The following is a 57,671-nucleotide window of genomic DNA, read 5'->3' as shown; positions in this document are numbered from 1 at the left end:
CGTTTAACCCAGATGTCTCTGAGTACGAGGTTGGAGTAGAAGCGGGAACAACGTCAGTTGTTATTCGTGCATTTACACAAGACCCTAAAGCGAAAATTCTTTCATCGATTGGAGATAGAGAGTTGATCGGAGATGCAACGAAGGTGACAATTGGTGTCGAGGCTGAGAATGGTGATGTACGTAATTATACGCTTATTATTAAACGTAACTTATCGCGCACACTTGATCTTGAAGATGTAACACTAACTGACTCACAAAATGCTGCCTTAGATCCATCTTATAACAATGCTGCCATTCAATTTGAAGGACAGGTTGCTCGCGAAACAGATCGCGTGGGACTTGTTGTTAAGAAAGGCCATGAATCTCAAACTATTAACGTATATGATCGATTCAACAATCCTCTTGATATAAATAACATTCCGCTTAAAATCGGACGGAATGACATACAAGTTGAAGTTGTTTCACCTTTCGGAACGTCTCGTATCTTTAACATTAAAATAATGCGTGCAGGCAGTGATGATGCAAGTCTCAAATCCTTAAAGATAACAAACCCAAGTATCGAGCTCCCATTCGAATCAGACGTGACAACGTATCGCACAACTGTTGCATCAGAGTTCGACCAATTGGGCATTGAAGCAGAAACAACGGATCCTAAAGCGCGTTATGAGGTACTTAACAATGATTATCTTACTGAAGGAAATAATGACGTAATTGTTCGTGGGATTGCGGAAAATGGAGAGACTAAAGATTACGTCATCCATGTTTTACGTGAGCCACGTTACAACAATTATCTTCAGACAATTACCGTGAGTGAAGATGGGGTCATTATCAGTAAAGGCGAAGATTTTTCACCTAAATTTAATCGCGCAATGATGAACTACACCGTTAAAGTATCGTCTGCTACGGATAAAGTATTGGTTCAAGGTGTACCCCAAGTTGAAACAACCTTAGTAGCAGGATCATCACCCAACGATACTGGTAATAAGGCAACAAATGGTGTCGAAGTAAAACTCAAACCGGGTATGAATACAGTTAAACTGATGGCAACTGAAGCACAAGAAGGAAATGTCGCAATTTATACGATTTCAATTTTTAAAGAAATGTCAGATGATGCGTCCCTAATTGGTCTAATACCGTTTAGAGAAACACCTTCGGGGCCTGAAAATCTGAATTTCAATGAGGGTTCATTTGATCCACAAAAGCAACACTATTCTATCAGTGTTGGGGAACATGATTCTAAACTGGGTATCAATGCTACACCAGTTTCTCCGAATGCTCGTGTCGTTATTCGCGGTAATGATCCGTTACTGAATGGAAAGAATATGGTAACGATCGTCGTGACGAGTGAAGATCGAACGAAGACTAAAACCTACTATGTCAGTGTGGACAAAAAGTTATCGAACGATACATCACTTGCTTCATTAAGTGCGGAGCACGGCGATATAAGTCATACATTTGATCTGACAGAGAAAAATCTATCCTACACGGTCGACATGGGGGTTGACCATATAAACCTAAAGGCGACATCAATGGATCCTTTAGCAAATGTTGAGGGAATCGGTGAGTATGCACTTGATTTTGGTGCAAATGTCTTTGATATCAGTGTTACAGCACAAAATGGTGACATTGAGAAACGGACTGTCACGATTCATCGTGCATACGATAATCGAATGCAAACGATTCAACTAAGTCATGGTGAACTCATGCCTCAATTTGATATGGAAACGACCGAATACACCGTTTGGGTTCCGGAAAATGTCGAACGGATTTCCGTTAAGGGTGTGGCATTAAATCGTCCAGTCGCGAAGGTGACCGGAGGGGGATGGATTGATCTCGCGCTAGGTGAAAATTCAATTCCGCTCACAGTTGCATCACCCGACGGGTCGTCACGAATTTATACAGTTAAAGTTATGCGTTCAGCGTCCTACAACAACTACTTGTCTGCGCTCGCACTCAGTGAAGGATTACTGAGTCCAGAGTTCGATAAAAATCGTACAGATTATACGACCTATATTTCTGACATTCACGATGTTGTGACATTAACTGTGACTCCAGAAGATGCGAAAGCAACGTATGAAGTTCTTGGATATCCAAGTGTACAAGATGATGAAGGTAATTTAGTTGTCTCTGGTGTTAAACATGGTGAAAATCATTTAACAATTCGTGTCACCGCTGAAAACGGCGATGCACGTGATTATACCTTAAACGTTATTCAACAAGAATCATCAATGTTTAGCAATCGTTTGAAGTCCTTGTCAGTAACGCCAAGTAAAGGTATTGCTCCAAGTTTCAAACCGGATACGACACGTTATGTTGTAAATGTGGACACATCAACTACTGAAGTTACGATTGACGCTACAAAAGAAAGTGATGATGCGACAATCATTTCAGGACTTGGAACATTCCCAGTTGCATCAGGAAGAAACTCATACAAGGTAGTTGTTCAAAGTAAAGATGGTCTTTTACGAACCTACGAAATTATTATTAATCAAGCATTATCAGGAGATGCGACGCTAAGTAAACTCAGTTTCGAAGAAGGGCTCTTAACACCTATCTTCTCAAAAGGGAGAAAAGAGTATGCATTATATGTAGCAAATGGTGTTAGTACATTGACCCCATCAATTACTCCAAGTGCATTAGGAACAAAATGGGTCATCACAGGAAACGGTATTGATGCGCCACTTGGTGATGACAACAATACTGTGACTATTACTACAACTGCTGCGAATGGTAAGAGTACAGATACCTATACAGTAAAAGTATATAAATCTTCACAATCGAGTATTTATCTCGATGCAATTACAGCCAACGTTGGAACCTTCAAAGAACCGTTCGATAAAACAAATGGCGGACCCTATACACTTATGGTTGATCCAAACGTGAAAAGTGTCATGATTGGTGCGAAGCCAGAAGATGAACATGCTATTGCCTCTATTGAAGGTGTTGGAATAGTCGATGTTTCGGACAGTGCTGGAAAGAATGTCGATATTGTAGTAACCGGTAAGTCGGGTGCTTCAATTACCTATACAGTGAAAATTGTAAAGGCACCACGTAACAATGCTCGCTTGTCGTTTATGGCAATTCAACCAGGTAAACTCGAGCCTCAATTCAGTCCTTTACGTTCGGCATATGTTGCAAACATTAGTCATGAACAAGAACGTGTTGAAATAAGTGCAAAATCCGAAGATCCAGAAGCGATCATCTCGGGAGCAGGCATCAAGGAAGTTGCCGTTGGCCTCAACGAGTTTGATGTCGTTGTGACAAGTAGTAATGGTGACGTGGGAATCTATGATGTTGATATTACTCGTGAGTCGGAAATCAGTTCAAAAGCAACGCTAATCCGCTTCAAAGAGGCTCTAATCGAAAATCCAAACTTCGACAAAGAAATCGAAAATTATGCACTAACGGTTCCCAACGAAGTAACCAAATTAAATCTCGATACTGTGATTCTTGAAGATCCAACGCGAAGTACTTACGAAATATTTGGAAATACGAACTTAAAAGTTGGTGATAATACGGTTAAGGTTGTTGTCAAAAACAGCGAGAATATTCCGGATACAGTTTATGTGTTTACGGTTAATCGTCAGATTTTTAGTAGTAATTTCTTGAAAAACTTAACGACCAATAAAGGTCATGTCTCACCAAGTTTTGATAAATACATCAACAATTATGATATTACAGTACCTTTTGAGGTTCATGAAATGGATTTAATAGCAACCCCTGAAGATGCGAAATCCATGATAAGTGGAACCGGAACAGTGCGTGATTTAGAAGTTGGCGTGAATGTCCATAAGATTGTCGTAACATCATCGGAAAATGTTTCGCGAACTTATATTGTTCGTATTAACCGCCTACCTAATAGTGACAATACACTTCATGAACTGAACGTGGAGGGCGGGACGCTTGGACAACCATTTGATCCACAAAATATAGGTCCTTACGTGGTTACAGTTGCTGAAGGTCGTGCGTCTGTTGAATTTAAAACAGTCTTACCTGAAGGAGCAACAGTTGTTGGAGATGGCATCGTAGAAATTAGTGCTGGTGAAACAAAACATAGGATTACGGTCACTAGTCAAGACGGAAACGAACGTCATTATGAGTTTGTCATTAAGCGACCTGTCGCTCATGATGCATCAATTACGAACATCATACCTCAAACTGGTGTGCTTTCTCCAAATTTTGCTGCAGACATAAGAACATACTATGTTACTGTTCCTGATTCAATTATGGAGATGGGGTTCGATGTCGAAACATCAAATGCGCAAACAACGGTAACAGGTCATGAAGTCCGTACCATACCGTACGGAGAAACTAGCTTCACCGTCGTTGCGACAGCAGAGAATGGGATTACTCAAGAGTCGTATACGATTGTTGTTGTCCGAGAGCGTGATATTCGATCTATTGATGTTGAGTCAGCAACTTTAATTCTTAATGTTGGTGAAGTCAAAGGAATCAAGGCAACTGTAAACCCAGAAGATGCAACACATCAAGGATTGGTGTGGAAAGTATCGGATCCGGAGGTCTTGAGTATTGATCAAAGCGGCGTTGTTACTGCACTTAAGCCAGGTGGTGCAATGATTGAAATAAGCAGTGAAAAAAATCCTGGTATTAAAACACGCATTGGCGTAACGGTGATGAATTTAACTTTATCCAGTGATTCGCTAGATGTTAAACGTATAGATGCAATGGAATCGCCTGTAGAAACACTTAAAGATTTCGTTGTCGGTTCGGAACCATCAACTACGGTTGAATCATACAAACAGATGTTTATTAATGAGCAAGATGCTTTAAAAGTCTATGACAAAAACGGTATTGAACTTACTGATGACAGTCAATTGGTGGGTACGGGTATGGTATTAAAACTTGAATATGGAGAAACCGTGTACGATCAACTTGTCATTGTAGTGATGGGTGATGTGAATGGCGATGGTATTGTTAACGTTTTAGATGAGGGTGATATTATGAACTCTATTCTGAAGATTGTAACATTTGATGATTACCAAGGCATAGCAGCAAACATCAATCATGATGAAGTCGTAAACGTTCTTGATCAAGGATATATCACCAACTATATTTTAAAGAAAATAAGTACATTAAATGGAATAGGAGGATAAGATGAAAAAAGTATTTAAACTGATAATGGTCTTGTTGCTTTTTGGAACGATGTTCGCGGAAAACTATACCGTCTCAGCAGCAACACCTAACAAAGTCAGTCTCAGAACCTATGATGAACAAACTTATCCATATGAAAATATCCAAGATTCCAAGCCGTTACCGGCTGGGTCTACAGTTAAACCTGGAGATGTTTTCCGATTTGACGTTAATATTGAAACGAATGGTGATAATAATATTGCCATGTTTCAATATGAAATCGTTTATGATGATAAATTGGTCGAGCCAATTGTCATCGATAACCAAGAAGTTATCTACCCGCTTGATATTGAAGGTGGTGCCTTTACAACAATCCGTCAAGGTCGAAACGAAATTCTTGGTTGGGTAGTTAATCATAATATTATTGATAGTACGGTCCAGTATACTGGTCAAACAGTTCAGTACCCAGATCGTGCATTAAAAGCAAGTGGGTCAATGATGACCATGTATTTCAAAGTTAAAGCAGATGCTGAAGCTGGAAAAGAAATAAATTTTAAGCTTAACGATTTGATTTTAGCTAATAACTTTTCGAATCAAAGTGTCGTTCCAAGAACACTCGACCCAACATTAAAGCTAACCGTAGCTGGAGAAGCACCCGATTTGGGTGCTACACTCCAATCGGTAAATATTTATGCAGATGGTTCAGATGTAGATGGACATGATTACATGGAGACATCTTTTAAGGTAGAGAACGATAGTTTTGATTTAGTTGTCCCAAGTCAAGTTTCAAAAATTCGTGGTGACATCACCTTGAAAGAAGGGGCACCAAGTGGAATATCGATGGTCCTTGGAAAACAAGGAAATATTAATGATCGAAGTCTTGAACTTGGAAATAATAAATTTGAAGTCGTTATCAAGCACAATGGAAATACGCTAAAAAGTTATGGCGTTAACATTCTCAGACTTTCTGATGATGTGTCCATTAAATCTACGACAGCGATGACGGATGATGGTAGTGTATTAACATTCGATAATACTAATTCAACAAACGTTAAACAAAGCACTAAAACGGTGACGCTCAATACAGTATTGAATGATCCAAATGGAAGCATTAGTTATTTGTCGGAAATTCCTGTAGAAGGAAACATATTGACACTTAATCCAAGTAATGTTCAAAAAACGCAATTGAGTATGAATGTTATGGCACAGTCATCACAACCGCAGTACGCAAAAGTATTTGGAAATAAAGGGTCACAGAAAAAACATGAGTATACATTCAACCGAAACTCTAGTGATGTGACATTGTCTAAATTAATTGTTGGAAATCAGCCAATTGTATTGGAAGAGGGCGTGCGTGATTATACGATTACAGTTGATAATGCAGTGTCAGAAGTTTTAATTGAAGCTACGACTAACTTTGATGCTGCTCGTGTCTACAGTGATACACTCAAAAACACAAGCGAAAACCTTAATACATTTTCGGGATTACTGGAGCTGATACCAGGTTCAAATAAAACAACCCTGGAAGTACGTGCTCAAGACGGAACTCCTGCCAAATATACGATTACGGTAATCCGAGATAGAAAAAAGAACAATGATTTACATTCGCTGAATGCACTTATTAAGAATATGGAGATGATTACTGCTTTTGATGCAAATACGACGTATTATGATTTAGGTTCAGTTCCGTATAGTAAGAATGAGACCATCACAATCACAGCATCAGTAAATCCAGATAATGCTTCCCAAATTGTAAATCAAAGCATGCTCGGAACACATGCATTAGTTACTGGACTGAATTCGTTTGAAATACAAGTTGTAGCAGAGAATGAAAGTATTAAAACATACACAATTCAGGTCACTATGGAAGCAAACACTGCCACGGAGATTACAGATGAAACGGGCGGAACAGACAATCCTTTCACTCCTAAACCAGATAGCGGTATTGAAACGATAAAACCTGATCCAATGGGGCCGGATAATAAACCTTTAGATCCGGATGGTCAAGGTGACGGTATCGCCAAAGATAAGATTATTAGCGATAATACTGCGATATACCGATATACAGTTCACGTGCCCAACGCAGTCACAACATTCGGTCTTGATAACATGGATTTTACAATACCTGAAAATGCGCGAATTGAAGGTGGGGATGCCATCGATTTGAGTACGGGTTTAAATACATTTACTTTTAAGATAGTTTCCAATGTTGAGGGTAGTTTACAATCGCAGTATATCTTTTCAGTGATACGGGCAAAATCTTCAGAAGCAGCACTCAAAACTTTATCAAGTAATGTTGGAACATTGACTCCCGAATTTTCTGAACATACAAACGCATATACATTAAATGTTGGTGCGGATATTAATGCAGTCATCTTTGACGCAACAGCCAAGGCTAATGGTGTGATTTTAGAAACGATTCCGCATACAGTAAATGTCGAGAAGGAAGCAACCCAAGCAACTATTACGGTTTCTTCAGAAGATGGAACGTCACAGCAAGTTTATACAATAATCATTAATCGAGCTAAATCCGATGTCAATGATCTAACGGCGCTTCAAATAGATGGTAAGGACATTTTGAAGAGCATTAAAGACAATGTGTATACGCAAACTGTGGATACATCTCAAGAATCGCTAAGTATCTTCGCCGAAAAGCAACATGATGGTGCAATACTTCTAATCAATGGAGAAGTCGTTAACCAGAAAGATGTTGTCTTAGACTATGGTGTGAATACGATACTAGTTGACGTAGTCTCTGAGTCAGGAAAGAAACAAACGTACACCCTGACAATCACAAGGACATTAGATCATAATGCAAACCTGAAGTCTCTCACAATCAATAATGAAGATTTTAAAGGCTTGGATAAGGATGTACTTAGCTATACTCTTGAAGATGTTGAGAATGGAGTGACGCACTTAAATGTAGCTGCACTTGCAGAAAATGCAAATGCAACAGTACAAATTGATGGAACATCAAATCTAAAGGTTGGTAAAAACTACATTACAGTTACTGTCACAGCACATGATGGTAAAACAACTAAAGTTTACACACTTGAGGTATCTCGAAAAGTGATGGACATTGGCGTTGATGGCTTCGTTCCTGGGGATAAAGTTGAACGCATTGAGAACGATGATAGTATTACGAATCCGATTCCTGGAAACTACTATTATGTCGTACATGTTCCAATCAATATGAAAGAATTCAGTAAGAAAGATATTTCGTTGGCCCCAATTGCAATCGAGAGCGGGTATGTGATTTCAAACTATCATAACGATCCACTCAAACTTTCGCGAACCCAAGACAATATCTACACGTTTGATGTTTCAACACAGAGCGGAGAACTGGCAGGTACCTATCATATCCGCGTTGTTTATCCAGATGTGATGCCACCTCAAATTGAATCACTTAAGATTAATGGAAAAACGGTTCCAGCTTACGCAGGAGAGACTGCATTTACGATTAATCTCGATGATTATCTTGCACATCAAGATACATCTATAACCTTTGAAATTGTACCGGATGTTGCAACAAATATTGCTGAGCCACTTGAGTATACATTTACAATGAAAGGTATTGCTACTAAGCAATTACCAATCACGTTGACTGACTCTGTAACGACATTGGTGAATACATATCAGTTTACCTTTACGCGTTCGTTGTCAAAAGACGTATCGTTGGAATCATTAACAATTGACGGATATAAATCTAATGGAGAAACGCTACCATTAAAACTCAATCATTCGATTCATGATGAACCGTACGACCTCTTTGAAGTTTTAGATGTGCCAGCGGATGTAGATACAATTACAATTCACGCGACTCCAACAAATGCAAATGCACAAGTCCAACAAGGACTCGGTGAATTTGAACTTAAACCAGGTAAAAATGTATTCAGTATTCAAGTTCAGGCAGAAGATCAATCGGTACCTGTGCAGCAGTATCAAATCGTTGTAATACGAAAACTGGGATTGCTTGATTTAAAGGTAGGATCACATGTTATTGATTTATCCAAACCAAGTACTGATTGGGACGGAAGTCAAGTTTACAGAATTAGTGAACCTTTTGATGCGATCGATTTTACGCATGAACTCAAGGCGACGCCAAATCACGCCTCAGTTATGCTCAGCGGTAATATTAATCGTACGTATGAGCTCGAACCTGGGACGCACCGTATTTCGTTCGAGGCTAAAGCTCAAGATGGAATTACGAAGCAACAGTACCACATTGAGTACACCCGAACACCATCTATCGATGCACGATTAAAAACATTGAATCTCAATGATGCAAAAAATAAAATTGAGCCTGCATTCAATCCAGATATTTATGAATATATCATCGATATTCCAAGCTCTAAAGATTTCTGGGATTTAAGTGATTTTAAAGTGGAAGCTATGCATCCTAAAACACGAGTTAAACCAAATGGAATCGTAAAAATCGAAGGTTATGACGAAGTTCTTTATGAAATTCAAACGGAATCCGAAACGAAAGCAACACTAACCTACACATTCAAGATACGAAAGGAAAGTTACAATTTCCTAAGTGACTTGCATATTGGGCAAAATCAAGGACTCATCGAACCAGAATTTAATCCAGAAGTGATGACGTATCAAGCATCTATTTTCCCAGGAGTGGAAACCTTCAGAGTTTACTACACACTTGATGAACGCTTTGGTGCGACGGTGGAAAATGCAAGTGAGTTGGAATCTATTCCAGTTTCGAGTCTTCCACGTACTGTCGATATCAAGGTTAAGGCTAAAAACGGAGACCGTCGTACTTATCAAATAGATGTTGATCGAGGATTATCCTCAAGATTGGCATCACTTACATCCGATAGTGCTGACATTCTACCACCATTCGAACCGGGTACACTTGAATACGATGTTTATGTTCCACAAACAACACATACCATTTCACTGAATCCAACGACAGAGGACCCTAAAGCCACACTAAGTGGGACTTATAAAGATGTTGCACTATTAGATGGCATAACCCCAATAAAAATTACAGTTACTAATGGAAACTACAAAACGGACTACACCGTTCGTGTCCACAAAGTGAAAGATAAGACAGCTCTAGACACAGTTGAAGTTGTATATGGAAGTCAACGTTGGAAAGCATTGTGGAATGAACAAACCCAACAGTATGAGTACACTGTGCCTGCATCGATAGATCTTGAAGCTATCATGATTGCGGCTAAACCACAAGATCAGGAAGCAACGTACGAAGTAAGCAATCCCGTCGATGATGGTGCAATCAAACGCTTCATCATCAAAGTAACGGATTCTTTCAATATTACAAAGACTTACAATGTCGCTGTGGACAAATCATTATCCGAAAACGCGAATTTAAAATTGCTTCAAGTCGATGGTATTGATGTTGTAGGGTTCAATAAAGAAACCCTCTCTTATGCTTACACGATAAACCGTGATACAGCAAATGTTACAGCAATCCCAGAAGATAACAATGCACGCGTTGAAATTACCTATCCAAAATCATTTGCTGACAAGGACGTTATTACAATTACCGTCACCGCATCACAAGGAAATCAGCAAACATATACGATAACACTCGCACGTGATGCAGATAATACTGCGCTCCTGGATAGTTTAAGTGTTCAAGAAGGGGTCATTAGTCCTAAATTTAATCCCATCCAAACAGATTATTACTTGACGATTCCAAATGAAATTAATCAAGTAACACCGCTTTATACGAATCCAGTAAATAGTCATGTGAGTGTGGAAAATCAGTCAAATATTGAAGTCGGAAACAATCATGTAGTAAACGTTATCGTGACCGCGCAAAATGGTGACAAAAATACGTACCGCATTCATGTTAACCGTCAAGCACCATCTCAAAATTATCTCGAATCGCTGCTTGTAAGTGGCAACAATCACGGCACGTACAATCTCTCACCACAATTTTCAAAGTTCGGAAATACATATCTGATTGATGTTCAAGATGGTGATAGTGAGTTTACATTCGAAGCAACAGCCACGAACAATGCAACTATAACCGGTCTTGGGACAATCCCAGTTGTATCATTCCCATACTCACATGAAATTCGTGTCGTAGGAAAAGACAACTTGCCACGAATCTATACAATCATGTTTCATAAAAAAGCTTCGTCAAATACTGCAATCAGTAATCTATGGACAGATGTTGGTAAATTAGATCCAGTCTTTGACATTAACAAAACTGCGTACAACCTCGATGTTGATGAAAGTGTAGAAACTATCGAAGTATTCGGTACGAAAACAGACGAGAAGCAAATTATTAAAAATCTTGGAAAACACTCGCTTAAACCAGGGCGTAACACAATTGAAGTTGAAGTAGTTGCTGAAGATGGAACAAAGGTAACTTACACACTGTTTGTAAACAGAGCACAAAGTTCAAATTTTGGTTTAGATACCTTAACTGTAAATGAGGGAACATTGTCTCCATCATTCAGCACAGGTGTCCGCCAGTACTATGTCGATGTTGATGGTAGTGTCGATACTTTAGAGATTAATGCTACATCAGCCTTTGAGGGAGCTTCGATTGAAGGAACGGGAACTAAAACACTGAAGTTAGGTGTTAACATTTTCGAAATTCATGTAACACGTGAACGAAACGAGAATGCAACATATTTCGTTGTTGTTAATCGTGGAAATACGTCAAGTAATCATCTTTCATACCTTCAATTAGAGGGGCATACAATGGATCAACCATTCGATAAGATGACTCAAAATTACACAACATCAATCATCAATAATGAACCGTTAACGTTACCTGTTGTGGCAATATCTGAGGATCCAATGGCGAAGGTATCAATTTCAGGCAATAAGAACTTGCCCGCTGGTGACCATACCATTTCAATTACAGTTCATCGTGAAGATATGGAAGACAGAATTTACACGATTGCTGTAACAATTCTAGAAATGAAACTTAAGTCCGATATTCATACAATTGAACCCAAGCATATTCAAACAATTCATGATAACCAATCGGTTCTCGATGTGAAACAACAGATGACAAATCCTCAAGAACACTTGGTCTTCTATCGCAATGGTGCAAAACTTGAAGATACAGATTTAGTTGGAAGTGGCGTTATTATCAAACTAGTTGTGGACAATCAAGAGTACGATGAGAAAACAATTATTGTAAAAGGGGATGTGAACGGTGACGGACGTATTGGAGTTGCTGATATTATTAGCGTCCGTAGCTATGTTCTTGGCGGAACACTTACCGATTGGCAATTACTGGCAGCAGATGTCAACAATGATCAAAAAGTTGGTGTCGCTGATTTAATTGGTATCCGAAGTCATATTCTCGGAAGTAAAAATATATTTGAAAAGAACGAGGATGAACAATGAGAAAAATAGCAACAATGTTTAGAAAAAAAATTAAGGTCATTGCCGTTCTGTTCATGGTAGTGACCATGATAACCATGCATTTGGTCATGCCATTATCTGCTAATAGTCCTAAGTTGACTGTCTTACCTTCGACACAGAAGGTAAGTCGGGGTCAGCAGATTACAGTTGAGATTCAAGTCAATCATACGGAATTACTCAAAAGCGGTGTTGATGGCTACTCTGGAACACTAAAATATGATCCATCCGTATTATCGTATGTTGAATCGAAGAATAGCATTAAAGGTTGGGCGTTTTCAAGCACACCTTCAGCAGGTACATTGCGTTTTGTTGGCTACGATGATACTCCACCTTCACTCGCACAAAAAAGTGATGTAGTTTTATTTGAGGTTGCTTTTGAAGTCCTCGCAGGTGCTCCAGACGGCGATACTGCTGTAACACTGGAAAATGCATCCGTTGCAGACGCTAACTTTAACGAGCAAAATGCAATGGTTGAAGGTGCAACCCTGACAATTGGAGACCCTGAAGTTCCAAGCGAACAATCTAATAACAGTAGTTTGGCGCGGTTAGAAATTAAGAATGGGGAATCCGTAATTCCACTTGATCCAGCTTTTGATCCGAAACATAAAGAATACACAATTACGGTTGGCCAAGATGTTGATGCCATTGATATTTCGGCGCTAGTAGATGATGCAAACGGAACAATCTTATCTGGAACAGGTAATCATCAACTCAAAGATGGAGAAAATCTGATTGATATTGTTGTCAAAGCAGAAGATGATTCCACTTCAACGTATACAGTGAAAATTATCAAAGGGAAAAATCCAAATGATAAATCATCGAACACTCAACTGTCGTCACTACTGGTCACAGACAATCAAAAACCTGTCGTTTTAACCCCAACTTTTAAGTCAGATGTCTTTGACTACAAAGCAACGGTCTCTGCAACGACGTCGACTGTAGATATTAAAGCAGTCCCCGTAGATGCTAAAGCAAAACTTATTTCTGGAAATGGCACACATGATCTTAAAGAAGGTATAAACTTGATCAAAGTGATTGTAGAAGCAGAAGATGGTACGCGTCGAACTTATACAGTTGAAATTACAAAAGAGAAGCCAACTGACCCAACAAATCCGATTAAAAAAGACGCACTCATCAATCTTGAAGTATTTAATGCCGACGCAGCGTTACCGCTTAATCCAATTTTTAAATCCGATATAAAATCGTATACTGTCAATGTTGATAAATCGGTTGTGATTGTGACGATATTACCAACCCTTGCAGATAAAGAAAGTAGAATTATCTCAGGTGAAGGGGTTCAAGTGTTAAAAGAAGGAAAGAATACCATTACCGTAGAGATTCTTTCAAAAGAAGGTGTTCGAGATACCTACACTATTGTTGTTAATCGAGAAGTCAAAGGTGACCCAGGAACTGATGGAAACAACGGCAACAACGGAGGCAACACTGGAAACAATGGTGGCAACACTGGAAACAATGGTGGCAACACTGGAAACAATGGTGGTAACACTGGAAACAATGGTGGTAACACTGGAAACAACGGTGGTAATACTGGTAACAATGGTGGCAACACTGGAAACAACGGAGGCAATACTGGCAACAATGGTGGCAACACTGGAAACAACGGAGGCAATACTGGCAACACTGGAAACAACGGAGGCAATACTGGCAACACTGGAAACAACAGCGGTAGTACCGGTAGCAATGGTGGTAACACCGGCAACAACGGTAATAACGGTTCCAACCCTGGCAACAACAGTGGTAATGCCGGAAATAATGGTAATTCAGGAAATGGTACTCCAGGTGCTAACAACACTGTAAATGTTTCTACAAACAATCATATTAGTGCTATAGAAGGTCTTAATTTAGTGCCTGCGTTTAGTCGTGATGTGACACACTATCAAGCAACTGTTGGAAAAGAAATCGTTAACTTGAATCTAAATGTCATTAGTGAAGATCCAAATTCAAGAATTGTAATCGAAGGTGCAAATAATTTAAAACCTGGTCATAATATCGTAACTATAAAAGTGATTGCAGCAGATCAGTCAGAGCGCTCAATTTCAATTGATGTCATGAAGGGAACCGCAGAAACTAGTGGTAAACTTTCTGCTTTAAGTGTAGGAGCTTACGCAATCAATCCTGGATTCCAAGAAGATGTGTTATACTACACGATGAGTGTTGAAAACTCCGTTACAAGCCTAGCAGTAACGGCAACACCAAAATTTGGAAATACAAGTGTAAATATATCTGGAAATCAAAAACTGTACCCAGGTATGAATTATATTAAAGTTCATGCGACTGGTGCAGATGGTGTGATGAGCACCTATGTTGTGGAGGTAAATCGTGAGGCGTCTCCGTCATCAAATATATCAATACACCCAGCATTTATTTGGTTAGGTTCGGGCATTGTAGTCCTCATTTCTGTAATTATTATATTGGTAGTTACGCGAAAGAGAGAATATTACAACAGTTCGAATCCAGGTGCTAGTAATTCAAAACAATAGGAGAATACAATGAGTAACGAAAATAGCAATGAGAATAAAATTGAAATGAGCAAAAAGAGTAACAAGTTTCAGAAAATTGCAATCACTGTAATTGCAGTACTACTTCTCGTAGTTGGAGGTTTTTCCATCTACAAATTTATGGGCAAACAAGCCAGAGGTAAGGACGCGCTTGAAGCGGATCTAATCAAAATGGGATCAGATTTCTATGAATCATTCTATTATGATAATGTCACGGACGGCAAAACCGATGAAGAAAAAACAACGTTTCTTGAAAAATTTCAAGAAACTGGAATTAAGATTAATTTAGATAACTTGGGTCGTTACAATGACTCCCAAAATGAAGCTGTTATTGCAGGTTTCAAGAACAATAAAACAGATACTATTTGTGATGTAAATAATACACGTGCTGTTATCTTACCGAAAGCACCATTTGGCAAAACTGATTTTGAAGTTAGAGCTGAATTGGATTGTGGATTTGAGGAAGCAGTTACTAATTAAGTAAAGAAAAACTAATGGAGACCATTAGTTTTTTTTACATAAGCAGCCAATTTACCTTCCCTTGACGATATAAGGTTATCAAACTATAATTATTAAGATTAAGTACCTATTGTTAAGAATATGTGTGTAAATAAAATCGGTCAGGATATAAGTAAATCTTCTATTCTTATAGATTTTAGAAGCAAAATATTTGAATAAATAATATTTTGTTGGTAGTAAAAAAATTATTATCAGCATTAATAAATAAAGGTGGGGACCATACACAATATTTTATCGATAAATAGACTCAATCTAGAGGACGGTAAATTATGAAAAAGATAGGAATATCCACATTACATACCGGATATAATTATGGATCTGCGCTACAAGCCTTTGCAACAAAAAGCCTGTTATCCGAGATGGGTTACGAAGGAGAAATTTTAACCTTAAAAGGCAGTCTTGTGAAAGGACGCGATGTACGCTTAATAAAAATGGTATCAATGGCATTTCGTGTTTTGGTATCACGTAGAGAAGTTTCAAATAAAGTTAATGCGTACGGGGCTAGTTTGAAAAAAGAATACAGTTACACAACACAGTCTAATTTTGAACATTTTACACAACAGTACATTAGACCTCATTATTCTTCATGGCATGAAATGAAACGAATTGGGAAGTGCGAAAACTATGTCGCATTCGTATGTGGAAGTGATCAAATATGGAGTGGCGATACGCTTTACGTAGATCCACAATATTATTTAAGATATGCTCCTGAACAGAAACGAATTGCCTTTGCACCAAGTTTTGGTAAAGATACAGTTTCAGAATTCAATCAGAAAAAGATAGCAAAGTATATCAGCGAAATTCCACAGTTATCTGTTAGAGAAGCATCTGCGGTAAAGCTTGTTGAAGAATTAACTGGTAGAGAAGCAAAGCAATTACTTGACCCGACGTTATTACTGACAGATGAGGAATGGAATTTAAACCTAAAATTTGAAAAAGAGGAAGCAACTGAACAAAACTATGTGTTGGCATATTTTTTAAATGAACCATCCGAGAGGGCCAAAAGCGCATTACAACATATTGCAGAAACTGAGAATTTAAAGATTATTGCATTACCTAGTAACCACAATGAAGCGGACTGGTTTGACGAAACAAAAGATGCAGGGCCAAGGGAATTTGTAGAATTAGTAAAGAATGCATCCTTTATATGTACCGACTCATTTCATGGAACTACATTTTCGATAATCTATCGAAAGAATTTCTATACATTCAATCGAAATTATGGCCAAGGAATTAATCAATCAACGCGATTAACATCACTGTTGTCATTATTATCATTAGAATCACGCTTTGATCCAGATGAGGCACAATTTGAAAGGGAAATAGACTATCAAATTGCATCACAGATGCTCGAAATCGAAAGAGAAAGTGCTAAGGAATATTTGATCAGATCCATTCAAATAGTAGAGGATAAACCTGATGGGCGATAAGAACGTAATGAAACTGAAGCAACCCATCGTTTCTGTTATCATACCCGCATACAATGTCGCTAAGTATATCGAGATAAACCTCGAATCAATTTGCAATCAGACAATTAAAGATATTGAAATTATCGCAATCAATGATGGATCAACCGATACAACATTGCAAATTTTAGAGATGATGAAACATAAAGACAGTCGTATTCAAATAATCAATCAAAAAAATGCTGGTGTTAGTGTTGCGCGTAACTCGGGGATTGAAGTAGCAAAGGGACGATTCATTGTCTTCGTAGACGGTGATGACTATGTCGCGGCTGACCATCTTGAATACTTACTTAGTTTAGTAGAAGAAGGGCAATATCAATTTGGCGTATCAACGAAAAGCTTTGTCTTTAAACATGAAGTTCAGAGTGCTGATTTATCTATTACTCCACATACATCGACTCAAGCAACTGCACTCCTACTATCACCAAAAGTTATTGTAGGTTGTTGGAATAAAATATATGATCGAAAAATGCTCATCGAAAAGGGGATACGTTTTAATCCAGAACTATTTTATGGCGAGGGGTTATCGTTTATTACAACTGTTTCTCAACACGTCGAACATGTAGCGGTTGGAAATCGAAAAACCTATTTCTATCGAAGAGATAATGGTGATTCTGCAACAACCAAGTTTGATATTACTAAATTAACGAATGGAGAAATTTCCTTAAACAAAATTCGTGATAATTTTATTCGCTATGATCGTGAAGTTATCTCAATGTTTAATTTACATATGTGCATGTATTCTTTAGGTGCAATCGTAAAAATAAATGAAGCGAAAATGAAACGACAACACCGAAATGAATACAGACATTGGAAAAAGCACTTAATGAAAAACACTCCTAAGTTAATACGTAATCCATATGTTAGCAATTACCGCAAACTTATGCTCATTGGTGGATGCATAAGCCCGTGGGTTGTCACACAGCTAAACATTCGCCGACGCAAGCGAATCGTAGAAAATAGTGTACTATGATGAAAGTTAGACCGTATTATCAAAATGGTTTTCTATCTACATTCTTTCCAATTTATCTGTTTATTCTGATCACTGCATACCTTTCGCTGGTGGTTATTTCTGCACTTATGGTTCCCAAATTTAATACAACAACTGCGTTTGTGCTCATGAACGGAATGATTTTTGCGACCAATAGTATAATAATTACCGCATACTTTATCCTTGGAAAACAACTGCCGCTAAATCGGAAATTGCTCATTGGAGTGCTTGTTGCACTTGTGGCGTCGATTGCAACTTTAATTTCTTCGCAACTCCATGGATTTGAAATAGCAACCTTTGACTACATCTTCGTTCCTGTCAAACTCATTAATTTAGGTATGTTATTCGTTATCCCTGCATCTATAGCAATTTCGAAAAAAGGGCTAAAATCATTTGCTAAACTAATAATGTTATTAGGAGTTCTTGCAGCACTCTTTAACATGTACTATAACTATTCTGAAATTCTAAGAATTAATACAATCAAAAGTACATATGCAGTGAACTTTCAGTCGTTTTTTTTGAATAGAAATACGTTTGGTCAGTTTATGGCCTTATCACTAATTGCCCATGCTATCTATTACGAAAGAAAGCATTCAATTATGAGTGTCCTAATTATTTGTCTATTGATACTAAATCTTGTCTTGACGTTTTCTCGCGGAGCCATTCTGATGGCAAGCATATTTCTTACGCTTTACTTTAAACCATGGAAGCTTTCTAGAATGAGTAAAAACAAATACATTATTGGGATCACTTTTTTAGGCCTAATTTGCATTGCGATGCAACCCAATGTCATGAATTTTATTTCGTCAATTGTAATTCGAAAAGAGAGTGGGCTAACTGGTAGAGGTCTTGCGTGGGAAACCGGATTCGGATTAATCTCTAATACAAATCTCATTTTTGGAGTGGGAAATTTTACTGCAAAAAATGTTGTCTACGAACTTCTAGCACATAATGAGTATCACAGTTTTTATATCGAAACATTAGTTTCTGGAGGTCTTGCGGAACTCTTCTTATACGGATTGTTATTTCGATTCATGTATTCAAGAATTAAACTAATACGATACTTTGACATCAATGCATTCGAGGTCTATCAGGCAGCATACATTGCAATGCTAAGTTATGCATTTATTGAAAGTGTATCTTTCTTCTCGATAGGATATGTAGATACAATTTTTCTGGTGATGTTTATTACAATACCACTTATGTACTCTAACTTTAGTACACATGTTGAACGTGATGTGAAGGAGGTACAATTATGACATACGTTGATAGTTTAGTATCCATTATTATGCCGGCATACAATGCCCGGTCGACCATCGATGCATCGATCCAATCAGTCTTGATGCAAACATATACAAATTGGGAACTTATTATTACGGACGATGGATCTAATGATGGTACTCGATCATACTTAGAAGCAGTAAACGATTCACGGATCAAAGTATTTTTCAATAAGCAAAATATAGGTGTTGCGCAAACACGTAATTGCTGCCTCAACCATGCGTCAGGGCGATATATCGCCTTTTTAGACTCTGATGATTTATGGACACCAAAGAAATTGGAAATTCAACTGAGTCAAATGGTTGATAAAAAAGCATACTTTTCTGCTTCAAGCTATGCAATCATTGATCAAAATGGCACAAGTATGCACCGATATCTCTTTGTTACCAAAGATATAACACTTGATGAAATGTTACGAGGATCTAGAATTGGATGCCTGACAGTAATGATTGATCGAAATGTAACCGGAGATTTTGCAATGCCAAATGTTAGGCATGAAGACTATGTGACATGGATAAATTTAATGTTGAAACATGGATCAATCCTAGGGATAAAAGAAGTGCTTGCAGAATATCGAACTTTTGGAGAAAGCGTAAGTTCAAATAAAATACAGACTGCAGGGTGGCAGTATGATATTTATCGTAAGTACTACAATTATTCACATCTTAAATCAATCTATTATTTTATTCATTATGGCATCAATGGCATGATTAAATACAAAAGTATCTAAAAAACACAACCGTGAGACGCGGTTGTGTTTTTTTTGTTTATAAATGTATTAAGAAGAGTTGTTTGGAATTTAATTGTTTTCTACTAAGTCGTCTTTGATAAAGATCATTGTGATAATGAAACCTGCTACATATGAAATAACAAGTCCGATGAAGAAGTTTAACATCATTTGAGGAGATTGCATTAATGGGATAGCAACAAGTCCTGAAGGACCCCATGCTCCAGCCATAACGCCTGTTAACATAACCCAAGCTCCACCAAATCCAGCACCGATACCAGCTGTGATAAATGGTTTACCAAGAGGTAATGTTACTCCGTAGATTAACGGCTCACCAACACCCAAGAATCCCGCAGGAAGGGCACCGATGATTGTCTTTTGAAGACGTTCGTTTTTACGACGTTTTGCTTTGATGTAAAGTGCGATAGCAGCTCCAACTTGTCCGGCACCAGCCATAGCAAGTACTGGGAATAGTGAAACACCACCAAGTTGTTCTAGTTGAACAGCGTAGATAGGAATTAATCCGTGGTGTAATCCAAGTAATACCATTGGTAAGAAGAGTGCAGATAAGATGAATCCAGATAAGATACTTACAACAGGGTTTGTTGAGCTAATAAAGATATTTAAGAAGCTTACAAGTCCATCTGATAAGAATCCAGCAATTGGCATAACACCAAGAACAAAGATAATTCCTGTAAGTGTTAGTGTTACAAGTGGTGTAACAATTAAGTCAAGAACATCAGGGACCATTTTACGGACACGACGCTCAATCATTGACATAATCCAAACTCCGAAGATAACACCGATGATTCCACCTTTACCTGTAGTAAGAACAGAATTCAAAGGAACATCTGCATTGTATAATCCGAAGAATGTTGAGATATCAACAATTAAAGGCATGATGCTCATTGCACCAATCATACCACCAAGGGCTTCGGTACCACCGAACACTTTAGCAGAGTTGATACCTGTAAAGATTGCAAAGTAGGATAAGAATGCACCACTGAAAAGTTGGAACATTTTTAGAATTAAGAACCAGAATCCCTCAGTAGGAGCGATTGTTTGACCAATTAAACTTGCAAGACCTGAGAAAAGACCTGCAGCGATGATTGCTGGAATCAATGGAATAAAGATATTTGAGATTGTCTTTAAGCCAGTTTTAAGTTTTGATTCTTTTTGGCCTGATTTCAAGGTTGCTTTGTTATCTTCCCATGAAGAAACATCGCCACCAACAGTTACACCATAGTCTTCAACGACAATGTCATAGACTTTCTTTGCGCGTCCAGGACCTACAACAATTTGTAATGTGTCACTTTCTACGACTCCCATGACGCCTTCTACCCCTTTGAGAGCGTCAATTTCAACTTTGTCTGCGTCTTTAATGTTAAGACGTAAACGTGTCATACAGTGAGCTGCACGTCCGATATTGTCGGTACCGCCCACGAGATCAATGATATTCTTAGCGAGATCATTGTTATTCATATTGCTTCCTCCTTCTGTGCAAAAGAAAAAGAGCCAAAGCGACATCAAAAAATGTTGCTTTGGCTCTTGCTCCGTTAGATTGCACGCCTAATACAAATATACCACGTTGAAATATAATGTCAATGTAAACGCTTAAAAAATGAAATATTAATTCTCTAAGACATTAACAAGGTGTATTACAAGATATGCTAACTCATCCTCAGCAAGTCCAACTCCAATTTCTTTTTCAATGATTGCGATGATATCTCGTGCATAGTCGGCATAAACAGGATACGTTTCAACAATTGTTGTGCTAACAACTTGGTTTAATGCTTTCTTGTTAGATAATGTTGACTCCACGATAAAGCGAATATGAGTTAGAAGACGGGCATAATGAATAGAATCTTTGTTCAGTTCATGTCCATGCTCAATCAAGTATTGCTCGAGTTCAATAACGACGACATGCAGTTGCTCTAATTGTCGTTTTGCTCCGGCATTTCGTAGATTTTGGATATAAAGTGCAATATAGGCAATTTCCGCATCGGGAATTTCTACGCGATAATTTCTTAAGATAACTTCGCAGAGCTGCTGTGCATGTGCAAATGATTGTGGATAAAGTGCTTTGGTTTCGTGCGAAAAATAAGTAGTTACAGCAACACCACTTTCAATGCGTTGAAACATTGCAGCAAGATGATCCGCTAACGTAATCAATTCTTCAGTTCCAAAACTTCCAAAGTCATGCTTGGTAATCTGCCGAATTGTTTCCATGACCATGACAACAATGTCGTCACTATAGCCACTAATAATTCTATGGAACTCATTCTTGTGAATGGTTAATTTGTACGATTTATCGTATTCAGTACCTTTAACTAGTAATTCTCCTGGTTTTTGACCAAAACCAATCCCCCGTCCCATGAAGATGACTTCAAAGAACAAATCCTTGACGATAACAGAACTATTATTTAATACCTTCACGATTGTATAATTTTTTTCGGTCTTCATGTTTCCTCCTCATGTTTAAAGTTATGATACATTAAATTAAGCAATGATGAAACTAAAAAGAGATGAACGTTTGTACTGAACGTTCATCTCTTAGATGGATCGAGCCGCATCGAACCATCAACGCGCTAGCGATTCAACGGCTGTTTTTCTATACTAATTCAAGGGATCATAAGAATTAATTCGGGAAAACATACCAGGAGGTTGGTAGTTGTAATCACCGCTAGAAGTCGTAGCGCGCCTCATATTCTTTTTTAATTTGGTCAACACGATTCTCAACTTGACGTGCAAGATTGCGAAGGCGGAAATGAACATCGTCTTCAATTATATCTTCTTTGAGGAAATCACGTCCTTCGATGAATACATATTTTTCCAACAACGCAGCCTTCATGTATGTTAAGACTGGTTTGAGTTGATATTCTGCAACAAGATAGTGGCGTGGAGAACCAGCAGTTACGACGATTCCGACAACTTTGTCTTTAATCGAATCGACGGGTAAAAGATCAAATACGTTTTTTAAAGCCCCAGGGATAGATGCTTGGAAGACTGGTGTTCCCACGATAATTGCGTCCGCAGCAATAATTTTCTCAACTAATGTTCGCGTATCTCCTTCAAAATCTCGAAAGTCACGTCCATCTGCAAACATGATATCCAATTCACTCAAGTCAACAATTTCATAATCAACACCATCACTAAATTTGATATTTTGCATAGCGATGCGTGTTTTGGTTCCGAATACAGAACCGACAATACCTAAAACTTTCATCATTAAGCCTCTACTTTCGCTAATTGACGTTTGGCAATTTCTTCACGCACACGAGGTGCAATAACATTACCAATCACTTCAATGTTGTATTTTACTTGTTCCCAAGGCATGCCCCCAAGATCAAGTTGTAACATGATTCGATCGTTGTTATAAACGTCGTATTGGTACAGTATTTTTTCAATAATGGTTTCAGGGCTTCCAACTAACATTACATTACGTTTATCTAATGCATCAACATATGCTTCGCGGTTAAATCCGTGACCATTTGCACTTAAGAATGTGTGGTTGATGTATTTATAGAAGTTCTTAAACGCTTCTTGATCAGTTTCTGCTGTATGGAATAGATTTGTAACACCAACAATCATATTTTCAGGGTCATGACCTGCTGCGATATAGTTATCGCGGTATGTGCGCACAGAGTGATTAAAGAGCGTTGCTGGACCTCCTAAGGTCGCAAGCATCATTGGAACGCCTTGTTGTCCTGCTAAGACGGCACTGTATGGAGGACCACCGACTGCACGCCAAATTGGTAAGCAACCTTTAAGTGGTTTTGGATATAAAACTGCATTTTCTAAGGGTGCACGGAAACGGCCACTCCAATTAACAACACTTTCTTTATTTAGTTGTAATAACATTTCGAATTTTTCTTCAAACAATGCTTCGTAATCACGAACGTTGTAACCTAAGAGACTAAAGAGTCCGATTCTTGATGCACGTCCACCGACAATTTCGGCACGTCCGTTAGACATTAAATCAATTGTGGAAAAGTTTTCGTATACCCGTACTGGGTCAGATGTTGAAACGATTGTTGCAGAACTGGAGATTGTTATGTTCTTTGTTTCGCGCGCTATACCTCCAAGAATAACAGCGTGAGCTTGTGATATAAAATGTTCTTGATGTGATTCACCTAATGCAAATACATCGAGTCCTAATTCGTCAGCAAGTTTAGCTGCTTGGATAATTTCTTCGATGCGTTGTTGCTCCGATACAATCGAACCTGTAGCAGGATCTGATAGATAATCTCCAAGTGAGTAAATGCCAATTTCAAATTTCTTCATAGTGTAGAACCACCTTTCTGATAAGACAAGTATGCTATAATATTTTTAGCTTGTGAAGTAGGCACTTTTAAGTGCACTAGTTCCCAAAAAGATACTATTGACGGTATCAAAAAAGATACTATTAAGTGGAGTGAGGGCGAATATGTCGAAAATTGAAAATGTTGTTTTTTGTAAAGTTGATGATGCTTTATCAATTATTAGTGGTAAATGGAAGCCAGCCATTTTATTGACGTTAATTTCGAAGGGTTCAATGCGTTATGGCGAATTAAAACGTGAACTTGTTGGCATCACACCTAAAATGCTATCCAGTCAACTCAAGGAACTTGAAGATGAGGGGCTCATTCTGAGGGAGGAATTTCCAGAAATTCCACCTAAAGTTGTTTATTCGATGACACCATATGGAATGACAATCGAACCTATTTTGTCCCAGTTACACGAATGGGGAATCAATCATGTAAAGAACGGTCCAAGATGACCGTTCTTTTTATATGTATCGAATTCGTACCAAACGTAGATCCATTCACAATTTACGCTAATCTTTGTCTAATGTGAAATTAAAGATTGTGAAATTATCGGAAAAACTTTTTGAAACTAATGTTGTGACACGTATTCATGGTAAAATTAAGGTTAAAGTTACGAGGTAACCTATGAAAAACAAAACAAAAAAAACAAAAGAGTCTATTATAACCCGCAATAAAACGATATTTACGATTCAGCTTATTGTTGGTTTATTTACTGTTGGCTATATTTATTACACAGGCCTATTGCCACTAAAATACAATGTCATTATTGCAGTAATACTTTTAGGTGCAATCGCAATCAGTGGTGTTGTGCTATTCAAGTCACGTGGTTGGTTTAATAATTTCGTGAAGATCATGAACATGGCGCTAAGTTTAGTTCTGGTCATTGGCTGTTTCTATGCAAGTAAAGGTGTGTCGTTCATAGATGCAATTACCGGAGCTGAGTATGAAACGCACGTGGTATCAGTGATTGTTGATGCGAACAGTCAATATATGAAGCTTGAAGACGTTAAAGCATTTCCATTCAGTGCAAATACAGCTCAAGATAAAGTCAATGTGGATAAAGCGGTCGAACTATTCGAAAAAGAACACAAGTTCACGCCGTCTATTGATCCTTATGAAACCTACGAAGGACTACAAAGAGACTTACTAAATGGAACGACACAAGTTATGCTTCTCAGTGAGAACCATCGAATGATGGTTGAACAAGTGAATCCTGAGTTTAGTAAACAAACACGCATTATCGAACAAGTAAGTTATACACAAAAAACAAATGTCCGAAATACGGGCGCGAATGTTTTAAAAGATACGTTTACGATTCTAATCTCAGGAATTGATACGTACGGACCAGTATCAACCGTCGCGAGTTCTGACGTAAATATGTTAGTTACAGTTGATCCAAAAACAAATCAAATTCTCCTAACAAGTATTCCACGTGATTATCATGTTGAGTTAGGAACAATTGGAGAGATGGATAAACTCACATATTCAGGAATATATGGTATTAATGAGACCGTGACGACTGTCGAGAAATTATTGGACATCGATGTTGACTTCTATGTCAGAGTAAACTTCAGTTCGGTTGAGACGGTTGTGGACGCACTCGGTGGGGTTACGGTTGAATCTAAATTCAACTTCAATTCTACCGTGGATCCATCACTGCACTACAATGTTGGGAAAAATGACTTAAACGGCTATGAAGCGTTAATGTTTGCGCGTGAGAGAAAAGCCTTCCCGCGAGGAGATGAAGATCGTGTCGTGCACCAACAAGAATTGATGAAGGGAATTATCAAGTCCTTAACATCACCGTCATTTTTATTGAACTATACTCAGGTACTATCAACAATTGGGGATAGCATAGAAACAAATATGAGTGACGATGACCTCACACGTTTAATCCGAATGCAAATCGACAAGAACCCATCATGGGACATTCAACAAAATCAGCTAGTTGGAACGGAAGCATACAGTATGACGACACATTCCATGACAGGTTGGAACCAATATGTATTTGAACCAATTCCAGAATCAGTCGCTCAAGCGAAAAAATATATTGAAGATATGGAAGCGCACAAAAAAATAGAAGTAAAACGATAAATTAATTCGCATCAATCAAAGTGATGTAAGATACTAACAAATCAATTAATGCAGTAATACTCGCCTGGTTTGGCTTGCAAATTAGGCGAGTATTTACTGTGAATAGACACAGGGAGAATTAAGTGTGAAAAAGAGAAACAGTTCAATCGATATCATTCGATTGGTAGCTTTATTTGGAGTCGTAGGTGTGCATTTTTTCCTAAATACTGGGTTTTATGAAATCCAAGTTTCGGGTGCAAAGTTATTCTTTGCAATTACAGTTAGATCGTTTTTTATGTACTGTGTTCCATTGTTCATAATGATCACGGGTTACTTGATGAATAAAAAGACACTTAGTCTGAAATATTACAAAGGTATCATTCATACTTATATTACATACGTCGTAATTTCGATAATCTTATTAATATTTTCCAATATTTACTTCAAAACGAATTATTCAATTGAAGATGGTTTTTTCAAAATATTAGACTTCTCAGCAGCAAATTATAGTTGGTACATCGAGATGTACCTCGGATTATTCTTACTTATTCCATTTATTAACCTGATGTACCACGGACTTGAAAGTAAGAAACATAAGCAAATCTTGATTTTAACATTTATCACATTAACAGCACTTCCGTTATTGCTTAATTATAATGAATACAGAAACTGGAGTTGGTGGCTACAACCCGCTAAATCTTATGATTATGATAAAATTGTTCCTCAATTTTGGGAAATTCTTTACCCACTAACATACTATTTTATTGGAGCGTATATCTGCGAGTACCAACCAAAAATTAAAAGAAGTACAAACATCATGCTCCTAATTCTTGCTACACTAGCAGCAGGAGCAATTGGCTATTATAGAAGTTTTGGTGGCGCATTTAGTAATGGTCAGTATCAAGGATGGGGCTCCATTCAGTATATTCTAATTGCTTATTTTTTATTTGTTCTGCTACTCAATATTGACAGTTCAGGATTGTCACAAAGATTTAAAAATATTCTAAGAATGCTAAGTAACGCATCATTGGGGGCGTATCTAATTTCATACATGTTTGATAAACTCGTTTATACGCAACTCAATAGTGCCGTAACGAATGTAAATCAAAAATACATGTGGTTTCCAATAACGACATTGTTAGTATTCTCACTCTCACTTGTATCAGCACTAATTATAGATGTAATTATAAAACGACTTGGTAAATTGATTGATAGAAACAGGACTAAATAAGATGGTTCATATTTATTTGGTATTATAGAAGGAAATGAAAGTTCAAAAAGATATAGATTATGGCATCAATACAGAATATATACATTAGGGGTAGACTAGCTGAAAACTTGAAAAAATGACGAAATGTGCTATCCTTAATATGCTAAACATATAAACGAAGTATGATAATAAAAGTGTGGGTAATTAATCGGGGGGATAGATACACAAAAAGTTAGCGAAGAGGGGACTATGAACGTTGAGATGAATGAAGAAATTAAAGTTAAACCGACTGGATTTTTAGTATTTAAGAGGATTGCGGATGTCGTACTTACGATACTTGCTTCACCCTTTATTATTATCTTGGTCGCAATTTTTGCAGTGGCAGTAAAAGTGGACTCGAAGGGTCCTGCATTTTACACGCAAATGCGTATAGGTAAAGGTCAAAAAGAGTTTAAAATTTACAAATTGAGATCAATGAGAATCGATGCGGAAAGTGATACTGGTGCTGTTTGGGCAGAAAAAGACGACCCAAGAGTAACCAAAGTGGGACGATTCATTCGTAAGGTGCGGATTGATGAATTACCACAATTTCTGAATGTCCTTATCGGTGATATGAGTATTATCGGTCCTAGACCTGAACGTGCAGATTTAACTTGGCAATTTGAAAAAGAAATACCTGGATTTATTAATAGGCTTTCAATTCGTCCTGGAATTACCGGATGGGCTCAAGTTAATGGTGGATATGATATTTCACCTGCTGAAAAACTAGCCTACGATACTGTATACATAAATAATATGTCATTGAAGCAAGATATGGTGATCGTTGGGAAAACAATTGGAGTAATTTTTACAGGTGACGGCGCAAGGTAATGAAAAACATCAAATCTAACACAAACTAACTCTGATTTTATTCAGTTAATTATTCGTGGTAAAATATCTATGTAGTAATTAGTACAAAAGTGAGGAAACTTATGAGTAAAGAAAAAAATAAGGAATTTATTCTATCTAAAAAACCTGTGATTATAGGGATTCAAATGATTGCATCTATAATTACTGTATTTTTTATTTATAGAGTAGGCTTGCTGCCAATGAAGTACTTTTCAATTATCGTTGGCATTATCTGCGTGTTGCTAGTATTATTAGGGATTTTTGTTTACAAATCTAAAGGGAAAATGAACTGGTTTGCTAAGGTATTAAGTCTTCTCTTGAGTCTTTTTTTAGTGATTGGAAGTGGCTATGCCATGAAAGGTGGAAATCTTCTATCTAGTGTTACAGGTGCAAGTAAAGACACTCATGTTATATCAATCATTGTTAAAAAAGACAGTAATTATAAGACTTTAGCAGATTTAAAAGACTTAAAAATTGGTGCTAATGTACAAATGGATAGACCCAATGTTGATAAAGGATCAGAGTTATTCAAACAAAAACACAAGTATGAAGTAAATGTTGACGAGTATACAAGCTATGAGAACATGAATAGGGATTTACTGGATGGTACAATTCCAGCAATTATGATCAGTGAATCACACAGAGGCTTTTTAAAAGAATTTAATGAAAACTTCGATGCTCAAACGAGAGTAATAGAGTTTGTATCCTATGAAGTTGACACAAGTATTAAAAAGGCAAATGCTAATGTAAGTGAAGATACATACTCGATTTTTATTACAGGGATTGATACATATGGACCTGTGTCTTCTGTATCGAGATCGGATGTAAATATGGTTATGACTGTAAATCCAAAAGAGAATCAAATTCTGTTAACAAGTATTCCCCGGGACTATCATGTAGAACTAGGAACGATTGGCGCAATGGACAAACTTACTCATGCTGGTATTTATGGTGTTGGTGAATCTGTTGCGACTCTTGAAAAACTCTTAGATATTGAAATTGACTACTACCTCAAGGTGAATTTTAGCTCTGTTGAACAAATTGTTGATGCACTTGGTGGTGTAGAAGTTTATTCCAAGAATACTTTCGTAACAATGACGCCTCCAAATGTACAAATTCATGAAGGAATGAATCAACTGGATGGGCCAGAATCACTTGCGTTTGTGCGTGAGCGTTACAATTTACCCGATGGAGATAATGGGCGTGTCCGTAACCAGCAAGAATTGATTAAAGGAATGGTAAATAAAGCTATTTCTCCAAAAATCCTAACAAATTTTGACGGAATCATTGCTAGTGTGAGTGATAGTATGCAATTGAGCATGTCAGATAGTGATTTAAAGACTATAATTCGAAATCAACTAGATAGTGGAAAAGGTTGGGATATCCAACAATATCAACTTGCAGGAACTGGTGCTACAAGTGCAACAACCTACTCAATGCCAGGATGGAATTTATATGTTATGGAGCCTGATTTTGAAACTGTAAATCAAGCGAGTGCATATATCCACCAGATGGAAAAAGGTGAAGTTATTTCTGTTCCACAAAGGTAATAATTTTGAAAGTATTGGAGAGTAAGCATGAATGATCGTAAAATAAACATTAATTATTATGTTTATACATTAGGAGGAGGGGGTGCTGAAAAAGCACTCCTAAACCTTGTCCACAATATGGATAAAGATAAGTTTAACGTAACCGTAACAACAATAATAAATACTGGAAAGTACATTGATGAGCTTGGTGATGAGATTAAGCACAAATCAGTGATACATATACCAAAGATTTTTTTAAAGAAATTTGTAAACAATACTGGAACATTACAAAAAGATTCCGGTCAAATGAATACTTCTAAAGAAAAAAACGATACAAAAATGAGTTTTGCAGTGCGAGTGTATACGTTCTTTTGGAAGTATTTTTCATGGCTATTAATTCCTATTGGATTTTTTCAGAACATTAAAAACGATGTAATTGTTTCTTATCTTGAAGGACCAACACAAATATTCGTGAGTTCAATTCCATTAAAAAGAATTAAGATTGCATGGATTCATGTGGATTTAAATGCAGAGAGAAAGTCTGAAGTGTTCTTCAGAAATATGAAGCAAAATCGAAATACATATAAAAAATTTGATCAGGTAATTGCAGTGTCAAATGGTGTCAAGAAAAGCTTAGAAGATTATATGAAAATTGATACCACTATTCCAATTTCTGTTAAGTATAATGTCTATGACGAATCTCAAATTAAGAGTTTGGCACAGACTGGAGTGAATGCAAATGTGTGTTCAGATAAATTGAATATAATATCGGTGGGGAGATTATCTAAGCAAAAAGGATACGATCGGTTAATAGAAGCTGTATCAATGCTTGATGCAAATTTGCTGAATAAATTCACAATTAGAATCTATGGTGATGGAGAAGAAAAAGAATCACTTTCGTCAATGATAATAGAAAGAGGATTAAGTGGTGTAATTCGTTTGGAAGGTTTTACAGATAATCCATATTTTGAAATTGCCAATTCGGATTTATTTATAGCTCCGTCACGAACTGAAGGTTTTAGTACAGTAGTGGTGGAGTCGGTAATTATCGGAACTCCAGTGCTTGCAACTGATTGCAGCGGTATGGATGAAATACTCAATTATGGCGAATATGGTTGTCTAGTAGAAAACTCAGTAAATGGCGTATACAATGGAATTTTTCAATTAGTCAGTGATAAAGATAAAATGGAACAAATTAGTAAGAGTATCTTAAATGCAGAAAACATTTTCAATAAAAAGGATTTAACTGCACTGACTGAGCAGATGATATACAGCCTCATAAATAAAAAAAGTAATTAGTAAATTTAAGGAGAGTACAATGAATAAAGGAGAGAATTTCAAAAGTAAGTTGTTTTACTGCACTTTTTTTCTTTTTATTTTTCAGATGATAAATAGAGAATTCGTGCCGATTATTGATTTACGATTTGTGATTATTGGGTTATCAATAGTTTTAATAGCAATTGGTGCAGATAGTCTTAAAAAAATCAAGGATTCATTTACGCAGATAATGGTCATACTATTTTTTGTTTATAGTTTAATTTCGATAACTTTTATTTTTAGAACACCATATGTGACAGATAAAATAATGAGCATATCGAAGAATGTGGCAATACTTTACGTTTATATGACTTTGATCACTCTAACAATGTATGTTTATAAGGATAAAATTTCACTCAGTTTATTATACAAAAGTGTTTTAGTATCCATGATATTTAATTTTGCAACATCAATTGTGCTATATATAAATATGGACGCAAATGGTGCATCAGTAAAACTTCCGTTTACTGATATAAAAGGATATGTTTTCGGAAAAAATAACTATAACGCATTCGGGCAGAATTTTAGGCTTGCAGGATATTCAGAAGATGCAAATTATCTCTCAATAAATAGTGCGATATTGATTCTGCTTACTCACTTATATTTCCAAAGTAAGCCGAAAAACATCAGGATACTTAGTGCAATTCCATACGGCATTGGGTTGATACTTCTTTTGTTGGCTGCATCAAAGACAGTAATTGTGACTCTTGTAGGAGTAATAGTTCTTCTCATACTAATTAGAAGATTTAAAGGACTTTCTCGTTTAATGCAGAAACTTAACTTCACACATGTTATTTTATTGTTCTTGGGTGCCACAGTAGTGCTAGGCATGATGTATAAACAATTTAGCGTCAGTGATTCATTAACAAATAGGTTCTTACTATGGAATAGAGGATTATCACTCTTCACTCAGTATCCAATATTTGGTTCGGGTGCATCTGGTTATCGACATTTTGGAACAACAATAAATTGGGTGGTTCATCCACATAATACATACTTACAGGTGATCAGTGAGTTAGGGTTAGTAGGAATTGTCATCTTTGTAATTTCATATTCGTCTGCACTCAATGGCTTACGAAATGAGGTATTGAAAAGTACTGCGATATTATTCTTAATTAGTATGATGACTTTTGATATAAGTGTGGTTGTTTACACAGTATTCCTACTAGTCATCATTCCAATTGTTGACAATAACTTAAGAAGAGTATCAGATGAAACGACAGTAGTAATGCTCTCAAATGGACTTTCAAATGGTGGTGCTGAAAGAATGGTCTATGATTTATGTGAAGGGCTGTCGGATAACATGAAGTATCAAATTCACCTAGTATTAACCGATCCAGACGACCCAAATAACACAGTGAAAGATTTATTTGATCGGGAAAACATCAACTTTACAATACATGAAATTAGTACAAAGAAGCATGCTGTTTTATCTAACAATTTTAAAATATCAAATATAATCAGAGAAATAAAACCGGATATAGTTCATACACATCAAATTACACTAATCTACTGTATAATTGGTTACATCTTCAGTGGAAGTTTTATAAAAGTGCACACAGTTCATAATGACTCGCATCTTGAATTTGGTTCAAAGGGCTTTAGACAAGTATATCACGTGCTTTTCGTGTTGTTTAGAATCAATTTAGTTTCAATTTCTGAGTACATTATGTCGACAAGTATGAATGAATATAATCATTTAGACAACGTATACCATCACAACATCTATAATGGAAGAACAATCGAAATTGATAGAAGTAATAGATCAGATTTATTGAATAGTAATTTTTTTGAGGTAATAATGGTTGGAAGACTAACTACTGTGAAAAACCACGTAGCAGCAGTCGAGGCAATGAACTTAATCGTCAATGATGAAGGAATCCAAAGCATTCGATTAAAAATCTACGGGGAAGGCCCGGAGCGCGGTACAATTGAAGATCAAATAAGTAAGTACAAGTTAGAAAACTATGTTTTTTTAGAAGGCGTTACGTCCGAAATACCTCAAAAACTAGAACAAAGTGATGTTTTTCTAATGACATCTGTACATGAAGGATTCCCTATATCTGCAATTGAAGCGTTGACAGCGGGACTGCCATTAATACTATCTGAATTTGGATCTGCTTTTGAGTTGATAAAATCCAATGGATATATTGTTGACAGAAATAACTATCGAGAAATTGCCCTCAAAATAATGAACCTAAATGCTGATACAGATTTATATGAACAATACTCGAAAAATTCTAGGGAACTAGCTAAAAAGTTTGAAAAAAAATCTATGGTTAGTGAATATAGTGATCTGTATCAAGCATTGATGAGGAGATAAAATATGACATACTCTGTTATAGTTCCAATTTTTAATGAAGAGGAAAGACTGATAAATCTACTTGAAAATTTCACGAGTGAATTTAATGAAAATGATGAAATTATCTTAGTTAATGATTTTTCTACGGATGGGTCAGCAAGCATAATATTAGAATGGATTTCTAATTGGTCAGAAAAAATAGACATCCGGTATATTGAAAATGAATCAAATATGGGCGTGTCATACTCTCGTAATGTGGGTATCAGAGCGGCAAAAAAAGACTACATTCTCTTCCTAGATGCTGATGATACAATAGTTTCAGACTTTAAATCAAAAATTGAACGATATGTATCACTTTACGGCGAAATAGATTTGGTTAGATTTAATCATAATCTATCAGATATGAGAGGTTTCGAGGCAAAAGTGTTTAATGCATTTGAGAGCATCCCAGATGAATTTATTAAATCGTACTATTTACACTCATCGTGCACTCAAATCGCAAGAAGATCTCTTTTTGAAGACGTATTGTATGATGAATCTCTAGTTTTCGGAGAAGATATGCTTTTAGTCTATCAACTAATCAAAAAGGCAACATCAATACTCGTTTTACCGGACGTTTTATACATCTACAACTTCAGTACATCGAGCGCAACGAACAGTATGACACCTGAACAAATTCTTAAAAGAATTCAATCAACTGTCAAATTTTATGATAGTATTTTGTGCGAACCATCGAAATTTTCTCAGATATACCAGAATAAAAAACTTAGGGAAATGGGACAGCAATTAATGAAACTAAGAATAGTCGATAAATTCTCTTACAGTAAAGCACTAAATAGTTATATGTCAGATTTCACTGGAAAGTGGCACAATAACGGTGAAAAAATGGATATATTTGAGCGATTTGCGAGTTCACTTTCCCAAAATAGAATGTATGTTGCATCTATGTATGCGCTAATTTATAAAATAATTAAGGCGGCAAGATAAGTATGAAAAAAACACTAATTTATGGTTACTTTACAAAGAACTATGGGGATGACTTACTAATTTATAGTTACATAAAAAATTTCTCGAAGTCTGATAATATCTACACACTGTACAACGTCTTACCCCAATTTAAATCGGAGATATTCAGGGAATTAAACGTTGAAGTTTATGAGAAAACGACGATGAAGAGAATATTAAATAAATTTGATCCTTACAAGATTTATGTAGAATCAAAACTTGCTAATGAATTTGACGAGCTAGTCATTATTGGTGGATCAATGTTTATAGAAGAAAGAGAAGATTTACACCTTTACAGAATGATGTCAAAGTTCGTTGAATTGGGAAAAGAGGTAAAGGTATTAGGCGCGAATTTTGGGCCGGTCAAAACGACTGATTTTGTCAAAAAATATGATGCGTTATTTAAGAACTGTACTGAAGTAATTTTTCGGGACAAAAAGAGTTTTGAAACATTTCAAGGAGTCAATAGTATTTCTCTTGGAACTGACTTAGCTATGCTTTTAGATATTGAACATAATAAGATCAAAAGTTTTGAAGATATTGTGGCAATTATTCCTGTTAGTTTAAAAGGGAGACGCGAACTACAAGAATTTGATTCAAAGTATAAGAAATATCTTGATCACCAGATTGAAATGTATCAGTCTAGCGGGAAAACCGTGAGAGTATTTGGGTTCTGTGCTTTTGAAGGTGATGATGAAATAATCACATACCTATCCAGTAAACATTCAGGTGTCGAGCCTATACTGTATGATGGTGATCTACTTAAGTTCACAAAGCTTCTTGGTGAATGTTCAGTAATTATTGGGTCAAGATTTCATGCAATAATTGTTGGTATTCTGATTAATGCAAATGTACTATCAATTTCTTATAGTGATAAAAACAGTAATTTCCTCCTGAGTATTTCTTCTGAAATTTCAAATGTTGAAATAAGAGAACTAGACAGTACTATAAACGTGGTTCCTAGATTAAGCAATCACGATATGGATATTTTGAGTTTATATCAAGACGTGTATGCTTCTGAAAAGTCGCGGAGTAATTAGTAATTTGGATAATATTAAAGGGTTTGCTGGAAATTAAGATTAAAAATGGTCATAACTCGACAGGTAAAGATCTACAGTCGAACAGTAAAATATACATACTATAAATGAGAATGTGTATGCTGTTCAACATGTGGGTCTTTTTGTTAATGTAAAAGTATGGCGGTCGAAAATAATTTTAAGTAATTCGAAAAAAATTACTACCGTTGTTATAAACGGCAATATTTGGTTCGTGGAAAATGCTATTATCCCTTTAGGAATCTGCACTAGAAAGAGAACACTAATTGGTTCTTAGATAGAGATAACCATAAACTTGATCAAATTGTACAGTTATTGCAGGAAATCCAGCAATAACTGTAAATATCAACAGTATTGATAATTGAAGGAAATTAATAGAATTTGTTGAAATGTGGCAGTTGAGAAAATTAGTAGAATTAGTAAGGGTTAAAATTTGCATTTTCAATAGTTAAAAAATGATTCAATCTGTGTATAGTGATATTTGATTGCAGCTCAATTGGAAAATTATGATTCAAAATTTTTATGTATTTCTAAGTCAATCACGGCATCGGGATGACAAAGGTGAAAATCTATTAATTGGATTCTAAAGACGCTGCATGAAAGGTGTGATTTGTCACAATTCAAAACATCACTAACTGCAAACTATGTTTATAAAATTGGCGTTTAAAGTGATAAAAATATTGGTTAATTCTAGAAAAGAAATACTTTTGTTCAGGTGACTCTGTCTCTTATTTTGGCAAAGGTACTTAATATTTTATTTAATTTGAGTCAAGGAAAAGGAACCAAACGTGTTAATTGAATTATTTTAATCCATTGGTGCTCTGTTAGTTAGAAGAAGACCCAAAACTGTCACGAAATGAGATGACAGTTTTTTTTAATTTGAGTTGCAGTTTGAATGTAATAACAAATCGAATTTTTTATTTAATGTTAATCCACACATAATTTCTATATTGATATAAAGTATGGTAAAATATAGAATGATTGTAGAACCCATCTACAACGTAGAATATAAAACGTAATGTAACAAACCCGGAAGGATTATTTATGAAATCAAATATTAATAAATTGATAATTGTAGGATTAAAAGCAGTATTGTATGTCTTGTTAGGATATACATTTTTTGAAGTGTTCGCACTTCAAAATGTCGGACTGAATTATATCTCACGAACATTAGGGACAACAATGATGACGTTTGCTGTAGTTGGAACCTTGATGCTCACAGTATATGGTAACTTTGAGATTGGAAAAAAGAAAAGTAAACCCATTATTTTCTCAACAACTGTTGCTGTAATGTTTACTGACTTTGTCTCATACTTACAACTTATGATTATGAACACGAATCCCAACAACAATCATTCATTCCGGTTGGAACAACTCGATCTCTTATTGATTGTACTATTGATTCAAATTATTGCGATAATCATCTTTGCTTATTTAGGAAACTGGATTTACTTCAAAATTAATGATCCAGTGAATGCACTAATCATTTATGATGGGAATCACCCTGAGGTAAGTGTACGAAAAATTCAACGCTATATTTCACGCTTCAAACTTCAATATCGCGTGATTGACACAATTGATGCATCACAATGCGATTTAAGCAAATATGTGGATAAAGTGGACTATGTTATTTTTTCAGATTTACAAGAGTCAGTGCGTAAACCATTAGTGGATGTTTGCTACGAGCATGCAATTAATTTTACCTTTGCGCCATCAATTACAGATGTTATTCAATTAAGTGGAGAACATATTACCTTTGATGATAAACCAATGGTAGACGTTAATGTATCAGGGCTTACTATGGAGCAACGTTTCTTTAAACGAGTTCTTGATATTGTTGCAGCGCTCGCGGGTATTGTCATTTCATCACCAATTTGGATTGTATCAGCGATTGCAATTAAGCTGGGTGATGGTGGAAAAGTACTGTTTACGCAAGATCGATATACCATTGATGGCAAGATCTTTAAAGTTTATAAATTTAGAACAATGAAAGAAAATGTGGAGAATTTCTCTTCCACAGAAAATGATGATCGAATCACTAAGGTTGGACGTGTTCTGCGTAAAATCCGTATGGACGAACTTCCACAACTAATCAACATTCTTAATGGTGACATGAGTCTCGTTGGTCCTCGTCCTGAAATGACGGAAAACGTAGATAAGTATGAATCAGAATTACCTGAATTCCGTTACCGTCTTCGTGTTAAAGCTGGACTTACAGGTATAGCACAAATTGAAGGTAAGTATAATACAAGTCCTTATGATAAATTACTTATGGATCTCGTATATATTGAAAACTACAGCGTTTGGTCTGACATTCGCCTCATTTTAAGAACAGTCATTGTTCTCTTCAAATCAGATAGCACTGAAGGTTTTGAAAGTAACGATTAGCTTAAAACATCACTTAAAAAGTGATGTTTTTTTATGCGTAATTTTAAATAGTCTTCATATAAAACAGTCGGACAGAAACATTTTCAAGTAGTTTCTGTAAATAGTTACATAATGTGTGAAACTATGTTACAATCATACACATTACAAAGGAGAAAGTGTATGCAACAGATTATAAGTAGCTTTACAGAAAACAATAGCTTATTCTATTTTTTTATAATAATGCTAGTGTTTGGGTTCGCCGATTTTATGGGCGTTTTTACGAAGGCTAAGGTATCGTCAGTCTTCGTTGTTATGGTTGTTTTCTTGGTTGGATTTATGACGGGAGTATTTCCAACCGACATCGTTGAGCAAGCGTTTTTGACACAGTTTGCATCAATGTCAGCAGCAATCTTAATTTTCCATATGGGAACAATGATTAACTTAAAACAACTGCGTGACGAATGGAAAACAGTGGTTACAGCCGTCGCGTCAATGATCGTTGTAATTGTGACGTGCTTCATCTTAATACCCATCATTGGAAAAGAAAATGCGATTGTCGCCATTCCTGTTCTAAATGGGGGAATTATCTCAACACAAATTATGAGTAGCAAAGCTGCAGAATTGGGACTCGTAGTTCCTGCCGCTTTCGCAGCCATCCTCTATGCAGTCAAAAAATTTGCAGGATCATATCCAGCATCGTATGTCGGTATGCAAGAAGCGAAAACAGTTCTAGCGGCATATCGTGATGGAACCTATGAATCTAAACAAACGCAAGGTGCTGATAAGAAGCGAAAAGGACTTGCAACCAAGCACACTAAATATTTTACAGATTTTGTATGTTTGATGATTGCAGTTTGCTTTGCTTGGATTGCAGTTTCTCTAGGGAAACTTATACCAAGCATTAACTATTCAATTTGGTCATTGTTATTTGGAGCGATTCTAGGTTATTACGATGTTGTACCAACACGTATTCTTGAAAAAGGAAAAGCATCAGGTGTCTTCTCAATGCTCGTTTATGTCACCATTATTCCATCTTTGGGAAAAGTAACATTTACAGATCTTATGGCGTTGGGCATGAATATCGTTGTGACGTTAGGTGTTACCATTGCGGTTCTATATGTCGTATTTGCTATTTTACCGGGATGGAAACTTCTAAAATCTAAACATCTAGCTTTTGGTGTTGCCTTAGCACAGTATCTTGGATTTCCAGCAACATACCTGGTCTCACAAGAAATTTCAAAAGCAATTACTGATGATGAAATAGAACAGCAAATTGTCTTTGACCACATCATGCCAAGTTATGTGGTAGCGGGAATGACAACTGTAACGACACTTTCAATTGTTGTTGCGGGAATCTTTGTCGCATTCTTATAGGAGGAAACATTATGATTAACTTTGATCCATATATGCATCGTTATCCATCGCGTCGTAATCTAATTTATGGGCGCAAGGGAATGGTTGGAACGGCAAGTCCGTTAGCGTCACAAATTGGTTTAGAAATTCTTAAGCTCGGAGGGAATGCGATAGATGCAGCGATTGCGACTGCTGCGGCACTAACTGTAGTTGAGCCTAGTGGTAATGGTTTGGGCGGTGATTGTTTTGCTATTGTATGGCATGAAGGTCAGATGTATGGACTGAATGCAAGTGGTGCAGCTCCTGGACTGATGACGAAAGATGCCATCACTGCGAAAGGGGATGAAGCAATTACATTATTTGGCTTGGATCCAGTGACGGTACCAGGGATTCCCAGTGGATGGGTGGCTTTATCTCAAAAATTCGGTAAACTTCCGCTTGAGACGGTTTTAGAGCCAGCAGCGCGTCTTGCGGAAGAAGGGTTTCCTGTTGCCCCGAATGTCGCACGGTTGTGGGAAAGATACTATAAAATTTATTCCAAAAACGTTGATAAATATCCGGTCCTTAAAACATGGTTTGATACATTTTGTCCTCATGGTCGAGCAATGCGTGTGGGAGAGATTTTTCATGCCCCAGGTCATGCCAAGACCATTCGCGAGATAGCACGCACTGAAGGTGATTCTTTCTACAAAGGAGAGATCGCTGACGCGATAGATGCATTCTCAAGAGAAAATGGTGGATTTATTCGTAAAGAAGATTTAAAGAAACATCAGGTTGAGTGGGTAAGCCCAATGTCCGTCAATTATAAAGGATATGACGTGTGGGAATTACCGCCTAATGGAATTGGTATTATGGTACTTATGGCATTAAATGTACTCGAGAATCTTCCGCTAACGGGTAAAGATGAAGTAGATACGTACCATAAACAAATTGAATCATTAAAACTGGCATTTACTGACGGCATGAAGCACATTGGTGAGCCATCATTCATGCGCAAGGACTGGGAGCAGTTACTATCCAAAGAGTATGGTGCTAAGCGAGCAGCAACTGTAACGGATAGTGCAATGGAACCAGCACCAGGGGAACTTGATAATGCAGGGACGGTTTATTTTGCGACTGCTGATAAAGATGGGAACATGGTTTCATTCATTCAAAGTTGTTATACAGGGTTCGGATCGGGAAGTGTCGTTCCAGGATACGGGATTGCATTGCATAATCGGGGGTCACAATTTACACTTGACGAAGACCATCCGAACTGCTTAGAACCGGGAAAGCGTCCTTTGCATACGATTATCCCAGGTTTCATTACCAAAGATGGCAAGCCAGTAGGACCCTTCGGAGTTATGGGAGGACCATTACAACCGCAAGCACATATGCAAGTTGTAAGTAGTATGATCGACTTTCATCTTAACCCACAAGAAGCATTGGATGCACCCCGTTGGCAGTGGACTCATGGTAAAAAAGTTCAAGTTGAGAACACGTTACCGTTCCATATTGCAGAGGGCTTGATGCGTAGAGGTCACGAAATTGAAATTCTAAACGAGACTATTATGCTTGGTCGCGGTCAAATAATTCTTCGTGATGAGTCGGGTGTTTTAATTGGAGCAACAGAGTCACGATCCGATGGTCATCTTGCTGTGTGGTAGCATTGAAATTATTTACATTTTAGATTGAAAACAGTTCCATAGTCTGTGAAAGTATGTTACAATCTAACAAATCGGTGGGAATCGTTTTGAACAGATTCTAGACTCTACACGATTGCGTCAATTTGTATTTGTAAAATGCATGAAAGGTCGTAGTGTCACTACTCCTTATCATCAATACAAACATCAAACAATTACGGCCTTGCTGAGCACATGTACGGTACGAATGATGGAGGAACAAATTGATAATGTGTGCTATTTTGTAGAGTCTTCTAGATGTAATGAGCGATTGATTAAGGCAGTGTACACATTCACTGCTTTTTTTATTTATCTTACGAAAGTGTAACCCTAGTGTTAGATTATCTGTGTTGTTCGTATGATACAATGAGTGTGTTACACGAGGCATACAGCCAAGGAGGATACACATGAAAAAGAATAAATCAGGCGTGTTTTTAGCCGTAGTGGTACTTGCAGTGGTAGGAGTCGGGGGATTCTTCCTTAAAGACTATTATGATGGTCGTTATAAGAAATCCGATACATTTTACGTACTTGTACCCCAATCACAAGAAACAACTGTAATTGATATTAAAGATAGCAACGGAAAAGTTGTGGATCGGGGTCGAGATTATACATTCACTGGATATAACGAAAAAGGGAATGCGCGTGAAGTCAGTTTTTCATATCAGACAACCGATGCTTCAAAATTACTGCAACCAGGACAATATCTAGCAGTTGATGTGAGCAAGACAATTGTGATTGGACAGGAAGTCGTTTCTGAAAGTAGTGTTCCTGAAGCGGTCAAACCATTCTTAAAATAATAAATCAAGGTATGAGTGTGCTCATACCTTTTTTAATGTAAATGTTCATATATTCACAAAGTCATTATAAATAAAATTGTATTTCTTAATTTTAAGGGAAATATCGATTAATTATTTCGGGATTGCCACTTCAAAAAAGTAGAAGTGCTACACTATTAGTATACGAATACAAGGCGAAAGGAGGGGGGGTTTTTGTATTCATACTCACTATATCGAAGAAAAGAGGCATAAAATGAAATACAATAAATTATTAACTGTGATATTAACTATTGCTATGTCGTTTGTTTCTTTTGGAGTTGGACCAAGCACTTATGCAGATACACCAGAGGTTCAAACCGCAGGAAACTTCTATGAAGACTATCCGGAGGCAAATAATCATGTTTTAGGAGCTGCGGGATATTTTCATCTATTTGCACGAGACGTCGTCGCAAATTCACATACAAATGGAAACATTGCTGCAATTCATTTTACAGGTCAAGGAGATATTGGTACAAAGCAATATAACATGACAGGAAATATCGACGTGTCATATCTTAGAAGCTATACCCACTTGCAAAGTGGTTCATTTCCAACACGTGACAAAACGAAATTTGTCGTTGGAAGTGGTATGAGTGTTGATTTAAGCAATACAAATCAACCACGAATTAATGGTAGTACATTAGATAATCTCAGTGCGGATACAATTTTTCAGGATCCAGCAGATCATTTCTACATTGATATTGAATCAGAACTAAATGCTCTCGCAACTACGAGTGCAGCACTATCTCGTGAAGTTGCAGATCTTACAATTACAAATGATTCATTTCCTGACCGTAATAATCGAGTTATAGATGTAACGGCTATTGATAAAAATCAAATTTTCGTTAATCTTGATGGTAGTGTATTGGACCTTGAAACACCAATCGTTGTGAAAGGTCTTGAAAAAAATACAGGTGGTTCATTCAAGCAGGTATTTATAACCGTTGACTATAAAGGGGCACAATCTGCAACGATTCAGTCAACAGTCTTACTGGAATATGCTGATGGGTCACGTCGTGGTAATAAGGAATCTGTCGATTTTTCGGACAGTACTTTATTATGGAATTTCACAACTAATGGCGCGCCGATGCCAGGAACAATTACATTTAGAGGAACGTGGATTGGTTCAATTCTTGCTCCAAATGCGCATGTTGTTAATGAAAAGAATATCGACGGATCAATTATAGTTGATTCCTTTACGAGTACTGGAGAAACACACCGTTGGGATTTTCAAGACCCAGAGCCACTCTTGATCCGTTTACGAAAAACAGACGCTGCAGAATCAAGTAAAGTTCTCAAAGGTGCTATATTTAAACTCGTGAATGCGGCTGGAACCGTCATTTACGATAATTTAACGACAGACGTTCTTGGCGAAATCAAAGTGTCGGTTCCTAAAGCAGGAACGTATTGTTTTATAGAGACTCAGGCACCAGAAGGTTATACTTTGGATTCAAAAGAAAAATGTATCACAATTACAGAATCTATGATGTCTAGTGCGGAGATATTAGTAGAAGTTACTAATGTGAAAACACCGGATAAACCCGATCCAAAGCCAGAACCACTACAACTACGTTTACGCAAAACAGATGCTAAAGACTCAAGTAAAGTACTGAAAGACGCAGAATTTAAGTTAGTAAGTGAAGATGGAACCGTTATTGCGGAAGGTCTCACAACAGATGCATTGGGTGAAATCCGTGTAGATGTCTCAGAAGCAGGAACGTATTGCTTTATCGAGACGAAAGCACCAACAGGATACACTTTGGATAAAACAAAAAAATGCATAACTGTGACAGAAACAATGATGACACAACCCGAAGTACTTATTGAAGTAACCAATACAAAGACACCGGATAAACCTGAACCCAAACCGGAACCACTACAACTACGATTACGCAAAACTGATGCTAAAGACTCAAGTAAAGTACTGAAAGACGCAGAATTTAAGTTAGTAAGTGAAGATGGAACCGTTATTGCGGAAGGTCTCACAACAGATGCATTGGGTGAAATCCGAGTAGGTGTCTCAGAGGCAGGAACGTACTGCTTTATCGAGACGAAAGCACCAACAGGATACACTTTGGATGAAACAAAAAAATGTATAACTGTGACAGAAGCAATGATGACACAGTCCGAAGTACTCATTGAAGTCACCAACTCACGAATCCCTGAAAAACCAACACCAGAAAAACCAACACCAGAAAAACCTACTCCCGAAAAACCAACACCACAGGAACCAGAGAAACCTGAAAATGTAATTTTACCAAAAACAGGACAGTCTAATACACTCGTTCAGTGGGGATTAATTATTGCTGGAATTGGAGTTGTTATTGGTGGATTCGTACTCTATAACAAAAAAAGAAATAATGATAAATAATTAAAAACCTTCGAGAGAAGGTTTTTTTAGTATTAGGCATCAATACTCTGAGTGGTTCAAAAAACAATAATCTAAGTAAGGTATAAATCGTCACGATAGACCTATAATTTGTACCTTTTGTAAGCGGTTAACGAAAGCGTACAATAGCAAGGTATAGGAGGTAACACATGAAACGACTGTTACAATGTCTCATGACAATGGGACTTTTGCTTACGAGTTTAGTTTTACCAGTAATGGCAGAAACATCAGGGGAAGATGGATCTGTACAATCAAATGATGGGATTCCGGTAATTGAGGACCGCCCATATTCTTCATTTTTCTTTCCAAATGATTTCTTAGAATGGGATTTTAATACGGATCCGGATGCAATTCATAATGTATCGAAAGTTCCGTTACAAAAACGCGTCAAAGGTACGCCTATCAATCCGGATCAAAATCCAGATGCAAAAGTAGTATCACTACCAATCGCAAACAAAAACACAAGTGGTACACCATCTCAAGGTTCGACAGAAAAAGCAATTTATAACTTTACAAACTGGCAATATGTTGATGCACTTGTGGGCTGGGCAGGCTCTGCTGGCGAAGGAATTATTGTTCCACCAAGTGCTGATTTAGTGGATGTTGCTCACCGTAATGGAGTACCAGTAATGGGAACTGTTTTCTTTCCTCCTAAAGCATACGGTGGTCAAAACCAATGGGTTAGTGAGTTCTTAGTTAAACGTGACGATGGTAGTTTTCCAATGGCAGACAAACTTATCGAAATGGCAGAACTCTATGGTTTTGATGGATGGTTTATTAACCAAGAAACCAGTACAGGAAGCTCTGAACATGGTCAAGGATTCTTAGATTTTTTAGCCTACTACAACAATAACAAAAAAGACCATATGGAACTCGTATGGTATGATTCAATGCTTGAAAGTGGTCAGGTTAGTTGGCAAAATGAGCTGAATGATCGCAACAAGCGCTATTTCCAAAATGATGACCAACGAACATCAGACTATATGTTCTTAAACTTCTGGTTTGGACCACAGATGGTAGCGGGTAGCCGCGATAAGGCAATCTCGCTTAATCGCAGTCCTTATGATGTATTAGCAGGATTCGATGTTCAAGCAAATGGTGTCAATAGCCGTGATAAACTCTCTAATGCAGTTGGAAGTGACAATAAAGTCATGACGTCTGTAGGACTCTATGCACCGGACTGGACATTACGCGATGGTGGTCAATACAATGTGGAAAAATATTGGCAAAATGAAAGTGACTTCTGGATTAACAAAGCAGCGGACCCACGAGATACAACTCAGGGTAAAAATACATGGCAAGGAATGTCCCGGTACTTTGTTGAGAAATCACCAGTAACAAGTTTACCATTCCACACAAGTTTCAATGTTGGAAATGGGGATAACTACTATCAAGATGGTGTTATTGCGAAGACAGGAACGTTTAATAACCGTTCAGTTCAAGATATTATGCCAACCTACCGTTGGATTCTTGATCAAGATAATAACGACCTTTCTGCATTTATCGACTATAGCCGTGCGTTTAATGGTGGTTCTTCAATTGGACTAAAAGGTGCAATGACTGAAGGCTCTACAACACGTATGGATCTGTATGCAAGTGACCTTGCACTTACTGCAAACAATAAAGGTATCGTCCGTCATCATGGAAATGCAAGTGTCGATTTAGTGTTAGATTTTACGGATGGAACACAAGACGTAATTAAAGGAACACAAAAATCAAATGGCGAATGGATTGAGACATTATTTGATCTTTCAAGTCTAAGTGGCAAAACAGTTAATAAAATTGCAATTGATATTATTGCGGATGAAACGATTGCATCGGGATTAATTAATATCGGTTATTTAGGTATTGATGAAAATACAACTCAAGCAGTTTCAGCAGTAAGTGACGTAAAAATTGTTGGTAAAAATGTTACAGATAATGTAAGTGCAAACTTACGATTAACATGGAACCATGACCAAGTAAATACACGTCAATACGATATTTATCGTGTAGAAGATGGTATCCGTTATTATGAAGGAAGTACCGCAAATACAGCATACTATGTTGAAAATCAACGCAGACCAGAGAGTGGAGAACTTCACTATGAAGTAGTTCCAGTCGATGCAACAAATGGCAAACACTTTACGAAAGCTGCATCTGTTGACTTTAAGTTTGATGCAGTTGGCTTACCTTCTGGTGATTTTAGAATTTCTTCAAGTTTCGTTAAAGTGGGTGAAGATGTAACACTTACTGCAGTACCGTCACAGTCGACAAAAACTGTAACATGGCTTGCAGAAGGTGCGGTTACTGACCGTCTCGAAGGTGTTGAGGCAACGGCTTCATTTGACAAAGCAGGTGTCTATAGCATCACTATGTCGCTAAGTAATGAAGCAGGAACAACCGATGTTCGCAAAGAGAATCTAATCTATGTTTATGATGATTCTCTAGCAACAAAACCACAGTCACTTTCAAATCTTGCACAAAATTTTAAAGTATCAAATTCATGTGCTCCGAGTGAAGGTGCTGCACAGGCTTTCGATGATTCAAATGCAACGAAATGGTGTGATAATAAGACAGAGAAACCATGGTTGGAAGCATCATTCCCACAAACGGTAACACTCACTGACTTTGAACTGCATCATGCAGAAGCAGGTGGCGAAAATAAAGAATGGAATACACGCGACTATGAAATTCTAACAAGCATGGATGGCGAAACATGGGAAACTGCTGTCACGAGAACATGGAATACAGACGCAATAACTAAAGACGCAATTCCAGCAACTCAAGCAAATCATATTCGTCTTGTGCTGCATAAAGCTGAAAGCACAGGGAATGTTGCGAGAATTTACTCATTTAAAGTAAATGGTATAAATGGTGTGGATATTGAAGTGCTTCCAAATCAAAATGAAATAAGCGCACTTCGAAGTTTACAGTATGAGACAGATGTCGATTTATCGAAGTATACAGATGAATCTGCAAGTGTTCTTGTCAGCGCACGAACTCTGATGGGTGATATTCTTTCTAACAATGGAGTAGGTACTGATAAAGAAACAATTCTGAATGCAATTGCGGCTGTGAAGGATGCATTTGCAGGTTTGAAGTTGAAAGAAACTGATCCAGTTGATCCAGTCGATCCAGTTGATCCGGTTGATCCGGTTGATCCAGTCGATCCAGTCGATCCGGTTGATCCAGTCGATCCAGTTGATCCAGTTGATCCAGTCGATCCAGTCGATCCAGTTGATCCAGTCAATCCAGTTGATCCAGTTGATCCAGTTGATCCTAAACCTATTGAACCGGAAGTCGTTACGCCAAAACCGGAAACGAATGAAGGCAAACTACCAGCTACAGGAATTGGGAATACACTCCTAATTTCGGGAGGATTCTTAACCTTAGTAGGCGTTGGTGTCTACGAAGTAAACCGACGTCGTAAACAATAAAATTAAAAGCATGCATACATAATGTGCATGCTTTTTTTTGTATGTTGAAACAGACCGCAACGATGACGTTTTGACAATTATCGTGAAAAGGTGTTGACAATTGAAACATTATTGGTAATAATAGTGAAAAGCGATGAAAAGGAAAGTAACTTCATGAAAGTTCTTACAGAGAATCTACGTATGGTGAGAGTAGACGGACGGAAACGAAGCGAAAATGGCCTTGGAGCAATGATGCTGAAACACGAATAGTGGTTTAGGCACATCGGGAGCGCCCGTTAAAGCGCTAGAGAATGATAGTTCTTGAAGAGGTTTATGATCGTGAGACATAAACGAATTAAGGTGGTAACATGAGCAGCGCTCATCCTTAGGGATGGGCGCTTTTTATATGCTTAGGAAGCAAAAGGGAGAAAGAATATGACACACAAAATTGATGAATACGTAAACCAACAACATGAAGTATACAAAAAAATCTCGTTAGATATTCATGCGAAACCGGAAGTAAGTAATTATGAATTCTTTGCCAGTGAAACTCTTGCAAGCCAGCTTAAAGCAGAAGGCTTTGAGGTCAAAATTGATGTTGCAGGACACCGTACAGGATTTGATGCACGTTATGTTTCAAACAAACCAGGACCTGTGATTGCGTTTCTAGCTGAATATGATGCGCTCGTCGGTATCGGCCATGCGTGTGGGCATAACCTCTTTGGTGCAACATCATCCCTGGCTGGAGCGGCTTTAAAACAAATCGTAGATGAAGTTGGTGGTGAAATTCGAGTTTATGGAACACCTGGAGAAGAAGGTGGCGAAAACGGCTCCGCAAAAGGAAGCTTTGTTCGTGAAGGATTCTTTAACGATGTTGATGCTGCTTTATGCGTTCACCCTGGTCATTTACATGGTGGAACAACATCGGGACTTGCTAATGATCCAGTTGATGTTGAATTCTTCGGACGTGCAAGCCATGCATCCGGCAATCCGCAACACGGAATCAACGCCCTCGATGCCATCATCCAAGTTTTCAATAGTGTGAATGCGCTGCGCGAACACTTAACGGATGATGTTCGAATTCATGGGATTGTAACTCATGGCGGTGATGCTCCGAATGTTGTGCCAGAATATGCGTCGGCACGTTTTTACCTTCGTGCCAAAAGTCGGACAACATTGAATGATGTCTATCAAAAATTTGAGAACATTGTTAAAGGAGCAGCACTCGCTACGGGATGCACTCATAAGTTTGGACTGTTCCAAAATAGTGTTGATAACATCATCCTTACCCCATCATTTGATGCAATTTATGAAGCAAAACTTGGAACATATGGCGAAGTGTTCACACCCCGCAAAGTGACCGGAGGTCAAGGGTCATCAGACGTCGGAAATGTAAGCCAGGTTGTTCCAACAATTCAACCCTATATTAATATCAATAATACACCAATGGCTGGTCATAGTATCGAGTTTAGAGAAGCATCTAAAAGTGAACTTGGACTTGACTCCATTGCACTTGGGGCTAAAGTTCTTGCCCATACGGCTTTAGAGCTACTCACAAATCCTGAACTGCTAGAAGCAATTAAAAAAGAACATCGAGAAAATGTGGTATTGCAAGGAGAATAATAATGATTGAATTTCAAAATGTATCAAAAACATTTCAAACAAAGCAACTGAATGTTCATGCGCTGCAAGACGTCAGTTTCAAAGTCACACCGGGAGAAATTTTTGGAGTTATTGGATTTAGCGGTGCAGGAAAGAGCACGCTTGTCCGCTGCATTAATTTACTAGAACGTCCAGAATCGGGAAAAATTATCGTAAACGGTATTGATGTGAAGTCGTTGAACCCACGCGAGCTTCGAAATGAACGACGTAAAATAGGCATGATATTTCAAGGCTTTAACTTATTAAACTCCCGAACTGTTTATGAAAATATAGCATTCCCATTACGTTACAAAGGTAAGACGAAGTATGAAATTAAAGATAAAGTTGAGTCACTCCTTGAACTCGTTGGAATAGCAGACAAACGCGATGCGTTTCCATCACAACTATCTGGTGGGCAAAAGCAACGTGTAGCGATTGCGCGTGCATTGGCGAATGATCCAGATATTCTTTTATGCGATGAAGCAACAAGTGCTCTAGATCCGCAGACCACCCAGACAATCTTGAAATTGCTGAAGGAAGTTAACGAACGTTTGGGAATCACGATTGTAATTATTACGCATGAGATGGCCGTTGTGAAAACAGTCTGCGATCGTGTGGCGGTGATGGAAGACGGTCATATTAAAGAATTGGACGCAGTAACGGAAATATTCGCCAACCCAAAAGCGACAATTACCAAAGATTTTGTGGATACGACAACAAATCTTACCTCACTACAAGCATTGATCGATGAGAAGCCGGAAATTTTAGCACTTGATGCGGAACAACAATTAGTCCGTCTTGATTTCCGGGGGAATATTACGCAAGAAGCGATCATCTCAGAAGTGAGTTTACGTTTCAATGTTAAAGCAAGTATTGTGTTTGCAAATGTTGAGATTGTTCATGAAGAGGTGCTTGGAATTCTCGTAGTTATCCTGACTGGCGAACGTCAAGTTGAAGCCCTAGAGTTCTTACAAGCGACAGGCGTGAAAGTAGAGGTATATGAAAATGACTAACGTACTTGAAACCTATTTACCCAATTTGATGAACTATCAAGATGAGTTTGTAAAAGCGGTTTGGCAAACAGTTGAAATGGTGATTCGGAGCGGTGTCATAGCATTTGTAATCGGAATTACATTGGGTGTGATTTTAGTTGTTACCCGTGAGGATGGCATACTTGAAAATAAACTTGTCTATCAAATTTTAGATAAATCAACCAACTTATTGCGCTCGATTCCATTTGTTATTTTGATTACCTTTATAGCACCATTAACACGAATTATTGCTGGAACTAGTATCGGTATTGATGGTGCGATTGTGCCACTCGTGATAGGATGCGTTCCCTTCCTAATGCGTCAAGTTGATATGGCTTTATCGGATATTGATGCAGGATTGATTGAAGCAGCAACCGCGATGGGAGTGTCACCTTTAGGGATTATCTTCCGGGTTTATCTAAAAGAAAGTATTCCAGCACTTGTTCGTGCAACAACCATTACGATTGTAAGCCTCATTGGCCTTACCGCAATGGCTGGTATTGTCGGAGGCGGCGGTCTTGGAGATTTTGTGACACGCTATGGTCATGCACGTTATATGCATGATATTACCAATGTTTCGGTCCTTGTAATTTTAATTATGATCAGTGTTGTGCAAGGATTAGGAACTATTATTATTAAGAAAACAACACACTAAGGAGAAAAGATATGAAAAAAATTGTAACAATCCTCATCGTAGGATTATTGGTTTTAGTAGGATGCGGATCAAAATCAACGCCAGCAACAGGTGATGAAAAGGTCGTTAAAGTGGGAATGATTGGGAGTGATTCGGTAGTCTGGAAACATGTTGCTGAGGAAGCTGCTAAGGAAGGTATCAAAATTGAAATTGTGGCTTTCAGTGACTATACACAACCCAATGCTGCGTTAAATAATGGTGAGATAGATTTGAATGCATTTCAGCATCAAGTCTATTTAGAAAATGAAGTTGAGACGAATAAATATGACCTAGTCTCAATTGCGAAGACATCAATTGCACCACTTGGTCTTTACTCAAACAAAATTACTGATTTGAAAGACGTTAAAGAAAATGATAAAGTCGCGATTCCGAATGATGTCACAAATGGTGGTCGTGCTTTACAACTCTTACAAGCAAATGGTTTTATCAAACTGAATGATGCGAAGTTCCCAACACTAAAAGATATTATAGAAAATCCATTAAACTTGGAGATTATTGAATTGGCAGCTGCGCAAATTCCAGCATCGCTACCGGATGTTGCATTTGCGGCAGTAAACTCCGGAATTGCAGTTGATGCAGGGCTTAACCCGGCAGAGAAAGCGATCGTTTTAGAAGATGTAAGTATCTCGCAAGAAAACCCTTATGTGAACTTAATTGCGGCTCGTAGCGAAGATAAAGATAATCCAACGTTTAAACGTATTGTTGAATTATATCAAACAGATGCTGTAAAACAACTTGTAATTGAAGACAGTAAAGGTGCCTCAATTCCAGTGTGGTAAAATGATAGTGCTTCGGCACTATTTTTTTTTTGCAAAAGAATCCCTAAAGAGTGACTGAAATGCACTTTGTTAAAAATAATTTCCAATAATTTCCGGAATATAGTGAAATAATATTTCTAATGTGTATAATGAATGTAAGCGCTATAGGAGGAAAATATGAAAAAAACTTTGGTTTTATTTCTAGCACTTTTTTTAGGTTTATCAACATATCAAGTAGGAGCATCAACCTCTGAACCTCTGTACAAGTATAAGAAACTTGCAGATGGAACTATGGGTTATGACAACAATGACCCTGTCATGTATTACAATGGCAGTACGGAACAAATTGAAGTTCCAGTTGCTTACAATCAAGAACAAACACAATTTAAATCATCGTGGATTGGTACGATTTTTAACCTACACTTCCCACAAATAAGTGACGAAACGGCATTCAAAGACATGTATGAATCACGTCTTGATGATTTTGAAGCATGGAATATGAACGCAATGATTTTCCAAGTTAGACCTTTATTAGATGCATTCTATCCATCAACCATTAATCCAACATCAGAATTCCTGAGTGGTAAACAAGGCCAAGATGTGGATTTTGATCCACTCGCGTACATGGTTGATGCTACACATGAACGCGGCATGGAATACCATGCGTGGTTTAATCCATACCGTGTAACAAATTCAGATATCATGTCAGCAGGTGTGCTTACAAAACTAGCTGCCGTTGGTTATAGTAAAGAAGATGTTGCGGTCATGACAACAAGTGAACGTGTCGCTGCACTCAACAAAGCTGGTGTACTAGCCGATACAAACTTCGCAGTTAAAAACCCAGAATACGTTCTAGAGTTTCAAGGAAAACTATTCTTAAACCCAGGAGAACCTGAAGTTATTAATCATGTTGGCGATACCATTCAAGAAGTTGTAACAAACTATGATGTCGATGCCATTCATTTTGATGATTACTTCTATCCATATAAAGGGGCAGTCCTCAAAGATGAAAATGGGGTCGATATTCCCGGTAGTGAAATTTTCGGAAGTAAAGGCGAAGATCGCGCAACATTCGAAAAATATGGAAATGACTACGAAAACTCAGAAGCAGGAATTGAGGCGTGGCGTCGTGATAATGTCACAAAACTCATCGACAAAGTCAATGACGTTATTGGAACACACAATAACAAAACGGAATCGTCAGTTCAATTTGGAATCAGTCCATTTGGAATTTGGGAGCACAAGTCAATTGATGATCGTGGATCAAATACCCCTCAAGGTTCATCCAAGTCATACTCCCAAACGATCTTTGCTGATACTTATCAATGGATTAAAGATGGCAAACTTGATTATGTAGCACCGCAAATTTACTGGGCATTTGGTGCTGGAGCAGCCCCATATGGTGAACTTGCCCGTTGGTGGGACAATGCTGTTGAAGGTACACAAACAAAACTATATATTGGACATGCTAACTACAAACATGTAAATAACTCGTGGGACGGCGATTGGAAGAATCCTGAAGAAATTAACAATCAAATGAAGTTCAATCAAACACTGCCAAATGTTGCAGGGAGTGCGTTGTATGGCTATTCAGACATTATGCCATCAGATTTAGATACCGTTGATCCGGCTAAACGTGATGCACACGCAGTTAAGAATGAAAGTTTAGAAATCCTTCGTAATGATTCATTTGCGAAAGCGTCATTGTCACCAAGTCATCCTCAGTTATCACATGGCAACGTCGTCCCTTTGGAAACGGTTGAACTCAAAGATAATACCCTTTTATGGAACGAAACGAACAATACAAATGCACGGATGTATGTCATCTATGGTGGCCAAGAAGGTCAAAGTATTGAAGAAATCATGGCGTCGGGTACCATTCTTGGAAAAGTAAATTTTGCAGGAAAACAAGACTATGTATTTGACGTCTCGAATGCTCCGCATGATAAATATGTTGTGAGTGTTCTAGACAAAGCATACGTTCAAACCGAAGGAAAAGTAGCGGAAACATTCGTATTTGATGCGACTGTACAAAATCTTACACTAGAGATTAAAAAAGATACAACATTAACAAAGCAACAATTCTTAGACTTGCTTCAAATTCAGGCAAATGATACCTATCAGGTTGTTACAAACTTTGATGAAATCTTCGATGCAAGCAAACTCGGGACAGTTCAGATTTCAGTCACATTAACTTCAGATAAAACCGGTGCAAGTGTTCCATTTACTGTAAGCTTAAATGTTGTGAAAGCCGATACTAATCCGGAAACAAAACCAGAGCCAAAACCTGAACCTGAAACAAAACCAGACGGAGATAATAATGAATTACCAACAACCCTACCAGCAACTGGTGTTCAAGAATATCATCTCGGATATAGTATTTTACTCGCTGGATTTGTGCTTGTAATTTTTGGTAAAATACGTCATAAAGACGCAAAATAATGGATAAAATTCATACATTTCTGTAAACAGAATAAGAATGTATAAAATGTCATAATCCTCATAATGTATTATCGAAAAACCCCTATCCACATGCCAATGGATAGGGGTTTTTATGTGGATAATTTGATATAAAAATCGCTAAAAACCATAGAAAAAGAGTATGTGAGAATCAAAAAGAAAATTAGTGTATAATATTAAAGTAGGAATATTAAGATATTAAACATAATTAGAATTAGGAGTACACATGGAAGTAGGATTTTATTTTAGAGACTATATTTATAACCGCGGTGAAACGCTATTAGAAGAATCAAAAGTTCAGATTATTGAAGATACTAAAGAAGTGATTCGAGCACGCGTACAAGGAAGTGATTTGTACATTGTTCGGATTGAAATTACAGGGAATGCAGTGGATTCGATGTATTGCTCATGTGAGCATGCGAAAAAAGGCAACAACTGTAAACACATGGCTGCAACTATTGCGTCATCGATTAAAAACGGAAACATCCACAATTTTAGTGTTGAAGCACTTGAAACATTTGATGACTATGCTTCAGACTTGGATATGCAGGAAGGCACTTTGACACCAGAATTAATGGTTGAAGTTGGGCACCTCTTATCGCTGTTATCGCACGATAATTTGATAGAATATTTAATCGTGTTATTTGAACGTTACCCTCAATTAGCACAACAGTTTTCAGAGTTTGATTTTACATTTGATGGACAAGGCGAAGACTTGTCATAGGAGCCAGTATGAAACGTAAAAGTTATATTCAATTAGGAATTGTCGCTATATTCGCGTTATATGCAATTTACTCACTCACAAAGATTAAAACACCTGTGGAGTCAATGCAGGAAAAAATGACGGTTGAGGTGGGAACAATTATCGATATGGATGCCATTGCTAAACAACAGAGTATAGAATTCGGTGTTGTTGAGGTGAATGGAAAAGTCGCTGAAAATAAGCAATATACAATTAATAAACCGGAAAAAGTAAAAGATAAGAACCTTGCGGTTGTCATTTCATCCAAAAAAGAGAATCGGGTGCATCGTTTTGATATAGCAATCGTTGAAAATCGTGATGTTGCGTTAACTGTACGCAATAACGATCAAGTATTGAAAGATCAAGAGCGTGTTAATGCGACTGAAGGTTCACTCGTTGCAAGCGCAGATTATATTAAAGCGTATGATAAAGTTGCTGCGACGGTGACGTCAAATCTGGATACAGTCGATTGGGACATGGATGGTGAATATCCTGTAACTTTTGAGACAAGTGCCGAAGGGAAAACTCAAACGCTCACTATTACTGTTGTCGTTGGCGAATTGGAAGAACGTGATACAACAGAAGATGTTGCAGTAAAACCCGAACCTGAAACCAATGAAGAAAAACCAAAAGAAGAATCCAATGAGAAACCACAATCAGAACTTGCAAGTGTTACCAATGCAGGTTCTGAACTCGTTTTGGTCACCAAGCAACGAGCATTGCCTGCAGATTATGTACCACCACTTAAAGACATTCCTGAAGCATATGCGGTAAGCACCGGTTATGAGGCAACGCCTGCTACGGTTGACGCCTTTATTGCGATGGTAGACACCATGAAAAGTGAAACGGGAATGTGGATGTATACGACATCATCATACCGTGATTACGACTTTCAAAATGAGTTGTATACCAATTATGTAGCGCAACATGGTCAGGCGGAAGCCGATCGAATGTCTGCTCGACCTGGGACATCTGAGCATCAAACAGGTCTTGTTATTGATGTTGTAACACCAGGTGGTTATATGTTTGATTTTGCGCAAACTGAGCAGTCAACATGGGTTAATAATAATGCCCACAAGTTTGGATTTATTGTGCGATATCCTGAAGGAAAAGAACACATTACGGGCTATATGCCTGAGGCGTGGCACTTGCGTTATGTTGGTAAAGATATGGCCACAAAAGTTAAGAACTCAGGATTAACCTTCGATGAAGTGTTAGCACAAAGTTAAAAATAAATGATTAAAAAATTTGACATCTTAGAAAAAATTACGTAAGATGGCAATAACGAACGAAAGGCGGTGTGGCAATGTACAACTCATCCTATACAGCATAAATAATCAAAATAGGAGGAGTTTGCCATGCTAAATTTTAATATTGGTGTGAAGTCACCACAAGGGCGCCAACTAGTAGCGCCTTTTTCTATGTCCGTTCACGAGAACGAAAAAATTGCAATTATCGGAGAAGAGGGAAATGGGAAAAGTTTATTCCTGAAAGCCTTACTGAATCATCCGTCTTTAGATACATTGGAAGTAACCCGGAGTGTCTCATCGAAAGTACTTTTCGGTTACGTATCCCAAGATATTGCTGCCGAGGACCTTCTACGCTCAAGTAGAGACTACATTATTGAAGATCAATGGGAGCGTTATGAATCCTTTGGATCGGTACATCAGGATCTCTTACCACATTTTACGGATGATGATTTTGATAGACCGTTACAAAGTCTGAGTGGTGGAGAGCGTGTTCGAATTCAACTTATGAAAATTCTGGTCCAAGATGTCGATGTGTTTCTACTCGACGAGCCAACTAATGATTTGGACATTGAGACATTAATGTGGCTTGAATCATGGATTTTAAGACAAAATAAGCCAATTCTCTATATTTCTCATGATGTTAAATTACTGAAAAATACAGCAAATCGAGTCGTTCATTTTGAACAAACGCATCGAAAAACACGTTCGCATATTACGGTCTTCGAGGGAAGTTACGATGACTATGTAGAAACCCGTAATCTCGAAATCGCAACGCATAATCATCAAGTAGAACGTGATCAAGCAGCACGTGCTAAACGATATGATCGTTGGTTACAATTGTATCAAACGGTTGAGCATCGTCAGCGGACACAAACCCGTCAAGACCCTGCTAAAGGGCGTTTATTGAAGAAGAAAATGAAAACAATTAAGTCAATGGAACGTCGTTTTGATCGCGAAACTCACGAAACTAAAATAGATACGGAGTCTGCGATTTCCATACGTTTTGACAACCAAGAAAAAGTACATCGTAAGAAGATTGCTGAGATTGACGTCGACACCCTTGAAGTTGCGGGTAAGACATTGGGGTATAATTTTTATTTGGATATTTACACTCCAGACAAAATCGCAATTATTGGTCGAAATGGAATTGGGAAGTCGAGCCTCTTGAAACAGGTGTTCAAAGATCATGATGCAATGATGCATCAAGATTATCGTCTCAATCTAGACTTTGAAAAATCGCCGATTGATAATTGTGTACGAGAAGGGTCACGTGAAGAACGAGGGCTTATCACAAATCGTTTGGGAAGTTTAAAGTTTACTGAAACAGAAATGAATACGCCCATGCGTTTACTCTCTGGGGGACAAAAAGCGAAAGTATCCCTTCTCAAGCTCGTGCTTCAGAAGCCTCAGTTTATTATTTTAGATGAACCAACCCGAAACCTAAGCCCACTTTCTGTT

35 protein-coding genes and 1 other annotated feature (2 of these 36 cut by a window edge) are annotated in these 57,671 nt (G+C 37.5%); of the genes, 31 read left to right on the top strand and 4 right to left on the bottom strand.

What is annotated here, in order from left to right:
- The 8 genes from G7061_RS09725 to G7061_RS09690 all read left to right on the top strand — a co-directional run.
- Positions 1-5,114, top strand: partial view of a cadherin-like beta sandwich domain-containing protein gene (locus tag G7061_RS09725; protein WP_166120969.1) — the end only. The gene continues 11,446 nt to the left of window position 1, outside the view; the window shows 5,114 of its 16,560 coding nt (coding positions 11,447-16,560); its start codon lies beyond the left edge, outside the window; it ends in the stop codon at positions 5,112-5,114.
- Between the two features lies 1 nt (position 5,115).
- A complete protein-coding gene (locus tag G7061_RS09720) occupies positions 5,116-12,444 on the top strand; it encodes a cadherin-like beta sandwich domain-containing protein (RefSeq protein ID WP_166120966.1) in 7,329 nt (2,442 codons plus the stop codon).
- Positions 12,441-14,963: a cadherin-like beta sandwich domain-containing protein gene (locus tag G7061_RS09715; protein ID WP_166120963.1), complete on the top strand. Its 2,523-nt coding sequence runs from the start codon at positions 12,441-12,443 to the stop codon at positions 14,961-14,963. The genes G7061_RS09720 and G7061_RS09715 overlap by 4 nt, the downstream gene beginning before the upstream one ends.
- 9 nt (positions 14,964-14,972) lie before the next feature.
- Positions 14,973-15,461, top strand: coding sequence for a hypothetical protein (locus G7061_RS09710; RefSeq protein ID WP_166120961.1), 489 nt, complete (start codon positions 14,973-14,975; stop codon positions 15,459-15,461).
- A 308-nt stretch (positions 15,462-15,769) separates the two neighbouring features.
- Positions 15,770-16,930 (top strand): polysaccharide pyruvyl transferase family protein, encoded by a 1,161-nt coding sequence (locus G7061_RS09705; RefSeq protein WP_166120958.1) that lies wholly within the window; start codon positions 15,770-15,772, stop codon positions 16,928-16,930.
- Positions 16,920-17,939, top strand: a complete 1,020-nt coding sequence (locus tag G7061_RS09700) for a glycosyltransferase family A protein (RefSeq protein WP_166120956.1) — start codon at positions 16,920-16,922, stop codon at positions 17,937-17,939. The genes G7061_RS09705 and G7061_RS09700 overlap by 11 nt, the downstream gene beginning before the upstream one ends.
- A complete protein-coding gene (locus tag G7061_RS09695; protein ID WP_166120952.1) occupies positions 17,936-19,216 on the top strand; it encodes an O-antigen ligase in 1,281 nt (426 codons plus the stop codon). The genes G7061_RS09700 and G7061_RS09695 overlap by 4 nt, the downstream gene beginning before the upstream one ends.
- A complete protein-coding gene (locus G7061_RS09690) occupies positions 19,213-19,968 on the top strand; it encodes a glycosyltransferase (protein WP_166120949.1) in 756 nt (251 codons plus the stop codon). The genes G7061_RS09695 and G7061_RS09690 overlap by 4 nt, the downstream gene beginning before the upstream one ends.
- Before the next feature lie 69 nt (positions 19,969-20,037).
- Here the strand turns inward: G7061_RS09690 and G7061_RS09685 are convergent, their stop codons facing one another.
- From G7061_RS09685 to G7061_RS09670, 4 genes are all read right to left on the bottom strand, one after another.
- Entirely contained in the window at positions 20,038-21,447 is a 1,410-nt protein-coding gene (locus G7061_RS09685; protein WP_166082348.1) for a PTS transporter subunit EIIC, read from the bottom strand.
- A gap of 147 nt (positions 21,448-21,594) precedes the next feature.
- Complete coding sequence (locus tag G7061_RS09680) at positions 21,595-22,428, bottom strand: PRD domain-containing protein (RefSeq protein WP_159639313.1); 834 nt, start codon at positions 22,426-22,428, stop codon at positions 21,595-21,597.
- Positions 22,429-22,648: 220 nt separating this feature from the next.
- Positions 22,649-23,194 carry an NADPH-dependent FMN reductase gene (locus G7061_RS09675; protein ID WP_201288888.1) on the bottom strand — a complete coding sequence of 182 codons (546 nt, stop codon included), beginning with the start codon at positions 23,192-23,194 and terminating at the stop codon, positions 22,649-22,651.
- The gene (locus G7061_RS09670; RefSeq protein WP_166120946.1) at positions 23,194-24,249 is read right to left on the bottom strand and encodes an LLM class flavin-dependent oxidoreductase; all 1,056 of its coding nucleotides are present in this window, start codon (positions 24,247-24,249) and stop codon (positions 23,194-23,196) included. Before G7061_RS09670 ends, G7061_RS09675 begins: the two co-directional genes overlap by 1 nt.
- Positions 24,250-24,391: 142 nt before the next feature.
- Between G7061_RS09670 and G7061_RS09665 the strand changes: the two genes are divergently transcribed.
- The 23 genes from G7061_RS09665 to G7061_RS09555 form a co-directional block, all read left to right on the top strand.
- Positions 24,392-24,724: a helix-turn-helix domain-containing protein gene (locus G7061_RS09665; protein WP_159633997.1), complete on the top strand. Its 333-nt coding sequence runs from the start codon at positions 24,392-24,394 to the stop codon at positions 24,722-24,724.
- A 172-nt stretch (positions 24,725-24,896) separates the two neighbouring features.
- Positions 24,897-26,366 (top strand): LCP family protein, encoded by a 1,470-nt coding sequence (locus G7061_RS09660; RefSeq protein WP_166082347.1) that lies wholly within the window; start codon positions 24,897-24,899, stop codon positions 26,364-26,366.
- 124 nt (positions 26,367-26,490) lie between these two features.
- Positions 26,491-27,576 carry an acyltransferase gene (locus G7061_RS09655; RefSeq protein ID WP_166120943.1) on the top strand — a complete coding sequence of 362 codons (1,086 nt, stop codon included), beginning with the start codon at positions 26,491-26,493 and terminating at the stop codon, positions 27,574-27,576.
- 228 nt (positions 27,577-27,804) lie between these two features.
- Positions 27,805-28,425 (top strand): sugar transferase, encoded by a 621-nt coding sequence (locus G7061_RS09650; RefSeq protein WP_166120940.1) that lies wholly within the window; start codon positions 27,805-27,807, stop codon positions 28,423-28,425.
- A gap of 101 nt (positions 28,426-28,526) precedes the next feature.
- A complete protein-coding gene (locus G7061_RS09645; RefSeq protein ID WP_166120936.1) occupies positions 28,527-29,993 on the top strand; it encodes an LCP family protein in 1,467 nt (488 codons plus the stop codon).
- A gap of 27 nt (positions 29,994-30,020) precedes the next feature.
- Positions 30,021-31,271, top strand: coding sequence for a glycosyltransferase (locus G7061_RS09640; protein WP_166120932.1), 1,251 nt, complete (start codon positions 30,021-30,023; stop codon positions 31,269-31,271).
- A 19-nt stretch (positions 31,272-31,290) separates the two neighbouring features.
- Entirely contained in the window at positions 31,291-33,612 is a 2,322-nt protein-coding gene (locus G7061_RS09635; protein ID WP_166120930.1) for a glycosyltransferase, read from the top strand.
- A 3-nt stretch (positions 33,613-33,615) separates the two neighbouring features.
- Positions 33,616-34,578, top strand: a complete 963-nt coding sequence (locus G7061_RS09630; protein WP_166120927.1) for a glycosyltransferase family 2 protein — start codon at positions 33,616-33,618, stop codon at positions 34,576-34,578.
- Between the two features lie 2 nt (positions 34,579-34,580).
- Positions 34,581-35,636, top strand: coding sequence for a polysaccharide pyruvyl transferase family protein (locus tag G7061_RS09625; RefSeq protein WP_166120924.1), 1,056 nt, complete (start codon positions 34,581-34,583; stop codon positions 35,634-35,636).
- A gap of 1,059 nt (positions 35,637-36,695) precedes the next feature.
- Positions 36,696-38,039, top strand: coding sequence for an exopolysaccharide biosynthesis polyprenyl glycosylphosphotransferase (locus G7061_RS09620; RefSeq protein WP_159639308.1), 1,344 nt, complete (start codon positions 36,696-36,698; stop codon positions 38,037-38,039).
- Between the two features lie 159 nt (positions 38,040-38,198).
- A complete protein-coding gene (locus G7061_RS09615) occupies positions 38,199-39,392 on the top strand; it encodes a hypothetical protein (protein WP_159639307.1) in 1,194 nt (397 codons plus the stop codon).
- Between the two features lie 11 nt (positions 39,393-39,403).
- Positions 39,404-41,017: a gamma-glutamyltransferase family protein gene (locus G7061_RS09610; protein WP_159644840.1), complete on the top strand. Its 1,614-nt coding sequence runs from the start codon at positions 39,404-39,406 to the stop codon at positions 41,015-41,017.
- Positions 41,018-41,439: 422 nt separating this feature from the next.
- Positions 41,440-41,832 (top strand): YxeA family protein, encoded by a 393-nt coding sequence (locus tag G7061_RS09605; RefSeq protein WP_159639305.1) that lies wholly within the window; start codon positions 41,440-41,442, stop codon positions 41,830-41,832.
- A 232-nt stretch (positions 41,833-42,064) separates the two neighbouring features.
- Positions 42,065-44,221, top strand: coding sequence for a SpaA isopeptide-forming pilin-related protein (locus G7061_RS09600; protein WP_166120921.1), 2,157 nt, complete (start codon positions 42,065-42,067; stop codon positions 44,219-44,221).
- A 167-nt stretch (positions 44,222-44,388) separates the two neighbouring features.
- A complete protein-coding gene (locus G7061_RS09595) occupies positions 44,389-47,658 on the top strand; it encodes a discoidin domain-containing protein (RefSeq protein WP_166120918.1) in 3,270 nt (1,089 codons plus the stop codon).
- Between the two features lie 124 nt (positions 47,659-47,782).
- Positions 47,783-48,027, top strand: a binding site (T-box leader).
- A gap of 45 nt (positions 48,028-48,072) precedes the next feature.
- Positions 48,073-49,260 (top strand): M20 family metallopeptidase, encoded by a 1,188-nt coding sequence (locus tag G7061_RS09590; RefSeq protein ID WP_166120915.1) that lies wholly within the window; start codon positions 48,073-48,075, stop codon positions 49,258-49,260.
- Between the two features lie 2 nt (positions 49,261-49,262).
- Positions 49,263-50,291: a methionine ABC transporter ATP-binding protein gene (locus G7061_RS09585; RefSeq protein WP_159639301.1), complete on the top strand. Its 1,029-nt coding sequence runs from the start codon at positions 49,263-49,265 to the stop codon at positions 50,289-50,291.
- Positions 50,284-50,964, top strand: coding sequence for a methionine ABC transporter permease (locus tag G7061_RS09580; RefSeq protein WP_159633944.1), 681 nt, complete (start codon positions 50,284-50,286; stop codon positions 50,962-50,964). The genes G7061_RS09585 and G7061_RS09580 overlap by 8 nt, the downstream gene beginning before the upstream one ends.
- A gap of 11 nt (positions 50,965-50,975) precedes the next feature.
- Complete coding sequence (locus G7061_RS09575; protein WP_159639299.1) at positions 50,976-51,782, top strand: MetQ/NlpA family ABC transporter substrate-binding protein; 807 nt, start codon at positions 50,976-50,978, stop codon at positions 51,780-51,782.
- Positions 51,783-51,938: 156 nt separating this feature from the next.
- Positions 51,939-54,203, top strand: a complete 2,265-nt coding sequence (locus G7061_RS09570) for a glycoside hydrolase family 10 protein (RefSeq protein ID WP_159644827.1) — start codon at positions 51,939-51,941, stop codon at positions 54,201-54,203.
- Positions 54,204-54,447: 244 nt separating this feature from the next.
- Entirely contained in the window at positions 54,448-54,945 is a 498-nt protein-coding gene (locus tag G7061_RS09565; protein ID WP_159639297.1) for an SWIM zinc finger domain-containing protein, read from the top strand.
- A gap of 8 nt (positions 54,946-54,953) precedes the next feature.
- The gene (locus G7061_RS09560) at positions 54,954-56,192 is read left to right on the top strand and encodes a M15 family metallopeptidase (RefSeq protein WP_166120911.1); all 1,239 of its coding nucleotides are present in this window, start codon (positions 54,954-54,956) and stop codon (positions 56,190-56,192) included.
- 129 nt (positions 56,193-56,321) lie between these two features.
- Positions 56,322-57,671 carry the 5' portion of an ATP-binding cassette domain-containing protein gene (locus G7061_RS09555; protein ID WP_159639295.1) on the top strand. It continues 135 nt past the right edge of the window, so 1,350 of the gene's 1,485 nt are visible here — the first part of the coding sequence; its start codon is at positions 56,322-56,324; its stop codon lies off the right edge, out of view.

The sequence above is a fragment of the Erysipelothrix sp. HDW6B genome (assembly GCF_011301115.1).
In the GTDB taxonomy this organism is placed as follows: domain Bacteria; phylum Bacillota_I; class Bacilli_A; order Erysipelotrichales; family Erysipelotrichaceae; genus Erysipelothrix; species Erysipelothrix anatis.
Note: the sequence above shows the minus strand (reverse complement) of the source record. Positions and strands in the feature narration are given on the sequence as shown.

Coding starts and splice junctions, on each gene's coding strand:
- G7061_RS09720 (WP_166120966.1), top strand. CDS start 5,116: ATGAAAAAAGTATTTAAACTGATAATGGTCTTGTTGCTTTTTGGAACG.
- G7061_RS09715 (WP_166120963.1), top strand. CDS start 12,441: ATGAGAAAAATAGCAACAATGTTTAGAAAAAAAATTAAGGTCATTGCC.
- G7061_RS09710 (WP_166120961.1), top strand. CDS start 14,973: ATGAGTAACGAAAATAGCAATGAGAATAAAATTGAAATGAGCAAAAAG.
- G7061_RS09705 (WP_166120958.1), top strand. CDS start 15,770: ATGAAAAAGATAGGAATATCCACATTACATACCGGATATAATTATGGA.
- G7061_RS09700 (WP_166120956.1), top strand. CDS start 16,920: ATGGGCGATAAGAACGTAATGAAACTGAAGCAACCCATCGTTTCTGTT.
- G7061_RS09695 (WP_166120952.1), top strand. CDS start 17,936: ATGATGAAAGTTAGACCGTATTATCAAAATGGTTTTCTATCTACATTC.
- G7061_RS09690 (WP_166120949.1), top strand. CDS start 19,213: ATGACATACGTTGATAGTTTAGTATCCATTATTATGCCGGCATACAAT.
- G7061_RS09685 (WP_166082348.1), bottom strand. CDS start 21,447: ATGAATAACAATGATCTCGCTAAGAATATCATTGATCTCGTGGGCGGT.
- G7061_RS09680 (WP_159639313.1), bottom strand. CDS start 22,428: ATGAAGACCGAAAAAAATTATACAATCGTGAAGGTATTAAATAATAGT.
- G7061_RS09675 (WP_201288888.1), bottom strand. CDS start 23,194: ATGATGAAAGTTTTAGGTATTGTCGGTTCTGTATTCGGAACCAAAACA.
- G7061_RS09670 (WP_166120946.1), bottom strand. CDS start 24,249: ATGAAGAAATTTGAAATTGGCATTTACTCACTTGGAGATTATCTATCA.
- G7061_RS09665 (WP_159633997.1), top strand. CDS start 24,392: ATGTCGAAAATTGAAAATGTTGTTTTTTGTAAAGTTGATGATGCTTTA.
- G7061_RS09660 (WP_166082347.1), top strand. CDS start 24,897: ATGAAAAACAAAACAAAAAAAACAAAAGAGTCTATTATAACCCGCAAT.
- G7061_RS09650 (WP_166120940.1), top strand. CDS start 27,805: ATGAACGTTGAGATGAATGAAGAAATTAAAGTTAAACCGACTGGATTT.
- G7061_RS09645 (WP_166120936.1), top strand. CDS start 28,527: ATGAGTAAAGAAAAAAATAAGGAATTTATTCTATCTAAAAAACCTGTG.
- G7061_RS09640 (WP_166120932.1), top strand. CDS start 30,021: ATGAATGATCGTAAAATAAACATTAATTATTATGTTTATACATTAGGA.
- G7061_RS09635 (WP_166120930.1), top strand. CDS start 31,291: ATGAATAAAGGAGAGAATTTCAAAAGTAAGTTGTTTTACTGCACTTTT.
- G7061_RS09630 (WP_166120927.1), top strand. CDS start 33,616: ATGACATACTCTGTTATAGTTCCAATTTTTAATGAAGAGGAAAGACTG.
- G7061_RS09625 (WP_166120924.1), top strand. CDS start 34,581: ATGAAAAAAACACTAATTTATGGTTACTTTACAAAGAACTATGGGGAT.
- G7061_RS09620 (WP_159639308.1), top strand. CDS start 36,696: ATGAAATCAAATATTAATAAATTGATAATTGTAGGATTAAAAGCAGTA.
- G7061_RS09615 (WP_159639307.1), top strand. CDS start 38,199: ATGCAACAGATTATAAGTAGCTTTACAGAAAACAATAGCTTATTCTAT.
- G7061_RS09610 (WP_159644840.1), top strand. CDS start 39,404: ATGATTAACTTTGATCCATATATGCATCGTTATCCATCGCGTCGTAAT.
- G7061_RS09605 (WP_159639305.1), top strand. CDS start 41,440: ATGAAAAAGAATAAATCAGGCGTGTTTTTAGCCGTAGTGGTACTTGCA.
- G7061_RS09600 (WP_166120921.1), top strand. CDS start 42,065: ATGAAATACAATAAATTATTAACTGTGATATTAACTATTGCTATGTCG.
- G7061_RS09595 (WP_166120918.1), top strand. CDS start 44,389: ATGAAACGACTGTTACAATGTCTCATGACAATGGGACTTTTGCTTACG.
- G7061_RS09590 (WP_166120915.1), top strand. CDS start 48,073: ATGACACACAAAATTGATGAATACGTAAACCAACAACATGAAGTATAC.
- G7061_RS09585 (WP_159639301.1), top strand. CDS start 49,263: ATGATTGAATTTCAAAATGTATCAAAAACATTTCAAACAAAGCAACTG.
- G7061_RS09580 (WP_159633944.1), top strand. CDS start 50,284: ATGACTAACGTACTTGAAACCTATTTACCCAATTTGATGAACTATCAA.
- G7061_RS09575 (WP_159639299.1), top strand. CDS start 50,976: ATGAAAAAAATTGTAACAATCCTCATCGTAGGATTATTGGTTTTAGTA.
- G7061_RS09570 (WP_159644827.1), top strand. CDS start 51,939: ATGAAAAAAACTTTGGTTTTATTTCTAGCACTTTTTTTAGGTTTATCA.
- G7061_RS09565 (WP_159639297.1), top strand. CDS start 54,448: ATGGAAGTAGGATTTTATTTTAGAGACTATATTTATAACCGCGGTGAA.
- G7061_RS09560 (WP_166120911.1), top strand. CDS start 54,954: ATGAAACGTAAAAGTTATATTCAATTAGGAATTGTCGCTATATTCGCG.